The 57,671-nt window shown below is 41.0% G+C and carries 60 protein-coding genes and 1 tRNA gene (1 of these 61 running past the window's edge); 2 read left to right on the forward strand and 59 right to left on the reverse strand.

What is annotated here, in order from left to right:
- Nucleotides 1-452 precede the first annotated feature (452 nt).
- The 47 genes from lysS to metG form a co-directional block, all read right to left on the reverse strand.
- Nucleotides 453-1,946 (reverse strand): lysine--tRNA ligase, encoded by a 1,494-nt coding sequence (gene lysS / locus IHV10_RS21615; RefSeq protein WP_197134400.1) that lies wholly within the window; start codon nucleotides 1,944-1,946, stop codon nucleotides 453-455.
- Nucleotides 1,947-1,963: 17 nt separating this feature from the next.
- Nucleotides 1,964-2,377 (reverse strand): GreA/GreB family elongation factor, encoded by a 414-nt coding sequence (locus IHV10_RS21620; protein ID WP_197134403.1) that lies wholly within the window; start codon nucleotides 2,375-2,377, stop codon nucleotides 1,964-1,966.
- A gap of 104 nt (nucleotides 2,378-2,481) precedes the next feature.
- Complete coding sequence (gene dusB / locus IHV10_RS21625; RefSeq protein ID WP_255520121.1) at nucleotides 2,482-3,468, reverse strand: tRNA dihydrouridine synthase DusB; 987 nt, start codon at nucleotides 3,466-3,468, stop codon at nucleotides 2,482-2,484.
- A gap of 46 nt (nucleotides 3,469-3,514) precedes the next feature.
- Entirely contained in the window at nucleotides 3,515-3,712 is a 198-nt protein-coding gene (locus tag IHV10_RS21630; RefSeq protein WP_197134406.1) for a helix-turn-helix domain-containing protein, read from the reverse strand.
- Nucleotides 3,664-4,197, reverse strand: coding sequence for a 2-amino-4-hydroxy-6-hydroxymethyldihydropteridine diphosphokinase (gene folK / locus IHV10_RS21635; protein ID WP_197134409.1), 534 nt, complete (start codon nucleotides 4,195-4,197; stop codon nucleotides 3,664-3,666). Before folK ends, IHV10_RS21630 begins: the two co-directional genes overlap by 49 nt.
- Nucleotides 4,198-4,560, reverse strand: coding sequence for a dihydroneopterin aldolase (gene folB / locus IHV10_RS21640; protein ID WP_197134412.1), 363 nt, complete (start codon nucleotides 4,558-4,560; stop codon nucleotides 4,198-4,200). It lies immediately after the preceding gene.
- Nucleotides 4,553-5,398, reverse strand: a complete 846-nt coding sequence (folP, locus tag IHV10_RS21645) for a dihydropteroate synthase (protein WP_370629687.1) — start codon at nucleotides 5,396-5,398, stop codon at nucleotides 4,553-4,555. Before folP ends, folB begins: the two co-directional genes overlap by 8 nt.
- A 34-nt stretch (nucleotides 5,399-5,432) precedes the next feature.
- Nucleotides 5,433-6,281: an aminodeoxychorismate lyase gene (gene pabC, locus IHV10_RS21650; RefSeq protein WP_197134417.1), complete on the reverse strand. Its 849-nt coding sequence runs from the start codon at nucleotides 6,279-6,281 to the stop codon at nucleotides 5,433-5,435.
- Nucleotides 6,266-6,862 (reverse strand): aminodeoxychorismate/anthranilate synthase component II, encoded by a 597-nt coding sequence (gene pabA / locus IHV10_RS21655; RefSeq protein ID WP_197134419.1) that lies wholly within the window; start codon nucleotides 6,860-6,862, stop codon nucleotides 6,266-6,268. The genes pabC and pabA overlap by 16 nt, the downstream gene beginning before the upstream one ends.
- 28 nt (nucleotides 6,863-6,890) lie before the next feature.
- Entirely contained in the window at nucleotides 6,891-8,315 is a 1,425-nt protein-coding gene (locus IHV10_RS21660) for an anthranilate synthase component I family protein (protein ID WP_197134533.1), read from the reverse strand.
- Nucleotides 8,316-8,611: 296 nt separating this feature from the next.
- Nucleotides 8,612-9,538, reverse strand: coding sequence for a cysteine synthase A (gene cysK, locus IHV10_RS21665; RefSeq protein WP_197134422.1), 927 nt, complete (start codon nucleotides 9,536-9,538; stop codon nucleotides 8,612-8,614).
- Nucleotides 9,539-9,695: 157 nt separating this feature from the next.
- A complete protein-coding gene (gene hslO, locus IHV10_RS21670; protein WP_197134424.1) occupies nucleotides 9,696-10,580 on the reverse strand; it encodes an Hsp33 family molecular chaperone HslO in 885 nt (294 codons plus the stop codon).
- Nucleotides 10,581-10,593: 13 nt separating this feature from the next.
- Entirely contained in the window at nucleotides 10,594-11,364 is a 771-nt protein-coding gene (locus IHV10_RS21675; protein ID WP_197134426.1) for a type III pantothenate kinase, read from the reverse strand.
- An 889-nt stretch (nucleotides 11,365-12,253) separates the two neighbouring features.
- Nucleotides 12,254-14,158, reverse strand: coding sequence for an ATP-dependent zinc metalloprotease FtsH (gene ftsH, locus IHV10_RS21680; protein ID WP_197134428.1), 1,905 nt, complete (start codon nucleotides 14,156-14,158; stop codon nucleotides 12,254-12,256).
- A 42-nt stretch (nucleotides 14,159-14,200) separates the two neighbouring features.
- Nucleotides 14,201-14,746 (reverse strand): hypoxanthine phosphoribosyltransferase, encoded by a 546-nt coding sequence (hpt, locus tag IHV10_RS21685; protein WP_137792156.1) that lies wholly within the window; start codon nucleotides 14,744-14,746, stop codon nucleotides 14,201-14,203.
- Nucleotides 14,747-14,767: 21 nt separating this feature from the next.
- Nucleotides 14,768-16,153, reverse strand: a complete 1,386-nt coding sequence (gene tilS / locus IHV10_RS21690) for a tRNA lysidine(34) synthetase TilS (RefSeq protein ID WP_370629688.1) — start codon at nucleotides 16,151-16,153, stop codon at nucleotides 14,768-14,770.
- A gap of 342 nt (nucleotides 16,154-16,495) precedes the next feature.
- On the reverse strand, nucleotides 16,496-17,467 hold the full coding sequence (locus tag IHV10_RS21695) for a serine/threonine protein kinase (RefSeq protein ID WP_197134445.1): 972 nt from the start codon (nucleotides 17,465-17,467) through the stop codon (nucleotides 16,496-16,498).
- Complete coding sequence (locus IHV10_RS21700; protein WP_197134447.1) at nucleotides 17,430-18,182, reverse strand: vWA domain-containing protein; 753 nt, start codon at nucleotides 18,180-18,182, stop codon at nucleotides 17,430-17,432. Before IHV10_RS21700 ends, IHV10_RS21695 begins: the two co-directional genes overlap by 38 nt.
- Before the next feature lie 285 nt (nucleotides 18,183-18,467).
- A complete protein-coding gene (gene spoIIE / locus IHV10_RS21705; RefSeq protein ID WP_197134449.1) occupies nucleotides 18,468-20,963 on the reverse strand; it encodes a stage II sporulation protein E in 2,496 nt (831 codons plus the stop codon).
- A 323-nt stretch (nucleotides 20,964-21,286) separates the two neighbouring features.
- Nucleotides 21,287-21,363 (reverse strand) — tRNA-Met (locus IHV10_RS21710).
- A gap of 580 nt (nucleotides 21,364-21,943) precedes the next feature.
- On the reverse strand, nucleotides 21,944-22,387 hold the full coding sequence (locus tag IHV10_RS21715) for a S1 domain-containing RNA-binding protein (protein ID WP_066390538.1): 444 nt from the start codon (nucleotides 22,385-22,387) through the stop codon (nucleotides 21,944-21,946).
- A 91-nt stretch (nucleotides 22,388-22,478) separates the two neighbouring features.
- Complete coding sequence (locus tag IHV10_RS21720) at nucleotides 22,479-22,838, reverse strand: FtsB family cell division protein (protein ID WP_197134451.1); 360 nt, start codon at nucleotides 22,836-22,838, stop codon at nucleotides 22,479-22,481.
- A gap of 20 nt (nucleotides 22,839-22,858) precedes the next feature.
- A complete protein-coding gene (gene yabQ / locus IHV10_RS21725) occupies nucleotides 22,859-23,458 on the reverse strand; it encodes a spore cortex biosynthesis protein YabQ (protein ID WP_197134453.1) in 600 nt (199 codons plus the stop codon).
- On the reverse strand, nucleotides 23,455-23,763 hold the full coding sequence (yabP, locus tag IHV10_RS21730) for a sporulation protein YabP (RefSeq protein WP_066390532.1): 309 nt from the start codon (nucleotides 23,761-23,763) through the stop codon (nucleotides 23,455-23,457). The genes yabQ and yabP overlap by 4 nt, the downstream gene beginning before the upstream one ends.
- A gap of 179 nt (nucleotides 23,764-23,942) precedes the next feature.
- Nucleotides 23,943-24,209 (reverse strand): RNA-binding S4 domain-containing protein, encoded by a 267-nt coding sequence (locus IHV10_RS21735; RefSeq protein ID WP_066390530.1) that lies wholly within the window; start codon nucleotides 24,207-24,209, stop codon nucleotides 23,943-23,945.
- A 2-nt stretch (nucleotides 24,210-24,211) separates the two neighbouring features.
- On the reverse strand, nucleotides 24,212-24,484 hold the full coding sequence (locus IHV10_RS21740) for an HU family DNA-binding protein (RefSeq protein ID WP_066238167.1): 273 nt from the start codon (nucleotides 24,482-24,484) through the stop codon (nucleotides 24,212-24,214).
- 127 nt (nucleotides 24,485-24,611) lie between these two features.
- Complete coding sequence (gene mazG / locus IHV10_RS21745) at nucleotides 24,612-26,054, reverse strand: nucleoside triphosphate pyrophosphohydrolase (protein WP_197134456.1); 1,443 nt, start codon at nucleotides 26,052-26,054, stop codon at nucleotides 24,612-24,614.
- Nucleotides 26,054-27,640 carry a putative polysaccharide biosynthesis protein gene (locus IHV10_RS21750; protein WP_197134460.1) on the reverse strand — a complete coding sequence of 529 codons (1,587 nt, stop codon included), beginning with the start codon at nucleotides 27,638-27,640 and terminating at the stop codon, nucleotides 26,054-26,056. The genes mazG and IHV10_RS21750 overlap by 1 nt, the downstream gene beginning before the upstream one ends.
- A 216-nt stretch (nucleotides 27,641-27,856) precedes the next feature.
- Entirely contained in the window at nucleotides 27,857-28,393 is a 537-nt protein-coding gene (gene spoVT, locus IHV10_RS21755; RefSeq protein WP_197134462.1) for a stage V sporulation protein T, read from the reverse strand.
- Nucleotides 28,394-28,538: 145 nt separating this feature from the next.
- Entirely contained in the window at nucleotides 28,539-32,078 is a 3,540-nt protein-coding gene (gene mfd, locus IHV10_RS21760; RefSeq protein ID WP_197134464.1) for a transcription-repair coupling factor, read from the reverse strand.
- Between the two features lie 289 nt (nucleotides 32,079-32,367).
- Nucleotides 32,368-32,598, reverse strand: coding sequence for an anti-sigma-F factor Fin family protein (locus tag IHV10_RS21765; RefSeq protein ID WP_191755355.1), 231 nt, complete (start codon nucleotides 32,596-32,598; stop codon nucleotides 32,368-32,370).
- Nucleotides 32,599-32,662: 64 nt separating this feature from the next.
- Nucleotides 32,663-33,223, reverse strand: coding sequence for an aminoacyl-tRNA hydrolase (gene pth, locus IHV10_RS21770; RefSeq protein WP_197134466.1), 561 nt, complete (start codon nucleotides 33,221-33,223; stop codon nucleotides 32,663-32,665).
- 109 nt (nucleotides 33,224-33,332) lie between these two features.
- A complete protein-coding gene (locus IHV10_RS21775) occupies nucleotides 33,333-33,986 on the reverse strand; it encodes a 50S ribosomal protein L25/general stress protein Ctc (protein WP_197134468.1) in 654 nt (217 codons plus the stop codon).
- Nucleotides 33,987-34,323: 337 nt separating this feature from the next.
- Complete coding sequence (locus IHV10_RS21780) at nucleotides 34,324-35,274, reverse strand: ribose-phosphate diphosphokinase (RefSeq protein ID WP_066390512.1); 951 nt, start codon at nucleotides 35,272-35,274, stop codon at nucleotides 34,324-34,326.
- A gap of 30 nt (nucleotides 35,275-35,304) precedes the next feature.
- Entirely contained in the window at nucleotides 35,305-36,684 is a 1,380-nt protein-coding gene (gene glmU, locus IHV10_RS21785) for a bifunctional UDP-N-acetylglucosamine diphosphorylase/glucosamine-1-phosphate N-acetyltransferase GlmU (protein ID WP_197134470.1), read from the reverse strand.
- Between the two features lie 249 nt (nucleotides 36,685-36,933).
- A complete protein-coding gene (gene spoVG, locus IHV10_RS21790) occupies nucleotides 36,934-37,224 on the reverse strand; it encodes a septation regulator SpoVG (protein WP_066238133.1) in 291 nt (96 codons plus the stop codon).
- 607 nt (nucleotides 37,225-37,831) lie between these two features.
- Nucleotides 37,832-38,206 carry a RidA family protein gene (locus IHV10_RS21795; RefSeq protein ID WP_197134472.1) on the reverse strand — a complete coding sequence of 125 codons (375 nt, stop codon included), beginning with the start codon at nucleotides 38,204-38,206 and terminating at the stop codon, nucleotides 37,832-37,834.
- Nucleotides 38,206-39,036, reverse strand: a complete 831-nt coding sequence (purR, locus tag IHV10_RS21800; RefSeq protein ID WP_144704810.1) for a pur operon repressor — start codon at nucleotides 39,034-39,036, stop codon at nucleotides 38,206-38,208. The genes IHV10_RS21795 and purR overlap by 1 nt, the downstream gene beginning before the upstream one ends.
- Before the next feature lie 60 nt (nucleotides 39,037-39,096).
- On the reverse strand, nucleotides 39,097-39,960 hold the full coding sequence (ispE, locus tag IHV10_RS21805; RefSeq protein ID WP_197134536.1) for a 4-(cytidine 5'-diphospho)-2-C-methyl-D-erythritol kinase: 864 nt from the start codon (nucleotides 39,958-39,960) through the stop codon (nucleotides 39,097-39,099).
- 142 nt (nucleotides 39,961-40,102) lie between these two features.
- Nucleotides 40,103-40,285: a small, acid-soluble spore protein, alpha/beta type gene (locus IHV10_RS21810; RefSeq protein ID WP_197134475.1), complete on the reverse strand. Its 183-nt coding sequence runs from the start codon at nucleotides 40,283-40,285 to the stop codon at nucleotides 40,103-40,105.
- A 132-nt stretch (nucleotides 40,286-40,417) separates the two neighbouring features.
- Nucleotides 40,418-40,678: a biofilm formation stimulator Veg gene (gene veg / locus IHV10_RS21815; protein WP_066238125.1), complete on the reverse strand. Its 261-nt coding sequence runs from the start codon at nucleotides 40,676-40,678 to the stop codon at nucleotides 40,418-40,420.
- Between the two features lie 332 nt (nucleotides 40,679-41,010).
- Nucleotides 41,011-41,877 (reverse strand): sporulation peptidase YabG, encoded by an 867-nt coding sequence (yabG, locus tag IHV10_RS21820; protein ID WP_197134478.1) that lies wholly within the window; start codon nucleotides 41,875-41,877, stop codon nucleotides 41,011-41,013.
- An 87-nt stretch (nucleotides 41,878-41,964) separates the two neighbouring features.
- Nucleotides 41,965-42,840, reverse strand: a complete 876-nt coding sequence (gene rsmA / locus IHV10_RS21825) for a 16S rRNA (adenine(1518)-N(6)/adenine(1519)-N(6))-dimethyltransferase RsmA (RefSeq protein ID WP_197134482.1) — start codon at nucleotides 42,838-42,840, stop codon at nucleotides 41,965-41,967.
- A 6-nt stretch (nucleotides 42,841-42,846) separates the two neighbouring features.
- Complete coding sequence (rnmV, locus tag IHV10_RS21830) at nucleotides 42,847-43,410, reverse strand: ribonuclease M5 (RefSeq protein WP_197134485.1); 564 nt, start codon at nucleotides 43,408-43,410, stop codon at nucleotides 42,847-42,849.
- Between the two features lie 188 nt (nucleotides 43,411-43,598).
- Nucleotides 43,599-44,816 (reverse strand): G5 and 3D domain-containing protein, encoded by a 1,218-nt coding sequence (locus tag IHV10_RS22995; RefSeq protein ID WP_197134498.1) that lies wholly within the window; start codon nucleotides 44,814-44,816, stop codon nucleotides 43,599-43,601.
- 215 nt (nucleotides 44,817-45,031) lie between these two features.
- Complete coding sequence (locus tag IHV10_RS21840; protein WP_197134501.1) at nucleotides 45,032-45,799, reverse strand: TatD family hydrolase; 768 nt, start codon at nucleotides 45,797-45,799, stop codon at nucleotides 45,032-45,034.
- 184 nt (nucleotides 45,800-45,983) lie between these two features.
- The gene (gene metG, locus IHV10_RS21845) at nucleotides 45,984-47,945 is read right to left on the reverse strand and encodes a methionine--tRNA ligase (protein WP_197134503.1); all 1,962 of its coding nucleotides are present in this window, start codon (nucleotides 47,943-47,945) and stop codon (nucleotides 45,984-45,986) included.
- A 716-nt stretch (nucleotides 47,946-48,661) separates the two neighbouring features.
- Between metG and IHV10_RS21850 the strand changes: the two genes are divergently transcribed.
- A complete protein-coding gene (locus IHV10_RS21850; protein ID WP_066285380.1) occupies nucleotides 48,662-48,946 on the forward strand; it encodes an AbrB/MazE/SpoVT family DNA-binding domain-containing protein in 285 nt (94 codons plus the stop codon).
- 314 nt (nucleotides 48,947-49,260) lie between these two features.
- Here IHV10_RS21850 and rsmI read toward each other — a convergent pair whose 3' ends face one another.
- The 11 genes from rsmI to IHV10_RS21905 form a co-directional block, all read right to left on the reverse strand.
- The gene (gene rsmI / locus IHV10_RS21855) at nucleotides 49,261-50,145 is read right to left on the reverse strand and encodes a 16S rRNA (cytidine(1402)-2'-O)-methyltransferase (protein WP_197134506.1); all 885 of its coding nucleotides are present in this window, start codon (nucleotides 50,143-50,145) and stop codon (nucleotides 49,261-49,263) included.
- Nucleotides 50,117-50,407, reverse strand: a complete 291-nt coding sequence (locus IHV10_RS21860; RefSeq protein WP_197134538.1) for a GIY-YIG nuclease family protein — start codon at nucleotides 50,405-50,407, stop codon at nucleotides 50,117-50,119. The genes rsmI and IHV10_RS21860 overlap by 29 nt, the downstream gene beginning before the upstream one ends.
- Complete coding sequence (locus IHV10_RS21865; RefSeq protein ID WP_197134509.1) at nucleotides 50,397-51,146, reverse strand: tRNA1(Val) (adenine(37)-N6)-methyltransferase; 750 nt, start codon at nucleotides 51,144-51,146, stop codon at nucleotides 50,397-50,399. Before IHV10_RS21865 ends, IHV10_RS21860 begins: the two co-directional genes overlap by 11 nt.
- A 401-nt stretch (nucleotides 51,147-51,547) precedes the next feature.
- Nucleotides 51,548-51,901 carry a DNA replication initiation control protein YabA gene (gene yabA, locus IHV10_RS21870; protein WP_197134512.1) on the reverse strand — a complete coding sequence of 118 codons (354 nt, stop codon included), beginning with the start codon at nucleotides 51,899-51,901 and terminating at the stop codon, nucleotides 51,548-51,550.
- Nucleotides 51,902-51,915: 14 nt separating this feature from the next.
- Nucleotides 51,916-52,749 (reverse strand): PSP1 domain-containing protein, encoded by an 834-nt coding sequence (locus tag IHV10_RS21875; protein ID WP_197134515.1) that lies wholly within the window; start codon nucleotides 52,747-52,749, stop codon nucleotides 51,916-51,918.
- A 4-nt stretch (nucleotides 52,750-52,753) separates the two neighbouring features.
- Entirely contained in the window at nucleotides 52,754-53,743 is a 990-nt protein-coding gene (gene holB / locus IHV10_RS21880; RefSeq protein WP_197134518.1) for a DNA polymerase III subunit delta', read from the reverse strand.
- A gap of 14 nt (nucleotides 53,744-53,757) precedes the next feature.
- Nucleotides 53,758-54,198, reverse strand: coding sequence for a YaaR family protein (locus tag IHV10_RS21885; protein ID WP_144704784.1), 441 nt, complete (start codon nucleotides 54,196-54,198; stop codon nucleotides 53,758-53,760).
- Between the two features lie 18 nt (nucleotides 54,199-54,216).
- Nucleotides 54,217-54,546, reverse strand: coding sequence for a cyclic-di-AMP receptor (locus IHV10_RS21890; protein WP_066390471.1), 330 nt, complete (start codon nucleotides 54,544-54,546; stop codon nucleotides 54,217-54,219).
- Between the two features lie 15 nt (nucleotides 54,547-54,561).
- Complete coding sequence (tmk, locus tag IHV10_RS21895; RefSeq protein ID WP_197134521.1) at nucleotides 54,562-55,206, reverse strand: dTMP kinase; 645 nt, start codon at nucleotides 55,204-55,206, stop codon at nucleotides 54,562-54,564.
- Between the two features lie 12 nt (nucleotides 55,207-55,218).
- Nucleotides 55,219-56,643: an aminotransferase class I/II-fold pyridoxal phosphate-dependent enzyme gene (locus IHV10_RS21900; RefSeq protein WP_197134524.1), complete on the reverse strand. Its 1,425-nt coding sequence runs from the start codon at nucleotides 56,641-56,643 to the stop codon at nucleotides 55,219-55,221.
- 120 nt (nucleotides 56,644-56,763) lie between these two features.
- Nucleotides 56,764-56,958 (reverse strand): sigma factor G inhibitor Gin, encoded by a 195-nt coding sequence (locus IHV10_RS21905; protein WP_066390463.1) that lies wholly within the window; start codon nucleotides 56,956-56,958, stop codon nucleotides 56,764-56,766.
- Nucleotides 56,959-57,487: 529 nt separating this feature from the next.
- On the opposite strand from IHV10_RS21905, the gene IHV10_RS21910 reads away from it, so the two are divergent.
- Complete coding sequence (locus tag IHV10_RS21910; protein ID WP_197134527.1) at nucleotides 57,488-57,631, forward strand: hypothetical protein; 144 nt, start codon at nucleotides 57,488-57,490, stop codon at nucleotides 57,629-57,631.
- Between the two features lie 6 nt (nucleotides 57,632-57,637).
- Here the strand turns inward: IHV10_RS21910 and IHV10_RS22900 are convergent.
- The coding region annotated (locus IHV10_RS22900; RefSeq protein ID WP_231619653.1) for a hypothetical protein crosses the window boundary (this coding region is incomplete at its 5' end): on the reverse strand, nucleotides 57,638-57,671 show 34 of its 211 nt. The annotated region continues 177 nt past the right edge of the window.

The following is a 57,671-nucleotide window of genomic DNA, read 5'->3' on the forward strand; positions in this document are numbered from 1 at the left end:
AAAACTGACGGAATTAATTCTTAATTCCTTACCTATTTCTTTTGTTCAGTTTTCAAAGAACTGTGTGTTTCGTTTTTGTTAGCCGCTCGTTTTGGCGACTTTATTAGGTTACCATGTCGCAACCCTCGTTGTCAACAGCTTTTTTCAAAAACTTTTAATCGTTTATGTGAAGCTCATCAACATGTCAGTATTCCTTGCGACGAAGAATAATATACCATCATTTTCGCTCTTGTACAATAGTTTTACCGAAAAAAAGATAACTTTTATTTAGCTGTTTTTCAAGGGTTTACAGCATGTACAAGATACAGCGCTCAAATCACTTTTTAATACAAGATATAGTAAGATGATAACCCTTGAATCACACCCTAATTATGATACTCGTTTTCCGAATTCCTATTCCTACTTCCTCATAAAACCAAAAAGCCAGCACAGTGCTGGCTTTTTGGTCTTAACTATTTCTCAGAATGACGCATTTGCGGGAATAATAGTACGTCACGAATAGATGGTGAGTTTGTTAACAGCATCACTAGACGATCGATTCCGATTCCTAGTCCACCTGTAGGAGGCATACCGTATTCAAGTGCTTCTACAAAGTCTTCATCCATCATATGCGCTTCATCATTACCTTCAGCGCGTTCTTTTAATTGTTCTTCGAAACGCTCACGCTGATCAATCGGGTCGTTTAGCTCAGAGAATGCATTCGCATGCTCACGGCCAACGATAAATAGTTCAAATCGATCAGTAAAGCGAGGATCTTCAGGATTCTTCTTCGCTAAAGGTGAGATTGCAACTGGGTGACCGTACACGAATGTAGGTTGAATCAGTTTTTCTTCTACAAAGTGCTCAAAGAATTCATTTACAACATGACCGTAAGACATGTTCTCTTTTACAGGTACATTATGTTCTTTAGCTAGAGCGCGCGCTTCTTCATCTGTCATTTCTGGCCAGAAGTCTACGCCAGCTGCTTCTTTAATCGTATCGACCATGTGTACTCTTTTCCAACGCGGCTTAAGATCTACTTCATAATCTCCGTAAGTTACAGTTGTTGTGCCTAAGACATCTTCTGCGATGTGTGCGACTAAATTCTCCGTTAATTCCATGATATCAAGGTAATCTGCATATGCTTCATACAGCTCGATCATCGTAAATTCAGGATTATGACGAGTTGACACTCCTTCATTACGGAATACACGGCCGATTTCATACACTTTCTCTAGTCCACCCACGATAAGGCGCTTAAGGTGAAGCTCGATTGCGATTCGCATGTAAAGCTCCATATCAAGTGCATTATGATGCGTGATGAATGGTCGCGCTGAAGCTCCTCCAGGGATTGAATGCATAGTTGGTGTTTCTACTTCTAGATAACCATTGTCGTCTAAATAACGGCGCATAGAACGGATAATCTTTGAACGAGAAATAAACGTATCTTTTACTTCCGGGTTCATGATCAGATCTACATAACGTTGACGGTAGCGCTGTTCAACATCTTTTAGTCCATGAAACTTATCGGGCAGTGGACGCAGGGATTTTGTTAGTAACTGAAAATCCTTCGCTTTAATAGAAAGTTCTCCTACTTTCGTTTTAAAGACAAGTCCTGTTACGCCTACCCAGTCACCGATATCGATCGTATTGAATAGTTCGTACTGCTCATCACCAACAGCATCTAATCTTACATAGATCTGAATCTTTCCAGACAAGTCTTGAATGTGAGCAAATCCAGCTTTCCCTTTTCCGCGTTTTGTCATGATACGACCCGCTAGAGTTACTGAGATCTCTTCATTATCAAGTTCTTCTTTTTCTTTTTCTCCGTATTCAGAAACAAGATCCGCTGCAGTATGTGTACGGTCGAACTTTGTACCGAAAGGATCTACTCCTTTTTCAGTTAATGCAGCTAATTTTTCTCTTCTAACACGAAGCAAGTCATTTAATTCTAATTCTTGGCTCATGGGAACACTCCTAGCTTTTAGCAGTTTTGAATATCAAGTATGGTATAAGATAAATCTTCGCCGAAAGGAACAGTAACAGTAAATGTCGCGTGTACAGTTTTTCCAATCGCAGCTTTTGCAATGAGAGACTGAACAGAAATCATATTTTCACGGGGATCAGCTTCAAAAGGATGTACGATCGTATACGTGTACCGTTCTTTGTAAACTGTATCTTCTATAGTAATGGTTGAGCCGGGTTCTACATGGTAACCCGGTTCCCTAACCATTGGCCATGTGACAGATTGAGCTAAAATATCTTTTATCTCAGACACCCGCTTATGAATGAATTCTTTTTCTGACGTGTTTCGGCATTCCTTTTTACGTTTTGATAGGTATTGTAGTTCTTTTTCTAGATTCCTAGTGCCTTCTTGGGTGAGTTTGAGCATAGCCATAAGCTATTCCTCCTCCATTATAATAAAAACACCGGATGCTGAATCTGTTGCATTTAAGCAAACAACAGCCAGTCATCTGATGATCTGGCTGTATGTTGCTAGTGTTAGCTGATTTTTTGTATTTCTTCTAATTGATCTACATAACCAAACAATAGTTTACTCATTTCTTCACGAGTAGTCATCTGGTTGATCTCATTTCGAACAGAACCCGTTTGAGGCAGGCCTTTAAGATACCAAGCTGCATGCTTTCTCATCTCTCTCGCAGCAACATCTTCACCTTTAAGGTCGATTAAACGATCCATATGAAGCATGCAGATGTTCATCTTTTCACGAGCAGTAGGTTCAGGTGCGATGATTCCGTTCTCTAAATATTGAACGGTGCGATAAAGCATCCACGGGTTACCAAGTGCAGCTCTTCCGATCATAACTCCGTCTACTCCATATTGATCCATGCGGTCTTTCGCTTCTTGAGGGGAAGAGATATCACCATTACCGATAACCGGAATAGATACATTCTTCTTCACTTCACCGATGATGTCCCAATCCGCTACTCCTTCATACATCTGAACACGCGTACGGCCATGTACAGCAACAGCGGCTCCTCCGGCACGTTCAACTGCTTGAGCATTTTTAACAGCATAGATATGATCTTCATCCCAACCGATACGCATTTTAACAGTTACCGGTTTTTGAACAGCATCAACCGTAGCCGCTACCATCTCATAAATCTTGTCTGGGTCCAGCAGCCACTTTGCTCCCGCATCACATTTTGTGATTTTCGGAACCGGGCATCCCATATTGATATCTATAATGTCTGCGTTCGTATTTTTATCTACGTATTTAGCCGCAGCAACTAAAGATTCACGTTCTCCTCCAAAGATCTGCAGGCTAAGTGGTTTTTCACGTTCATCTACATAAAGCATCTTTAAAGATCTTTCGTTCTCATGGAGAATCCCTTTGTCACTTACCATTTCTGCGCAAACGAGCCCGGCACCGAACTCTTTTGCGATCAAACGGAAAGCAGGATTACACACACCAGCCATCGGTGCTAGAACTACTGGATTCTTCAAAGTAATATCTCCGATTTTCAAGTTAACGATCACCTCGTTCCTTTTACTGTCTCTATATATCGATTACTTATTGTAATTCTTCTACGTTAATGCTGAATTGATCTGCTATTCTTTTAAGCAGATCTCCTTTAGGCTTTCGGCTGCCCCTTTCCACCTCACCAAGAACCGAAACTGAGATTCCGATGTCTTTAGCAAGCTGTTCTTGGGTATAACCTTTTAACTTTCTGAACGCACGGATGCGTCTTCCCAGTCGGTCTTCTTCCATATGCGTACACCTTCTTTATCTCTTTGTTCGCAAAGGACTTGATGTAACGAAATTGAATTCTCCGGGTAAATATCATCTGGAGCAATTTCACTTAGAGGTATGAGAACAAACGCCCTTTCAAGCATACGTGGATGCGGAATGGTTAACTCTTCCGTCTGTATACTTACACTATTATACAATAAAATGTCAAGGTCTATTGTTCGCGGTCCCCATTTTTGAACCCTTTTCCGGTCTAGTTTCGTCTCTACGTCTTGCAGTTTACTCAAAAGCGCCTGTGGAGAAAGGGAGGTTTTGAGTTTTAATGCTAAATTTAAGAATAATGGCTGATCCGTCACACCTACTGGATCTGTCTCGTAGATCGAAGAAACAGATTCAATACTTATGTCGGCAAGCTCTTCTAATAGAGAAATGGCTTGTTTCAGCAACCCTTCTCTATCTCCCATATTGGAACCGACAGATAGATAAGCAATGTTGTTACCGACCATCTATAGACGTCCCCTTGTGATCTCAACGGCTACCGATTCATAATGCCCAGGGATCGGAGGATCTGGTTTGATCACTCTGACCATCACTTCGTCAACCATAGTAAACTTTCCAAGTATAGAAGCAGAGATCGCTTCAGCCAATGTCTCTAAAAGCTTGACCGGCTCACCTTCTACGATTTCTTTAACAGCTCCGTACACTTCTCCATAGTTGACTGTATTGTCTAGTTCATCGGACAGTCCCGCTTGGGAAAGGTCCATTGATAATACTACGTCCACATTAAAACGCTGTCCAAGCTTTTGCTCTTCGTTAAACACACCGTGATAGCCATAAAACTTCATACCGTTCACATACATTTTATCCATGAGACACCGCTCCTTTTTTGAGCATGATGTCCATCATCTTTGTCATTCTGCTCATTTCTTTTACATCATGAACACGAACGATCGAACAACCACGTTCAATACCGAGGCAAACTGTCGCACCTGTTCCTTCCACGCGCTCTTCCACTGGCAGATCGAGGGCCTTGCCGATCATCGATTTACGTGAAGTTCCTAATAAAACAGGATAGCCCATCTGAACAATTTCATTCAGTCTTCTAATCGTTTCAAGGTTTTGTTCGAACGTTTTCACAAAACCAACACCTGGATCTAGGATGATATTGTCAGGATTAACGCCTGTCTTCACCGTAATCGCAATACTATGCTCTAAATCTGCAATTACATCCGGCATGAATTCTTGGTAGTTCGTATCAAAACGATTATGCATGAGGACGACTGGAACATTCGTCTCGGCCATCACACCTGGCATATCCGGATCAAATTTGGCTCCCCACACATCGTTGATGATATGAGCACCTGCTTTTATCGCTTGATAGGCAGTTTCTGCTTTATACGTATCAATCGACAACGGAACGTTCACTTCTTTTCTTAATGCTTCTATCACAGGAATCACACGTTCCAACTCTTGTTCGAGCGGAACTTTATCTGCACCCGGCCGAGTAGATTCTCCACCGATATCAATCATATCAGCGCCGTCTTTCACCATCTGCTTCGCGTGATGGATTGCCTGTTCGATTCGGTTGTGATGCCCGCCATCCGAAAATGAATCCGGAGTTACATTAAGAATACCCATCACATATGTTTTTTTTGAAAAATCAAGTACGTACTCACCGCAGTTCATTTTTTGCTGCTTTAGCATCATTTCGTGCATGGAGGATCTATCCTTTCAAAAAACATCAAATACTTCTATATTGTTTCTTCGTATGTTTCATGTAGAGTTCCCTAAACTTCTGATACATTTCACCTTCAGCTCCAGAGAACGTTGTATCTTGAAAATGACTGACTGGAACGAGCTCTTGTATCGAGTTTGTCAGGAATACTTCATCGGCTTCCGTTAAGGTCTCTATATTATAATTCCCCGTTTCTAGAGGAATGTTCAACAGTTTAGATGCGTGCATGACCCATTTTCTTGTAATCCCCTCTAAAATCCCAGTGGACGTGTGAGGGGTAAAGAGCATGTTATCTTTGTACCAAAAAAGGTTTGATACTGTCCCTTCACTGATATAGCCTTCTCGAGTCAGGAAAATGCCTTCTTGATTCATGTTAGAAAGCTCTCTTTTGCCCAAGATACTGTTTAAATAATGATGAGACTTCAGCCGCTTTTCACCTTCTGGCGTATTCCGTTTCGTCTTGAGTTGAACCAACTCTTTTTCGGCTACTGCATTAGTTTTCATGAGAGGCTTTGTATACAGAATAACAACAGGTTTCATATATGGCTCCGTCTGCAATCCGATATCACCCACGCCCGCTGATACGTTCAGTCTAAAATAAGCGTCATCCATCTTATTTTTAGCTAGAAGCGTACTCACCATCTCAATAACAGTGTCTGAATCTATAACAAGATCAATATTTAATTCGTTCAACGCTTCACGCAGCCGCTTCAAGTGTTCGTCGATTAAAAAAGGAAAACCATCGTAGGTTCTGAATGTTTCAAACGCCCCTAAGCCATACATGAAGCCATGATCATACGGTGAGATCATAGCATCATCTTTGGAAACCACTTTTCCATTTAAATAGATGTACATGTAACTTCCTTGCCTTTATAGTAATCAATAAAATTTCTAAGCAATTTCTTTCCGTCTTCCGTTAGGATGGACTCCGGATGATATTGAACGCCTTCGATTGGAAGCTCTTTATGGCGAATCCCCATGATTTCTCCTTCACTTGTCCAAGAAGAAATCTCAAAGCAATCAGGCAGTGTTTCTCTTTTTACGATCAATGAATGATAGCGTGTTGCTGGGAACTCTTGCGGAAGCCCGTTATATACCGTCTTTCCGTCATGAAGGACAGGGGACACCTTACCGTGCATTAATCGCTCTGCACGCACAACATCTCCGCCGAATACTTGCGCGATCGATTGATGACCTAAGCAAACTCCGAAAATGGGAATCTTCCCTGCAAAATGGGAGATCGCTTCTAGGGAGATACCTGCTTCATTCGGAGAACATGGTCCCGGAGAAATCATTAAGAAATCTGGATTCAATTGCTCGATCTCCTGAATCGTTATCTCATCGTTACGTTTTACGACAAGCTCCTCACCCATCTCACCTAAATACTGAACGAGGTTGTACGTAAAAGAATCGTAGTTATCAATCATTAAAATCATCTCGTCTCTTCTCCTCTCATGTGCTGTCTTATACCAAAATTGACCCGAGCTCACTCTGCTCTTTGGCACGCCACAGCGCCTCTGCTTTTTTTAAACTCTCCTTGTACTCACTTTCAGGTATGGAGTCAATAACGATACCCGCACCCGCTTGAACGTGTGCAGTTTCATTTTGACATACCATCGTCCGAATTGCGATATTCATTTCCGTATCGCCGTTAAAACCAATCCATCCGATACTTCCAGTGTATACACCTCTTCGAACGGGTTCTAATTCTTCGATGATCTCCATCGTTCTCACTTTTGGAGCGCCCGTGATCGTACCACCTGGGAATGTCGCTTTGATGCAATCAAACGCATCAAATTCTGGCCGTAATGTGCCCACTACATTCGAGACAATATGCATCACGTGTGAATACCTTTCAATCACCATGAACTCATCCACATTCACGCTGCCATAAACCGAAACTTTTCCAAGATCGTTTCGTTCAAGATCGACGAGCATCACATGTTCAGCTCGTTCTTTTTCATTTTGGATCAGCGTATTTGCAAGTTCGATATCCTCTTCCTCTGTTCTGCCACGCGGCCGTGTTCCCGCTATCGGACGCGTGCTGATCAGGTCACCCTTTTTCTTTACTAAAAGTTCAGGTGAAGCACTAACTAGCTGGAAGTCTGGTGTTTCTAAGTAACTCATATATGGAGATGGGTTGATTCTTCTCAATTCTTCATAAATGTTTAAAGGAGTTGTTCGTAGAGCCTTTGACTGACGAACAGAAAGATTCACTTGAAACACATCGCCATCAGAAATATATCGTTTAATCTTTTTAACCGCGTCTACAAAAACATCTTCTGTCATTGTAACGTGTTTAAAATCTTCAATAGAGTAGTTCAGGTTCTCTTGATCCACTTCTGTAGAAGCAGAAAACGGTGCTTCCCACATTTCTTTATAAGCTCGCAGCTTGTCTATGCAATAAGAGTCATCCTTATTTTCAGTCAGCGTTATCATCCATAACATACTCGTTTCATGTTCATAAACAAACACATCTCTAAACAGCAAGAAGTACAAATCTGGAAGACGTAAATCATCTTCTGAAGTTGCTGGCAGTTTTTCAAACTCGCGTGTCAGATCATAGCTCAAATAGCCGATCGCTCCACCCGTAAAGTCTGGAAGTCCTTCTACTCGCTCCACATCAAAATCTTTGAACCAGTTCTGAAACTGCTCATATATAGGCCCTTTTAAAACAGTCGAGCCTTCATCTGTTTTTATTGTTAATACATCTTGTTTTCCAGTGACTTCGGCAAACGGAGAAAGTCCGATAATGCTATACTTTCCTGTTCTCCCGCTCTCCAGCAAAACGTGGCGAGGTTCAGTTGCCGCTAATGATTTATATTTGTAAAACCACTCTTCTTTAGATAGAGGTATACATGAATGCATGACATGCCATTTTTTGTTCATCCCCATATGGTCACTCTCCCAAAAATCTTCTGCTTACATTGTACATGAGGTGTTTCACTTTGGCACACCTTTCTCCCAATTTCCTGCATTTACATGGGTATTATCTCCACTTCGAAAGTCTTTAGGAATGATGACCTTGTGCAGTAAGGAAAAAATGAGAATTGTTTTAGAAAAAGCTCTGTAAGAGAGTAAACCAACTAATGGAGCAATGTTGAGGGCTTAAACACCAAATTTCTTAGCCCTATACTCCAAACATAATAAAAAAGCCCCCCAAAAAGGGAGGCTCATTTAAGGAATTAGTCTTCAAATTGGTATAGCGGCGTACTTAAGTAACGTTCCCCGTTACTTGGGATGATGGCTAATACCTTTTTGCCTTTTCCAAGCTTTTTAGCGACTTTTAACGCTGCCGATATGGCTGCACCCGAAGAGATACCGCCTAAAAGCCCTTCTTCACGCGCTGTTTTTCTCGCCCATTCGAAAGCTTCATCGTTTGAGATGGTTAACACTTCATCATAGATGTCTGTTTTTAGGATATCCGGCACAAAACCTGCACCAATTCCTTGAATCTTGTGCGGTCCTGGTTTACCGCCAGATAATACAGGAGAATCAGTTGGTTCTACCGCATAGATCTTTATGTCTGGGTATTTCTCTTTTAAAACCTGACCTGCACCTGTAATTGTTCCACCCGTGCCGATTCCAGAAACGAACGCATCGAGTCCATCTGGGAATTGTGAGACGATCTCTTGACCAGTCGTGTTTCGATGAATAGCAGGGTTCGCTTCATTCTTAAACTGTTGTGGCATGAAGTAGCCTTTTTCTTTCGCTAGTTCTTCTGCTTTTCTAATCGCTCCGCCCATTCCCTCTGGTCCAGGAGTCAGTACAAGATCCGCTCCATAAGCTCTCAAAAGGTTTCTTCTTTCTAAACTCATCGTTTCAGGCATGACAAGAACTGTTTTGTATCCTTTTGCTGCAGCAACCATCGCTAAACCAATTCCTGTGTTGCCACTAGTAGGTTCAACAATCGTATCTTCTGGTTTCAATTTTCCGCTTTTCTCTGCATCTTCAATCATCGCTAATGCGATACGGTCTTTCACACTGCTTCCCGGGTTCATGAACTCTAACTTTAGGTAAACATCTGCCATATCCTCTGATGTGATGCGATTCAATTTCACTACAGGTGTTTGACCGATCAGATCTGTTATCGATTGTGCCACTCTTGCCATTTGCCATCACTCCTAAAACCGAGTATTTTTATTGGATTAATTGTAGCAACCCTGGAAATACTCTGTCAATTTTATTGCATACGTAGATCGTCTATTACCATGGTACGCAGATATTTTTATTTCATGTATAAAACAAAACCCGGAGAAAAGTCCGGGTTTACGCTTTTGCTTGATCAAGCAAGGTTTGAAGTTCTTCTTTTGTAAAGATATAAGTGGCGTTACAGAATTGACAGTTCGTTTCTGCTTGGCCATCTTCTTCTATAATATCTGAGATTTCTTGTTCACCCAGACTTACGATCGCCTGTCCAAAGCGCTCATGTGAGCACGTGCACTGAAAACGTACCGGGGATTTCTCAAGGATTTGGACTTGATCTTCTCCTAAAAGCTCAAATAAGATTTCTTCTGGTGTCATTCCTTTTTCGATCAATCGAGAAATCGGAGGAATCGCGTTGATTCTTTCTTCAAGTAAATCAACGATTGCATCCGAAGCATTCGGCATCACTTGTACGATAAAACCGCCTGACGCCTTGATCGAATTATCCGGATTCACGAGAACACCAACACCTACTGCAGAAGGTACTTGTTCTGAAGAAGCAAAGTAATACGTGAAGTCCTCTCCTAGTTCACCTGAAACCATCGGCACTTGTCCTGTGAACTTTTCGCGCATTCCGATATCTTTTAGAACTGATAAGTATCCGTCTTTTCCTACCGCTCTTGCTACATCCAGCTTTCCTTTGCTGTTCAGTTCAAAGTGAGTATGCGGATTCGTTACATAACCACGTGTCTCACCTTTTGTATTGCTGTCTACGATGATTACTCCGATTGGGCCGCCGCCTTCAACCTTCACCGTTATGCTGTTGTTTTCACCCTTTAACATCATACCCATCATGGTCGATGCAGTCATCGCTCTTCCTAAAGCAGCCGAAGCTGTCGGCCATGTGTCATGTCTTCTCTGTCCTTCACTTACCATCTCAGTAGAAGAGATCGCATAAGCGCGGATCTGCCCGTCATACGCAAGGGCCTTTATTAAATAATCATTCATTAAAACTCACCCTTTAACCATTCTTATTTTTATCGTATATCATTAATAGACCTTTTAATGTTAAAAATGGATCAACATGATCGATCACGTTGCTTTCCGCTGCAATTAAGTTTGCAAGTCCTCCGGTCGCAATTACTTTCGGTTCAACCTCAGACTGTTCTTTCATTCTTTTTACAATACCCTCTACTTGTCCTACATATCCATATAGAATACCTGCTTGCATAGCGTTAACCGTGTTCTTCCCAATAACACCTTCAGGCTTAGCGATCTCTATACGCGGCAACTTTGCCGCTTTCGTATAAAGAGCTTCTGTAGAGATATTTATTCCAGGCGCGATCGCTCCACCCATATACTGTTTGTTTTCATTGATATAACAATACGTAGTAGCTGTCCCGAAATCAACGATGATCAGTGGTGCATCATATTCATGAATAGCAGCAACTGCGTTAACAATCCGATCGGCTCCAACTTCTCTTGGGTTTTCATACTTAATATTAAGACCCGTTTTAATTCCAGGTCCCACCACTAATGGACGCTGGTTAAAATATTTCACACACATGCGTTCTAAGGCAAACATGATTGGTGGTACGACTGAAGATATAATGATTCCTTCAATCTGTTCTTTATGGATATTAACGTGACGGAACAGATCGAGTATAAGCATGCCATACTCATCCTCTGTTTTTTCACGTGATGTATGAATTCTCCAATGATGCTTCAGTTCATCATTCTCGTAGAGTCCTAAAACAATATTCGTATTTCCGACATCAAACACAAAAATCATGGAATTTGTCCCCGCTTCTTATCTTAAGTTTCTATAATAGTTATAACACAAAACGTATAGGAGTAAAGTAAGGTGGCTTATTGGGAATTTTTCGCTTATTCAAGGGGGCGTTGAAAGTGGTTGATTTCCGTTACAGGTACTCGCTTTCCGCGGGGCAGACGGTGAGCCACATTCGTACGTTTCACGTATAAGTGTCTCACCTGCCCGCCTGTCCCGCAGGAGTCTCGCACCCTACACTCCAATCAACCTGTCAGTGGAGGAAAAGAACAAAATAATTCAAAATACCCGCTGCCTCTCTAGTAGTATCAAATCTTTCACTCCTATTAGCTTATCCTTGCAGATAAAGGACAAAAGTACGAAATCATAAGAGTTAAACTTTCTTTTAAAAAGATGTTTTCTAAAGGGTTGTTGCTTATGGATGTTTTCACATTATCTTCATTGACAAGTTGATTGTAGCGTAAGGTTGACGACTCCTACGGGACGAGCGGTCAGTCCGAAATGTGGAAGTGGCTCGTTCAGCCCCGACAAGCAAAAGTTGAATGGGCTAGGAAGGCGCAGTTTGCCTTCTTGACTGTTCAACTTTTGACCTCGAGGGGCTAGCCACTGCAACTAGACAGTTGGAGACTCCTAATGGCGCAAAGCGGCAGTCAGAAAAGTGGAAGTGACTCGTTCAGCCCCGACAAGCAAAAGGTAAATGGGCTTGGAAGGCGCACTTTGCCTTCTTGACCGTTTAACTTTTGACCTCGAGGGGCTAGTCACTGCAACTAGACAGGAGGCTCACCGGTCGCCCCATGGAAAGCGTGCAACCTGGAGCGGAGATCAACTACTTTCAAAGGCAACAAGTAATACAAAAAAAGGACACCTCATCACTGAGGCGTCCTTTTAGAAATTAATCTTGTTTTGGCTCTTCATCTTTTTTGTTAAGTGTTACTTTAACATCATCAGATGGGTTAGAAATCGTTTTTCTGTCAGGTAGTTTACCTGTTTTAACGAGTTCTTTGATTTGTTCTTCATCAAGCGTTTCTACAGTTAGCAATGTTTGAGCAATGATCTCTAACTTAGAATTGTGCTCAGTAAGGATCTGACGGCAGCGCTCGTAAGATTCTTTAATGATACGCTGAACTTCTAAATCAATTTCATGCGCGATTGCATCACTATAGTTTTGCTCGTTATTGAAGTCTCTTCCTAAGAAGACTTGACCGCCTTGTGATGAACCGAACTGCATCGGCCCTAGGCGTTCACTCATACCAAACTCTGTTACCATGCGGCGAGCGATTCCAGTCGCACGCTGGAAGTCATTATGAGCTCCTGTACTAACTTCCTTGAACGTGATCTCTTCAGCCACACGGCCTCCAAGAAGTCCAACGATCTTATCTTCTAATTCAGGTTTTGTCATAAAGTAACGATCTTCTTTCGGAAGCATTACTGTGTAACCACCTGCTTGACCACGAGGGACAACGGTAACTTTATGAACAGTGTCTGCTCCTTCAAGAACTAAACCGATAACAGTGTGACCCGCTTCATGATAAGCAACAATGTTCTTTTCTTTTTCAGAAATCACACGGCTCTTTTTCGCAGGTCCTGCAATAACACGGTCGATCGCTTCATCAACGTCATCCATATCGATCTTCTTCTTATTCGTACGAGCCGCTACTAAAGCAGCTTCATTCAATAAGTTTTCTAGATCTGCACCAGAGAAACCTGGAGTGCGCATCGCGATCGTTTTCAAGTTAACATCTTCTGCAAGCGGCTTGTTGCGCGCATGCACTTGAAGTACTTCTTCACGTCCTTTTACATCTGGGCGGTTAACCGGAATCTGACGGTCAAAACGTCCCGGACGAAGAAGGGCTGGATCTAGAATATCAGCACGGTTGGTAGCTGCGATAATGATAATTCCTTCATTAGCACCGAAACCATCCATTTCAACTAGCAATTGGTTAAGTGTCTGCTCACGCTCGTCATGACCTCCGCCAAGACCAGCTCCACGCTGACGACCTACCGCATCAATCTCATCGATGAAGATGATACAAGGTGCGTTTTTCTTAGCATTTTCAAACAAGTCACGAACACGTGATGCACCGACACCGACGAACATCTCAACGAAATCAGAACCTGAGATCGAGAAGAACGGAACGCCAGCTTCTCCAGCTACTGCACGTGCAAGAAGTGTTTTACCAGTACCCGGAGGTCCTACTAAAAGAACACCTTTTGGAATACGCGCACCTAGCGCAGAGAATTTACGCGGATCTTTTAAGAATTCTACAACTTCAACTAGCTCTTGTTTTTCTTCATCTGCACCAGCTACGTCTTTAAACGTAACCTTTTTCTTTTCTTCGTTGTAAAGTTTTGCTTTACTCTTACCAAAGTTCATTACTCGGCTTCCGCCGCCTTGTGCTTGGTTAAGCAAGAAGAAGAATAAGATAAAGATAATGACAAACGGAATTATTGAGGTGAAGAACGTCACCCAGCCACTCGTCTGTTCTTGCTGTTTAAATTCTACGTTTGATGAATCAGCAAGCTTTTCAATCTCAGCCAGTGTGTTGCCAGTCAGCGGAGCATTCGTTTGGAATACTTCTCCTTCTTTAGCTCCTTCAAGCTGGCCGCGGACAACATATACGCCACCCTCAGGCTGGTAAACGATGCTTTCCACTTTGCCTGATTCGATGTACTTAGTCAGCTGATCATAACGAATTTCTTTGACTTCGTTGTTGTTGCCGTTAAAAAAGCTGACAACCCCAACCACAACTAAAAAGATTAATAAATAAAATATAGTATTACGGAAGATGCGATTCATTCCTTACCTCCTTAGGCGAACAATCAAATCTTATGCGGTTTTTTAGTCTTTCTTTTCGTAGATCTCTGGCTTTAAAACGCCAATGTAAGGCAAGTTACGGTATCTCTCGATGTAGTCCAACCCATAACCAACAACAAAAGCATCAGGAACGATGAAGCCAGCAAGATCTGGAGCGATATCAACCTTACGTCCTGTAGGCTTATCCAGTAAAGTTACGATCTTAACCGATTTCGCTTTACGCGCCTTAAACAGTTGAACGAGATAACTGAGCGTTAAACCACTGTCAATAATATCTTCTACAATGATAACGTCTCGACCTTCTAAGGAAGTATCTAAATCTTTAACAATTTTAACTTGACCAGAAGAAACGGTAGATGCACCATAGCTGGACACTGCCATTAAATCGATCTCAAGATGGATATCCATACGTTTGATCAAGTCTGCCATAAAAGGTAGAGCACCCTTTAAAACCCCGACCACCAATGGAAAGCGTTCCTTATATTCCACAGAAAGCTCTTTTCCAAGTTCTTTAATCTTGTTTTGAATAGCTTCTTCGGAAATAAGTGTTTCTAAAATTTCATCATGCATGTTCAACAAGCCTCCTAGACGTCATGGCGATTTTTTATGAAAGCGTAGGATAACCCAAAGTTCTGATGGATTTATTTGATGACGTCTAATGTGTTTTAGCTCCGGAAGCCAAATGATCTTACCGTTTGCATCAACAACAACCGGCCAAACGTTTCTTTCTTCCTGCGGCACTTTAGCATCAATAAATATATCTTTTAATTTCCGAGAACCGACGCCGGCAATCGCCATCCGGTCACCTGGTTTTCGGGTGCGAACTCGTAACGGGAGATCTACCTCTTTCATTGAAAACACAAAAACATCTTTTCCTCTTTGTAGAGCGGGTTCACAATCTGTTATTTCAGCAGTTATACGTCCATTCGGCAGTTCTACATAACCGGGCAGCTCTAGTGAAAAGTCATATGACTCTTCCTCATTTTTGACGACGATATGCTCAAAACTTAACAAACATCTGTCATAAGTTCGGCTGACAACTAAACCTGACGGAAAATGCAACATTCCGGATGGATGCTCACTTCCGAGCAAACTAAGAAAGTTTTCCTTATGTACAGAGGAAAGAGATGAAGGATTAATTTTATACAGATAGTTCAATATTAGTGTAATCCCTCTTTTTTGTAAAGGAATAGGCATCTTGTTAAAAGCGGATACAGATAACTCTATTTTCCCCTCTGTTTGCCTGATTAAAACCTTTTCTAACTCTATTTCAGCCAGTTTCAATATATACGCTTCATCTTCTGAAATAGTTTCACTTAAATACTGAAATCTTTCATGCACGTTAGGGTTTTCTTGTTTTAAAAAAGGCAGAATTTTTTTTCTGAAACGATTTCGAACATATTTGTCACTTTCATTGCTCGAATCATAAACAGGAAACAGGTTTTCTACTTTACAATAATGCTCGATTTGGTCTTTTGTTATTCCTAAAAAAGGACGAATTATTTTACCGGTAGCAAACGGCCGTTTCACAGGAATCCCCGCTGCACTAAAACCTTCGCTGCCCCTCGTCATTCTCATGAGCATCGTTTCCACTTGGTCATCACCATGGTGCGCCAATGCAAGGGCTTCTGCATGATGTTCTGTCATCACTTTTTCAAAAAAATTGTACCGACAGATTCTAGCGGCGTTTTGTAGAGACAAGTTATGTTCAGCTTGATAGCTTGCAACATTCGCACTATCACCTTCAAATGCAATATTCCGCTCGTCGCAAAAGCTCTTAACAAATGCAACTTCTGATGCCGACTCGTCGCCCCTTAAGCGATGGTCGAACGAAGCTGCAACGATCTTGATTTTGTAAAACGAAGACCTTCTCCACAAAAAATGCAACAATGCCAAAGAGTCTGGTCCTCCGGAAACACCGATCACAACAGTTTGGGCGGCTGAAAGAAGCTGGTGTCTTTTAATAAAATTCTCCACTTCCTGCAACGTAAACCGCTCCTTCATTTCCGTTTTTTAATAAGGCTTGTTTTCGTTGAACTTGTTAACCAAAAGAATAGGCTGAATATAAATATTCTTCTCTGTTAGATCGTTCATTTGGTCTCTTTAATAACAAGTTGATTGAAGTGCAAGGGGTGTGAGACTCCTGGGGAATCAGCGGGACAGGTGAGACTCTTAACAGCGCATAGCGCTAAGAGGCTCAACGCACGCCCCCCGGAAAGCGAGCAACCTGTAACGGAAAGCAACCACTTCCAAGAGCAACGAAGTTCTACGAAAATGCCTTTTAAAATCATAACAAAGAATTGCAGGAACGAACACTATTTACATCGTTTGACCGAGCATGTAAAAAAAGTACACAACAAAAACAAACGTGAATACTAAAAATGTTTCTACGATAAAGCTGCTTTTCTTTTTCTTTTGCGCTTGTCTTGATGCAGGTTTTTGCGTCGAATTCCTATGCGCTTGAGGAGTTTTCGCTTTATCGTTAGCGTTCAACAAAAGAACAAGCTCGTTTCTCATCTCTTCTGCATATCGGTATTTTCCGTTCCATGCTTTTTGTAAGATAGGTGCATACGGTTTAAGCATTGGACTGCCTGCAATTTTGGCTTGAAACTGTTTATCAGCATCTCCATTTTTCGTAAATCGGGAAGGATAAGCTAAATTCACCATCACCATGCCAGCTGAAAATAAATCATACGATGGCTCGGCTTTTCTCGTTCCTTTCCCCCAATATCCTCGATCATAGAATTCGGTGTATTCTTTGATCGATCTGTCCATCACCGTTGTTCCTCCGACATCGATCCAGCGAATTCGGTAAGGAGGGCCCGTCACAAGAAGGTTATCTGGCTTTAAGTCACCGAACGCCCATCCCGCTTGATGAAGCGTATGCAGATCCGTAAGCAGCTGTACGAGAAGGATTCCAGCCCATTCCGGAGATTTTGTCTTCATAAAGTCAAAGAGCGTCTCTCCTTTTAAATACTCCATCGCATAAAAAGGGTATGTGGTACTCTGCGTTACCCAGTCATCCACATCGATTAAAGAAGGTCCAAGGACTTTCCCCTGGACCTTAGAAAAACGCTTCAGTACATTTACTTCAGATGTGATCGACATCTGATCATGCCCGATCTTAAGGGCAACCACTCCTCGATCTGAATCAGCTAAATAGACGGCACCTGTTGCTCCATAACCTAAACGGCGCCGAATCCGATATCTGGAGTGATTCCACTTACCGCGTATTTCTTCACCAGCAACTAAGTTACATACCGGACTCGTTCGAATATCCTGGGGCATCATCGGACAAGAATCTCCTTTTTGACGATCGTTTACGACCAAAAGCCGCTATAGCTTCTTTTATAGCTGGACCTGTCGGTGTGATTCCGCCAAGTGATATCTTTGAAAATGTTTTACCGATCGATTCTAGTTTAGAAGACCAACTTAAAAGTTCTTCTGCCTCTGTTCTCTTGCCCGGAAAAACATAGAGTGCAAACTCGTTATCTCCAATTCTCGAGTTCAACGAGATGGACAGATCAAGCAGAGACTCTTGAACCGTTAACATCTTGTCTTCCATGGATCCTGAAGCATCAATCAAAACTAAGATCTCAAGGTTCATGGTCTCTCCCATCTCATCGACAACTTCAATAACTTCTCCTCGTTTGTCTGGAGGGAGGTCTTCCATCGAAGACTGACTTCCAAGTATCTGTTGCAGCTCTGCATTTACAACACCTTTTATCGTTTGAGCCATCGCTTTTTGAGTCACCATCTTAACCGTATGTGCGAGTTGCTTCGTATAAACAACCTGACTGATTCCACCCCCTGCCATGGCGATCTCTTCCACTTCTTTTAGACCTTGTCTATGATACTCAGGTGCATTCTCATTCAGTACGCCAATTACATTCACAGCTATTCCTTGTTCGTTAGCAAGTGCCGCCATTGCGATCGGATCTTCACCTTGGTTCGAGCACCCATCTGTAATAAGCAAAATTTGACGCAGCGTTCCTTTGTTTCGCATAACGCTAACCCCTCTCAAGTACGAATTTTAACTATTACCATCTTCGTCAAGAAAGCGGTGGTTTATACGCAGAGAACCCCGCGAAACATAATCACTAAAGGAAGTCGGATTGTGAATACTGTCTACTTTTACATAAATACTGTCCAGTCTTCCCCATTTACTGTCCACTTGTTGAATTTTACTGTCCACTTTTGCCAAGATACTGTCCACTTATAACAGCAAGGGACTACAAACAAAAAAGACCGTTCTTTTTCACATAAAAGAACGGCCTCTTATTCTCATAAACTATTGAGCTTTCTTCCGATTGATCGCGACTTTCGGATATTGAGGAACAGTTGCCCACTTTGGAATGTTCTTTTCAATCTTCGTCACAGCGACCGTCATGTCATCCTCGATCCCGTTATTCCCTGAACGAATCACTTCTTCCATGATGATATCTGCTATCTCTTGCGGGTCTTCGGTGTCGATCTCTCTGATCTTACGCTTTAGCCAAGCATCGATATTCTCGATATGACGGGGAGCTTCGTAGATTCCGTCACTCATCATAATGAGTATATCTCCCGCTTTTAGCTGTTCATCGACAACGTCTACATCAAAATCTCGAATGATGCCCATCGGAAGGTTGCTTGCTTCGACTGTCTTGATCTGGTCTCCTCGTTTAATAAAACTTGGTGTCGAACCGATCTTTAAGAACTTAGCAGATGCATCTTGCAGATCGATCATCGCAAGGTCTAGTGTTGAGAAGATTTCATCTGTCGTACGTAAGGAGAGCACAGAGTTAACTGACTTAATAGCCACTTCTTCTTCAATACCAGACTGAAGAATTTTTTGCAGAAGCTGCAGCGTTTCATTGCTTTCGATGAACGCTCGTTCTCCGTTACCCATTCCATCTGCAATGGCAACAGCAAACTTTCCAGCACCGATCTCTATCGTCGAATGGCTATCCCCCGAAAGCCATGCCCCGCCTTTAGCTGCTGAAGCAATTCCTGTCTCAACCACATATTCTCGCGCTGAATGAAAGGATAGATGACAGAAGCCAGTCGGATAGTTCGCGCAATCTTCATGCGTCACGAGAATCGTCTCTTCCAAAATGTCAGATAAGATCGGTGCGATCAGCTTCTCAGCGATTCCCGAACCATTGCAAGAAGGAATCGTCATTTCAATATCGACATTAGATGTTTCAAGACTGTAAATATCCACGTGACCTATATCAATTCCAGCTTGAGCAAGAGAGTCTTTGATCTGCTCTTCTTGAATTTGATGGTTTGCTTGTTCACGTTGGATCTCTTTTGCAAAATCACCCATCACTTGTGAAACACCCATCAGCTGATCTGCCACTAACCGGCGGCTTTCTTGAACTTGTATCTTCAATTTTTGAGAAGCTCGATATTGCGTTAGTTCTTTTTTCATTAAGTCGGTTATCTTTTCTGGCTTGATACAATGCTTTTCCCATTCTCGCTTTAATTTTCGATCCTTAATATCACTATAATCTTCTTGTTCCACCATGAGCCTTGTCATAAGGTCGTAAGTCGTTGTGAAATTCTGCGCCCAGCATTGTTCCTTCTTAAAACAAGTCTGGCACGTTTTCTCTGTAATATTACTTAAGAAAAGATCCACCTCGCGCGTACTATCCTCCTCATTTAAAGAAGAACCTACGGATTGGAACGAATGTGAGAGTGCTTGGAAAAGGCTTGAGAATCGTTCAACGCGACTCGCGGTAACATCGCGAATCTTCTTCAAATATTGCTGTTGATGCATGGAATGTTCTCTTGTACCTGGTACATATTTTGAAATATTGCTGATGGCCGTCTTCGGTGTTAACAAGAAGAGCAGAACAGCAAATCCTGATTCCATCAATGTAGATGTAATCTCAGATCTTCCTTCACCATACAAACCGATCATGACGGTTCCGATGATAAGCCCGAGACTTACACCGAATCGTTTCCCCTCTTTCAAAAGTCCGCCGAGAAGACCAGAAAATGCTAGTAAACTCATCTGAGACAAGCTTGCTACTTGTGCGAGGCTCAGGATAAGACCTGTCACGACACCAACAGTAGAACCGATCGCTGCTCCTCCTACAAAGGCGAACAGCAACACTAAGTAACGCGAAACAACATGTTCTACGGCAACGTCATTGATCTGCCAGCCGATCGTCCCGGTCATGACAGAAGCAAGAAGGATCATCAAGCAGACAATCTCTTCATTTTTTAATGATTGTGGAATCTTTTTATTCGTTAATAGCGGTATGCTTTGAAGAAAGATTAACGTAAGGACTAAGCTTAAGCCTCCTTCAACTAACGCAAGCATCGTATCGACCCGCTCTAATCCTCCTTCACCAAACATGGAGAACACGGTTCGCGTGATTAGTGAAGAACCGAAAACCAATAGGGGAAGACTTTGCATCCGATTCTTTATGAATAGATCTGCTCCTTTTTGAAGGCTTGCATAGACGAGTAATGCACTAATAAAAAACAAAGCGTTCATCGGTTGGTGTGACATCGCTCCTGCCAAAATGGCAAAGACAGCAATGCCTGTCCGCTCTTTTCTCAAAACGAACACACTAGCCGCAAAAGGTAAAGCAAATGGAGACATCTCAGCTAGAATCATAGCTCGTCCTAACAAAAAACCAATTCCAAACAACAGCATTCTCCAGTTAAAAATGCTCTGGTTCAAAATCTGAAGCCATCTCTTACTCGTCTTCGTTACCGCCTGCTGGCTCTTTTCTACCCATACCATTCCTCTAATCGGTTCGAGTACTTCTTGTTCCACCTTTTGCCACATCCCATACACCACCCGTTTCCAATTTGTGTAACCATTATAAACAGGTTTAGAACAAAGATTTTGTCAAAAGAGCAGTTAAGGTTTTAAAAACTTATCGACGGACTTCTCCACTATTTCACGAAAGAAGAGCAAAAGCGGACAACATTTTTACAAAAAGAGAAAAGGAAGTTTCATTTTTGAAGTTATTAAGGAGAATTATGAAGAAAAAAATAAAAGGATAGATGTTTAAAAAGTTATTGAAGGGAAGCAAATAACCAAAATAAAAAAGAGCACCCGCTAGCGGATACTCTTGTACGTTTGTATGTATATGTCAAAATTAAAAATGGTAGCGGCGGAGGGAGTCGAACCCACGACCTCACGGGTATGAACCGTACGCTCTAGCCAGCTGAGCTACACCGCCATTTGTAAAAGACACAAGTAGTATATTACATCTATACGACCACTCTGTCAACGGTTCTTTAAAAATTTGTCGAAAAAGTTTTTTGTCTAGTTTTTCAAAAGACTGTTTCGTTAAGCTTTGATGCTTTTAGAGGTAGTTGATTTCCGCTCCAGACTGCTCGCTTTCCGCGGGGCAGGCGGTGAGCCACATTTGTACGTTTCACTCTTAAGTGTCTCACCTGTCTAGTTGCAATGGCTAGCCCCTCGAGGTCAAAAGTTAAACGTTCAAGAAGGCAAAGTGCGCCTTCATTGCTCATTCAACTTTTGCTGGTCGGTGCTGAACGAGCCATTTCCACTCTTCCGACTGCCCACCTGTCCCGCAGGAGTCTCGCATCCTCCACTCCAATCAACTTTTCAAAGATGAAAAGGAATTGGAAGAAACAGATTTCATGAAAACTTTCTTGTTATTTAACAATGTAGAAAACGATAGCATCCTGACATAAAGATTAACGACTAACTACCACAAACAAAAAAGCACTCTATTCTTGAAGAATAGAGTGCTAGCCATATATATAGATGAATGAGCATTAAAAATGCAACAATTATCCTCTTCGGCCGCCGCGGCCACCTCTTTTTGATTCAGTACTACGCTTTAAAGTAGTGAGTCGATCTTCACTATCTTTAAGGAATTTGTTCATCTTATCCTCAAAAGATAATGCCGTTGAATGGTTGTTACCGCCTCGGTTAGGACCTTTGCGAGATTTGTTAAATCCGCCTCTTGCAGGAGCTGGTCTACTAGCAGATGCAACATTTTCTTTTGCTTTCTTGATAGATAAACCGATCTTCCCGTCCTTTTCGACGCTCATAACCTTAACTTCGACTTGATCACCAACTTTAAGAAATTCGTTGATGTCCTTTACGTAATTATCCGCAACTTCGCTAATATGCACGAGTCCTGTTGTACCCCCTGGCAGCTCTACAAACGCTCCAAAATGAGTAATCCCAGTAACTTTACCTTGCAACTTGCTGCCTACTTCAATTGACATGCAAAAAATGCTCCTCCTTAAAAAATCTCCTAAGATATCATTACTTATTATACAATCGAAAAAATCTGCGTGTCAATCTACGCTTAATGCTTTATTCTGGAAGTTTAAAGATTGTTTCACCAGGTTTTGACATAAAAAAGTCGCGTCTGGCGATTTCTCCAATGTATTCTTCGTCTTTTAGTTTATTCACTTCATCTTTAAGTTGTGACTTTTCTTCCAAAAGAGCTTTGTATTCGTCACTTAACTCTTGTTGTTCCATCTGTTTTTCATTTAAAAGGGAGAGCTGTTCTGCAATACCCGTAATAATTAAAAAAGCAAAAAAGGAAAATACGATAAAAGCCCCCGTTAAGCGCCTGTATAAACCACGCTTACGCTTAGCGATCACTTGCTCATGACGCTCTTTATTCTGGATGTATTGTGAGTGAATCTCTGTTATTTTTTTCTGGCGCATTTGTTCGCTGTTCCCCTCCTTTACTTCTTTTTTCCCTTCCAATTGCTGACTTTATTCTTCGCAGAAATTAAAAACCCTGCAAATTTTAAATATTTCTCTTTTAAATTATACCATTTTTGCTTTGGTATGAAACGCCATATGAGTCTTCCAACCCACTTAAAAGGAGAAAAAAGAATCATGAATAGTACCATAATAATTTTTCGCAAGATGTTAAGTACATATAAAAGAATTGCGGATATGAGCATAATTAACCATTTTATCGGCATAACGATTAAAGAGTTAAGCAAACGGTATAAAAAACGAAAAAGTGACGCAACCGCTGAGACCATCCACTCAAGTATCTTTTTATAGATTCGTTCAAAGAGCGCTCGGTACGCCGCATATCCACAAATAAGAGCAATAAAAATATAAAATCGAATCTCCGCGTGGTTCACATGCAGAAGAACGTAAAAGACCAGCAAAGCCTGTACCAGCCAAAACATCAGATCGTTAAAAAAATGAAGCCAATGCCACTTTCGTTTTTCATGGATGAATCGGCTGTACGTATCGACAGACATCCCGATCCAGATTCCCATGAAAACCATAGAAAGCATAGTTTCAAACTGTACAGTTAAGGTCATTTGAACAGTTTGCCGAAGAAGCCTTTAGTCTTTTCGCCTGTCTGCTGGTCCAGGTAAACGAGGTCGAATACTTTGCCTTCAATATTTACAACACCTGACTCCACATCAAGATTTTTCATCTTCAAGTTTGTCCCGCGGATCGCTAAAAAGCCCATCGTTGTTTCAAGCAAAAACTCTTCATTATCAAAGCTTTCAACTTGCTTAACACCCGTGATCTCTAAATTCTTTCTTCCTATCATTCTTACATCGTGATTTGGTGTGCTCACTTTTTGATTATATCCATTCAGATCATATCGTTGGTCCATACATTCCCCTCCTCTATTCCATACAAATGTATGAGACAAGAGTAGAGAATAGAACAAGCTGTATGGAAAGGTTTGCTGAAAAACAACCCCTTCAATTCTGCTTGTTATATGACAATGATTCGTAAGTGATCCAAATTTTTCGCAAAAAAAAGAAAAGAACCTGAAAAAAATCAGGTTCTTTACTCAGTCGTTTCGATGCGGTTTTCTTCAAGGACGGTATACATGTTATCCGCGTCCTCTTTTTTTGTCGTATCTTTGAGCTCGTTGATCTTAACTTTTACAAGCTTTTGGCCAAAACGGATCGCAAGCTCGTCCCCTACTTTTACATCAGAGGAAGCCTTCGCCTGCAAACCGTTAATGGAGATACGACCTTGATCTGAAATCTCTTTCGCCACGGTTCTCCGTTTGATCAGGCGCGAGACTTTCAGAAATTTATCTAAGCGCATGCTTACTTAACAGCTTCTTTCAGCTTGTTTCCTGCTTTAAATGCCGGAACAGTCGCTGCTGGGATTTGAATTTCTTTACCTGTTTGAGGGTTGCGGCCAGTACGGCTAGAACGCTCACGAGTTTCGAAAGTTCCAAATCCAACAAACTGTACTTTGTCTCCGTCTTTTAGAGCAGAAGTAATTTCATCGATTACGCCATTAACGACTGTTTCTACGTCTTTCTTAGTAAGTCCTGACTTTTCTGAGATATTTGTTACCAATTCATTTTTGTTCATTTTAATTACCTCCTAAGGTTTCTATCAAAGATTTCGCTAGAAACCCCTTATAGTTAAGGGTTTCATGATATTTCTCGAGAAAATATTCTCTATTTTTCACTATAATCCTTCTTTGTTGAAAAAAAAATTATTTTGCCTCGTTCCAAAAACGGTCCATTTCCTCTAAAGTAACGTCCTGAAACGAAAGATCACGCTCCTTAAGTGCCTGCTCGATGTAGTTAAAGCGCTTCTTAAACTTACGGTTTGTTTCATTTAGAGCTTCTTCAGGATCAATCTTATAAAAGCGTGCTAAGTTTACGACCGAAAACAACAGATCACCTAATTCTTTTTGTCGTTCGTCACCTTCCGCTTCTTGAAACTCTTTTAATTCTTCTAAGATCTTATCGACTACCGGCTCTACCTCTTTCCAGTCAAAACCGACTTTCGCTGCCTTTTTTTGAAAAAGAAACGCTTTTTGAATAGCTGGAATGCCCTTTGGCACACCGTCTAGTAAGGACTCACGATCTTCTTTCCCTGCTTCTTGTGATTTTATAGCATCCCAATTGGCAACAACTTCGTCTGCATCATCAAGAGAAACATCGCTGAATACATGCGGATGGCGACGAATCATCTTCTCGGTTAACGTCTCAATCACGTCTTCTAAAGCAAAGAAGCCTTCATCCTCACCAATTTGTGCGTGAAGTAGAACTTGAAGCAACACATCGCCTAACTCTTCAGCAAGAGCATCATCGTCTTCTTCGTCAATCGCCTCTAACACTTCATAAGCTTCTTCGATCAAATACTTCTTTAACGTAACATGTGTTTGCTTTTGATCCCATGGACAGCCTCCAGGACCGCGCAGTCGAGCTATGACACTTTTTAAAAAAGCAAAGTCTCTGAACAGCAGTTCTTCTTCTTTTACTGGAGGAACATAGACAGCTGTTAAGTTATTTAATGTTACAGATTGATCTAGCTCGTATAGAGGGACGCGTTTGATAGACTCCTCTGCGCTGCCTGCTGCGGTGACAACAGTTACTTCATAATCATCTGGATACTTATCCATCAGCGTGAGCTTCACTTCAGAAGCGATAAAGTTATCGTATACTTGCACGATAACAAGATGATGTCTAATCTGAACCTCATCTTTTCTTAAAGAGTTCCCATCAAGAATCTGGCACCCCTCGATCGGGTCGATCTTAAGCGCCGTATACATTTCGTCAAGGAAACTCTTTCCGCCTGCTACCGAAACCTCGATCCCTTTACTTTCACTTTGATGAAGCAGAATCTGAACAGCTTGCTCTGCAACTAACGGGTGACCCGGCACAGCATAAAGGACATGGCCCTCTTCTTCTGCCTTATGGAATAAAGTTTCAGCAATTTCTTCATAAACCGGTTCGAACTGATCGTGTTTTTCGTAGATTTCATCAAACGCTACAAAGTGTTTTCCTTGTTTCATTAATTCTTCGACTGCAGGGTGATGAATGGTACGCACATAAACTTTTTCAGCTGATTCTAACATGCGATAGATGCCAAGTGTCATCTGGTCTAGATCTCCTGCACCTAAACCGATAATCGTAATCTTCTTCGTCATCATGGTCTCCTTTTTTTAAGACGTTTAAACACTTTTTGAATAAAACCAATAGAATGAAAGACTGAATTCCATTCACTTTGAGAAAATAGTTTGAACATAAAGATACATAGGATGTAAATTACTGCACCAATAAATGAAGCACTAATACTAATCAGCATCGCTTGAAACCGAGTGTCAGCCATGAATAAATAGTTCTCAGCCATAAACATCCATGTCCATACACCTGCACCCATCAAGCTTAAAGATATCAATAGTTTGAGTGGTGTTGTTATTCTGCTTCCGTTTAAAAACTTCGTAACGAACTGAAGCTTCAACAGTTGGGCAATCGCTGCAACCATGGTAGCCGATACAGTAGATACTGCCGCCCCCTCCATGCCGAAAGAAGGAATAAGAAGTAAGTTACCCGCAACCTTTATCAATACTGCTATAAGAACGGTGTAGGCTGCAAATCTTCCTTGACCGATCCCTTGTAAAAGTCCTGTTGTCGTATAGATGATCGATACAAAAATAATCGATATACAGAGGATAGCTAGAGCTAGTGATCCATTATCATTTTTAAACAGCATAACATTGAGGGGTTTCATAATACAGATCAGCCCTACTGCAGCCGCTCCGCCAAAAATGACTGAAATTTTTACAGCGAGTTTTGCAAGAGATCGAATCTCTTTTTGTTTCTTTTCTGAAACGAGAGATGCCATCTCCGGTACGACAGCAAGTGCTACAGATGCCGCTGCTACTGTTCCTAATTGAAGAAGAGGCTGTCCACGATCAAAAACTCCTTTTAGAAGTTTCGCGTCATAAGCATCCATACCGCTTTCTATCCAGACATTAATGAAAAGAAAGGCATCAACAAGCTGCATTAAAGCTAAAATCAGCGCGCTTAATGACAAATAGATGCTCGTCTTCAACAGCTCTGCGGCATATAGGAACCTGAATCTTGCTTCAGTACTAAAAGTACCCGCAGCTCTTTTTTTCCAAAAGTATAAAAGAAACAACCCTGACGCGAGTGCGCCAATGACTGATCCTGAGAGAGCTGCTGCTCCTGTTTCGTAACTCGAGTACTCTTTTAAAACGAAATAATAAGATAAAAGTAAGATACCTGAAACTCTAATGGTCTGTTCGATCAACTGCGAAACAGCAGTCAGTTGCATATCGCCAAGCCCTTGATATGCCCCCCTAAAAAATGCGGAAAGTGGAATGAACAGAAATAGAACGGAGATTACCTTGATCGGCAGCTCAAGATGCCGATCTCCCATCCACCCTGCCATAAACGGTGCCGCGAAAAACAAGAATACGAACGACAATAAACCTAACATCACAGAAGTCCATGCTGCTGTTTTGATTAAATGATCATCGTTGTTCTTCTCTGAAATGATCATTTTTGATAAAGCCATTGGAAATCCTGTAAACGCAATAGCAACCGCAATCGCATAAAACGGATAAGCTTGCTGAAACACATAAAAACCAAAATCACCGGTCATGTTCTGATAAGGAATCCTGTAAATGACGCTAAGTAATTTTACGATAATGGCAGCTGCAGTAAGCAGCAAAGCCCCTTCCCATACGGAATATTTCTTTGATTTCATGAAGTACCTCAAAATTTATAGCATTTATATTTCCCGGGACGACAATTGTCGACACATTCTGTTTTGGATGAACATAATTTCAAAGTATTATACCATAGTCCGTGTATATCGCCTTGCGATATAAGATTCACCACAGTTACGTAAAGAGAGCACATCATTAGGAAGACAACTCGTTCCAACAGCGCAAAAAAAAAGAAAGAGCAGAATCGCTCTTTCTTATTGCTCCATCTGTCTTGCTAAAAATCCAGCTGCAGTTTCAGCAAGTTTTTGCTCTAGTTCTGTAAGCTTCTTGCCTTCTTTTCCAATCATAACGACTGCTCCGATCGGGTCTCCACCTGCGATGATCGGCGCGATAACATGGGATGTGTTTTCTTTGATTCCATCGATTAGTTCAGCATCAGCTCCGTTAGATTCAACCAAAGTTTTTCTGTCACTCATGGATGCTTCCACTACTTTACCGATGCTTTTATTATGATAATCTTTCTTGGATCCGCCAGCTACCGCAATGTATGTATCACGGTCAGCAATTAACACGACATGACCTGTACTGTCTGCAAGGCTCTCTGCATATTCTTTTGCAAAATCACCAAGCTCATTGATTGGAGAATATTTTTTTAAGATAACCTCTCCATCTCTGTCTACAAAAATCTCAAGCGGGTCTCCCTCACGAATCCGAAGTGTTCTGCGGATTTCCTTTGGGATAACAACGCGCCCGAGGTCATCAATACGTCGAACGATACCAGTTGCTTTCATATAAATAAATGCCCTCTCTTTCGGAAGATGATGAATCATTGATGCAACAACAAAATGGTTCCTTCACTGAAAGAATGTTCCATTTTCTAGGTTTATTATTTGTTACATCTCCTGTTCTATTCACGAATGAGAGGGTTATTATTTTTTAAGGTGTATTTGTTGTCTTTTCTTTCCTTGCATGCTTCATTTCTTTTAGGAAAAGATCAATCTGCTTCAACAGATCCAAGTCCTTCACCCGTTTGCGGTTAATGATAACTTTCATCAGGTTACCCTGCATCCCGAGATTTACATGTCGCCCTATCTTATTGGCGATCTCGAACATCTTTCCTCCATCAACCAATGAAGTCGTCTTTTCATTAAGAATCATGTTGACTGTATCCTGCTTCTGTTCGATCGACTTGATGCCTTCTCGTTTAGCACGGAGTTTAATGCCCGCCACTAAGAGCAGACATTCGACTTCTACAGGATAATCGCCGAAACGGTCGATAAATTCCTCTTGCAAGTCGGAAATATCTTTTAAAGCTTTCGCAGCACGTACGTGTTTGTACATCTCGATCTTTTGCTTTTCGTCACCGATATAATTAGTTGGAATATAAGCATCCACCTCAATATTGAGATCAACATCTTCTTCCACTTCTTTCGGCTTGTTGCCTTTTCTTTCTTGAATCGCTTCTTCAAGCATCTGGGAGTACAGATCGAAACCTACCGAATCGATGAATCCATGTTGCTGTGCACCTAGAAGATTACCAGCACCACGAATAGAAAGATCTCGCATCGCGATTTTAAAACCTGATCCTAACTCGGTAAATTCTTTGATTGCCTGCAGACGTTTTTCAGCGACTTCTGTTAACACTTTATCCCGTTGATAGGTAAAGTACGCATAAGCAACACGATTAGAACGCCCTACACGTCCTCTTAACTGATAGAGCTGTGAGAGACCCATCTTATCCGCATCGTACACGATTAATGTATTTACGTTAGGAATGTCTACACCCGTTTCAATGATCGTTGTAGATACTAACACATCATAGTTTCCTTCTAGGAACTCTAACATGACACTCTCCAGCTCATTCTCAGACATCTGACCGTGAGCATAAGCAACACGGCAATCAGGAACAAGCATAGAGATTTGCTCTGCCATTCGTTCGATTGAATCTACACGGTTGTATAAGAAATACACTTGACCACCGCGACCCATCTCTCGCTCGATCGCTTCTCGAACAAGAGAACCATTATAGTCCATCACATACGTCTGAACCGGGAAACGATTCTCAGGCGGTGTTTCAATGACAGATAGATCCCGAACACCTAGCATCGACATGTGGAGTGTACGCGGAATAGGTGTTGCCGTTAACGTAAGCACATCAACGTTTGATTTTAGCGTTTTAATCTTTTCTTTATGTGTAACACCAAAACGCTGCTCCTCGTCTATGATGAGCAAGCCTAGATCTTTATATTGAACGTCTTTAGAAAGCAGGCGGTGTGTGCCGATCGCTATATCGACCGTGCCTGCTTTTAATCCTTTAAGCACTTCATTCTGCTCTTTTTTGGATCGAAAACGGCTTAAACTGCCAATGGTGATCGGAAACTCGGAGAAACGCTCACGAAACGTTTCAAAGTGCTGCTGAGCTAAAATCGTAGTAGGAACAAGGAACGCCACTTGCTTGCCGTCCATGATGGCTTTAAACGCAGCACGGATGGCCACTTCCGTTTTTCCGTAACCTACATCTCCACAAAGCAGCCGATCCATCGGACGGATGCTTTCCATGTCTTTTTTGATCTCTTCGATAGCACGAAGCTGATCGTCCGTTTCTTGATAAGGAAAGCTTCCCTCAAACTCACTCTGTTCTGCACCATCTTCTGCAAAAGCATATCCTCTACTTGCTTCACGCTCTGCATAAAGCTTGATCAGATCATCTGCAATATCTTGAACAGAAGACTTAACCCTGCTCTTCACTTTCTTCCAATCACTACCGCCTAGAGAATAGATCTTAGGTTCTTTGCCTTCAGATCCTACATATTTTTGAACTTGATCGATCTGCTCAACCGGTACATAAAGGTTATCATTGCCGGAATATTTAATATGCAGGTAATCTTTATGAACCCCTTTGATCTCAAGCGTTTCAATCCCTAAATACTTACCGATCCCGTGATTCACGTGAACGACGTAATCGCCTACTTTTAATTCTGAGTAGCTCTTGATCCGCTCTGCGTTCGTCATCTTCTGTTTTCTTGCAGGACGCTTCGCCTTTTTCGTAAATACTTCTTCTTCTGTGATAACTACAAGCTTTTGCTTTACAGATTCAAATCCACTTCCAAGATCTCCAAGTAAGATCTGACTCGTCTTCGGCTGAATGTTTTGATCTGGCCCCATGATACCTGCATCCATCTCATAATCCGCAAGTACGCGTTCAAGCCGGTTTGCCCGCTCTTTGTTCATCGCTATAAAAACGATCGCAAATCCGAGCTTCTTCCACCGGTCCATCTCACCTTTTAAAACGTTCATCTGACCGTGGAAATTCTGCATGCTCTTACATTCTACGTTCAAAATATTTTGAGGCTGTGTGTGAGGCACATGTCTTAAAAACAGCGATAGATAAATAATAGGAAATGCTTTTTTATCACCTAGCAAGCCATTCGTATCTGGCGAGATCGTAAGGTCCTGAACAAGCTCCCCATGCTCAAGAAGTGCCGTCTGCCATTCTGCTTCTTCTTTATCCAGCTGCTGACTTGTTTCTTGTATTCGGCCGATCTCATCCATAACCACTAAACTATCAGGGGATATGTATTGCAAGAGGCTCGCAGGTTCATCGTAAAAGAGCGATGCGTATTTATACATGCTTTGAAACTGCTGCTTCTCACGCAATCTTCCTGTTTCATAGCTAATATTTTCAACGAGTGTTTCTTTAAGTGCATCATCTTTAATATTTTTTAAAGTAGATGCCAGCTTCGCATCAATGCGGTCTGCTGCGTTGTTATAATGTTCATCAAAAAGAATAAGTTCTTCAGCTGGTGCAATAGAAATCGTTTTTACCTTATCCTGCGAACGCTGTGTTTCTGCTTCAAAATATCGAATAGAATCGATCTCTGTATCAAAGAGCTCGATCCGAACAGGATTTTTTTCTGTAAGCGGGTAAATATCGATGATCCCCCCGCGAACGCTAAACTCACCAGGTGTTTGGACCATCGATGACCGTTCATAACCCATCGCAACTAGTTTTTTTAATATTTCATCCGAATCGATATCTTCCCCTATCTGAAAAGAAAGACCTGCTTTTTCCCATACCTCAACTGGTGGCAAGTATCGCCTTAACCCTGCAACAGGTGTAATGATGACACCTTTAAAAGATCGACTCAGTTGATTTAAAGCCTCGATTCTTTGGCTTTTTAATTCAGGACTCGATATGGCCATCTCAGATGAGATCAGATCATTTACAGGATATAAATAAACTTCATCTTCAGATAAAAGAGAAGTTAGATCTTCATATAGTTTTTGGGCTTGAAACAGATTATGGGTTACGATTAGTTGAGGTTTTCCTGTATTTTCGTGAAGACTGCTGATGAGCATCGTCCTGGCAGAGCCTGAAAGACCAGCGACGAGTTGCTCTTTCAGCCCCCCATTAATGCCATCCATTATCGATTTCAAGTCTTCTCCCTGACTAAAATATTTCTTCAATCCAAGCATTTCTTACTCCCCCTCTCACAAGAGCTAGTCATTGGTTCTATTGCTTTGAAAGTGATTGATCTCCGTTCCAGGATGTTCGCTTTCCGGGGGGCGTGCGGTGAGCCTCTTAGCGCTATGCGCTATTAAGTGTCTCGCCTGTCACGCTGATCCCCCAGGAGTCTCGCACCTTGCACTCCAATCAACTTTGCTATGATGAAGCACAATCTAAAGCATAGAATCTATTTTGTATCAGCATTTTAAACAGAAAAAGGCTTTGGCCCGCTTAGATAGGCTGTGGCCAAAGCATTACTTATTGAATAAAGGATTTCAGCGTATGATACTCCGGATTACGTTCTAGCGTATCCTGACAATCCTCACATGTCGTTGTTACTTCTATATCTCCATTCTCTTTATAGGAGAGTAATTCCTGCCGTTCTTCGTTACTTAATGTTTCAAATCCAAGCTGTGCCGCATTAACAGTATGATGGTCTATTGAGCCAACATGTGTTTTACAATGCCTGCACCGGTAATGAATAGCCATGCACAGTCCCCTTTCGGTTAGCATTATACTAACCATTATGAGCGGAACATGTGTAATCTATTCTTTAGCCGTTAAACTTATTCATAACTTTATCAAACGATGTGTCTAAAAAAGCTTCACAAGCTTTCACAGATCGGTCGATACCCTGTTCGATATCTACGAGTTCCTCTTTAGAAAAACGGTTTAATACAAAATCAGGAACTGGCTGTTGATTCGTCGGGCGTCCGATACCAAATCGGATCCTTTTGAATTCTTGGGTGCCAAGGTGAGCGATCATAGATTTAATACCGTTATGCCCACCCGCACTTCCCTTTGTACGAAGTCTTAATTTTCCTGGTACAGTATCAAGGTCATCGTACACGACGATCATGTCTTCTAAAGGGATCTGAAAATAATCCATGAAAGGCCCTATACATTCTCCAGATAAATTCATATACGTTAGTGGTTTTAACAAGAATACTTTTTCTCCTCCAACCACACCGGTTCCGTAAATTCCTTTAAATTTGGTTTGCTGCATGGGGATATTTAAGGAGTCTGATAATGTATCGATCACTTCAAAACCTATATTATGCCGGGTGCCATCAAAACGAGATCCTGGATTCCCGAGCCCAATAAACAATTTCACTCTATGTTCACCTTACCTTCAATTGTCTTATAAACATTATACACAATTGGGATAACAGAATAAAAACGCAGCGGCCGCTGCGTTTTTATATTCATTTATTCTATTCGACTTACTTTTCTTCTTCTTGACTGTCATCAGCAACAGATTCAGTGGATTCTGGAGCATCTCCTTCAGCATCCGCTTCTTCTGTTTCTTCATCCGTTTCTTCGTCCTGAAGTTTTGGAGGTGTTACACTCGCAATCACTTCGTCTTCTTCATGAAGAATTTCGTATTTCTTACCTGAAGGCAAATCCTTAACAGATAAGGAGTCACCAATATTTAAATCGTCTACAGAAGCTTCCAATTGTTCTGGGAAATCAGCAGGTAGTGCTTTAACATTTACAGTTGCAAGCACACGCTGAAGAACTCCGCCTTCTTTAACACCAACAGATTCACCTGTTAAAACAACCGGCACCTCTGCTTCTGTTTCTTTATTTAAGTCAATTGCTAGGAAGTCTACGTGCGTAACAGAATTTTTCAAAGGATGAACTTGCATATCCTGTACCATGACAGAATAATTCTTTCCATCTACTTTTAATTTAAGTACGCCATTCTTACCAACTTCTCTGTAAGCTTTAATAAATTCTGGCTCATCAACAGATAGAGCTACAGCTTTAGTCCCATAACCATATAAGTTTGCTGGGAAATGCCCTTTACTTCTTAATTCCGTTAAAATCGAACGTTTGTCTGTATTTCTTTTTTCGACTGTTAGATTCGTTGCCATAATGAGATCCACCTTTCCTATTTCGAGTCTCTTTAAAGCATTACCCGAACTGAAAGATTTTAAAACGTGAAGTTAGAAATCGATTTAGCAAGCACTTCTTAAGCGAAAGTTGATTAGTGTTTTACTGGTTGCTCTTGAAAGTCGTTGATTTCCGTTTCAGGATGCTCGCTTTCCGGGGGGCGTGCGGTGAGCCTCTTAGCGCTATGCGCTGTTAAGAGTCTCACCTGTCCCGCTGATCCCCCAGGAGTCTCGCACCTTCCACTTCAATCAACTTTTCAAAGATGAGAGTGAAAAAATCTCATATGCAACGATCTCTATAGAAGAGCTTTATAAGATCTTAATCAAACAATTTAGATACAGATAGTTGCTCGTGAACGCGAATGATTGCTTCTCCTAATAAAGGAGCTACAGAAAGCTGTGTTACTTTATCGATCTTCTTCTCTTCAGGAAGAACGATCGTGTTTGTAACAACTAGCTCTTTAATAGAAGAGTTTTGGATACGATCCATTGCAGGGCCTGAAAGAACAGGGTGCGTACAGCATGCATAAACTTCTTTCGCGCCGTTTTCTACAAGTGCATTAGCTGCTAGAGTGATCGTTCCAGCTGTATCGATAATATCATCGATTAAGATCGCTGTTTTCCCTTCAATGTTACCTACGATATTCATAACTTCAGATACGTTCGGGCGAGGGCGACGCTTATCAATGATAGCGATTGGTGCTTTTAAGCGATCTGCCATCTTTCTCGCTCTAGTAACTCCGCCATGATCAGGCGATACAATAACGATATCATCTAATTCTTTGTTTGCAAAATAATTTGCTAAGATCGGCACACCAAGTAATTGATCAACCGGGATGTCGAAGAAGCCTTGAATTTGAGTCGCATGAAGATCGATTGCAATAACACGAGTTGCACCAGCCGTTTCAAGCAGGTTAGCTACAAGTTTAGCTGTGATCGGCTCACGGGCACGAGCTTTACGGTCTTGGCGTGCATAACCATAGTAAGGCATTACTACGTTAATTGTTTTTGCAGATGCACGCTTTAAAGCATCAATCATGATTAACAGTTCCATCAAGTGTTGGTTAACCGGGTCACTCGTTGATTGAATAACGTAAACTTCACAACCACGAATACTTTCCTCAATGTTAATCTGAATTTCCCCGTCACTAAACTTGGTTACTGAACTTTCTCCAAGCTCAATTCCAATGTGCTGAGCAATCTCCTTTGATAATTCCTTGTTAGAATTTAACGTAAAAACTTTCAATGTAGGATCTACATACGTACTCATTGATGGCTCCATCCTTCCCCACTCTTAAAATTATTGGTTTTGCTTTTCGTTTAACTTTTGAACGTAGTTTTCTTTTACAGTTTGACGCGATCTTGCAATGGATAATGACTCTGCAGGAACATCGTTTGTGATTGTTGAGCCTGCTGCAACATAAGCATTTTTGCCAACGGTAACCGGAGCAACTAAGTTAGAGTTACAACCAATAAACGCCCCATCTTCTACTTTTGTTAAGAACTTATTCTTACCATCGTAATTCACTGTGATAGATCCGCAGCCTAAGTTTACATCTTTTCCGATCTCAGCATCACCGATATAGCTAAGATGAGACGCTTTACTTCCTGTACTCATCACAGATTTTTTTATTTCTACAAAGTTTCCGATCTTTACTTTGTTCTCAAGTACGGACTTCGGACGGATGTGAGCAAATGGACCGATAGCTGTCAGATCTCCAACTTCACTATCGTGAATAACAGATTGACGAATCGTGTTTCCATTTCCAACAACACTATCTTTGATCTCTGATTGAGGACCGATAATGTTTTCTTCGCCTATTTTCGTTTGTCCTAAGATTACAGTCCCAGGATAGATGACCGTATCACTACCGATTACCGCGTCATCTGAAATATAGGTTTGATCAGGGTCGATCAACGTAACACCATTTCTCATGTGGCGTTCGTTGATTCGTTTCTTCATATAACGTTCAGCTTGCGATAATGCCACTCGATCATTTACACCAAGTGTTTCATTGAAATCTGATGTTTGATAAGCAGCTACTACTTCGCCTGCATTTTTTAAGATCTCTATAACATCTGGCAAATAATATTCACCTTGTACGTTTTCGTTGTTCACTTGTTTAAGCGCATTAAATAACGCTTTATTATCAAAGCAGTAAGTTCCCGTATTGATCTCAGTTACTTTACGCTCTTCTTCTGAAGCATCTTTATGCTCGACATTGCGTTCTACAGTTCCTTCGCTGTTACGGATAATACGTCCGTATCCAGTAGGGTCTTCCGCCTTAGCTGTTAGAATCGTTGCTTTTGCACCAAGAGACTCATGTTCAGCAATCAGCTTTTCCATTGTTTCCGAAGTAATAAGAGGTGTATCACCACAAACAACAAGTGTGATTCCTTCTTTGTTTGCTAGGGCGTCTTCCGCCTGCATAACAGCATGTGCTGTACCAAGCTGCTCTTCTTGAAGCACGTACTGAACGTCAGAGCCTAGTTGATCCTGAACTTTCTCAGCACCATGTCCGACAACAGCCACCAACTGTTTCATTTGAAGAGAGTTGATCTGGTCAACAACATGTTGAACCATCGGTTTCCCACAAACAGGATGTAACACTTTATATAACTTGGATTTCATCCTTGTTCCTTGACCCGCAGCAAGAATGACCGCATAGCGATTTGTCATTGTGAACCTCCATCCATTTTCCTATATCTTTAATAATTCTTAACATACCATTACGAATATATCTTAAACCCGTATTCATTTCAAGAAGTGACGCGGGATTGTCAATGGTTTGATAAATTTTATTTAAAAAAGAGGTGATTTTTATGAATGTAAGGGGTATATATAGGAAGGTTCTTTCTTATGAGGAAAAAAAGAGCAAATAAAAAGAACCTAATCATTCTGACCAGGCTCTAAATTCTTATTGAGATATTAAGAAGCTCCTGCTTCTTCTAAAGCAGACTCCATCTCTCCCATACGGTGATATTCTGTTAACACCGCGTTTTGGATCTTCTCACGTGTACTAGACGTGATTGGATGCGCGATATCACGGAACTCTCCATCTGGTGTTCGTTTGCTTGGCATAGCTACGAACATCCCATTATTGCCATCAATTACCCTAATATCATGAATGACAAATTCATGATCGATTGTAATGGAGGCAATCGCTTTCATACGGCCTTCTGTATTTACACGGCGTAATCTTACGTCAGTCACTTCCACTTACAAACACCACCTTTTTCCAAAATAAGAACGTAATACTACAATTCTGCAGCTTTTTACAAAATCCTTCTTGGAATAATAAAAATTTTTAAAAAATTTGCGATGCCCCATCTAGTCTAGTGTTTTGAAGTTCTTATAGAGTATTTTTATTACCTTTTAAATGATGTTAATTAGGTTACAGCGAAAATGGCTTGTAGAATTAGAAGCAAGATCCTTTGTTGCTCAATGATCACCAATTTAGAGTTCAATGATTATTTTTTGAATGAAAAGAACCCATTCCAAGAGTAAAATGGGCAGGAAAAAATTTCAAGAGAAAAAATAGATGAATTTCAGCTATTTTAAATAGTTCAAAATCGGCACTACCTACACCTAATATGGTATTTAGCAAGGTGATTCAAGAAATATTTAACTTAATTCTAGAAATTTTGACGACAATACAGCGAAATTTTCATTTATTCCGGCGAGTTTTCCTCATATATCGGCGAGTTTACAGATTTCGACAACTAAAAGGCATTCTATACCCTCAAGCCAATAAAGAGCGGCGGTCTCCTAGTTGCTACATAAAGGGACCTATTAAAAAAGGTAAAAAAATAAGCCCCAGAGGGACTTATTTTGTAAGTGCGATTACTTCGATTTCTACTTTTGCATCTTTTGGGAGCCTTGCAACTTCAACACAAGATCGTGCTGGCTTATGTTCGTTAAAATATTCAGCGTACACTTCATTAATATCTGCAAACTCGTTCATGTCGCTAATAAAAACCGTTGCTTTCACGACTTGATGAAGTGAAGATCCCGCTTCTTTCAAGACCGCTTGCAGGTTTTGAAACACTTGATGCGTCTGTTTCTTCACATCTCCATCGATCATGACGCCTTCTTTCGTAAGAGGAATCTGACCTGAACTGAAGAATAAGTTGTCGATTATAATCCCCTGAGAATAAGGGCCGATTGCTGCCGGTGCTTCTTCTGTATGAATTTTTTTCATCACGCTTGACCTCCGTTTAGAAAGTAGTTACCTTTTTCCACTTCGATACGGTTTTCCTTTTCGTTCACTTGTGCAAGTCGTGCAATGGAAACATAATCATCTACAAGTCGCTCTGAAACCTCTTGCGCCTCAACGAGTACACCGATTCCTTCAATGTGCGCTTGAAACTCTTCGATCAAGCTGATCATTCCCTTGATCGTTCCGCCCGCTTTCATAAAGTCATCGATGATGAGTACACGTGAACCCTGTTTGATGCTTCTTCTCGCCAGAGCCATCGTCTGGATGCGTTTTGTTGAACCCGAAACATAGTTGATACTGACGGTAGATCCTTCTGTTACCCTGCTGTTGCTTCGAACAACGACTACAGGAACGTTCAAATGTGTCGCTACTGCGTAAGCAAGTGGAATCCCTTTTGTCGCAATCGTCATGACGACATCTATTTTTCGTGAAGAGAATGCAGATGCGAACAGCCTGCCGATCTGGTTCACCAATCTTGGGTTTCCGATGATATCTGTTACGTACAAATATCCTCCAGGTAAGATACGGCTCGGATCTTCGAGCAACTCAACGAGTTCTTTCACTGTTTCTTCAGCTTCTGCTTGGTCTATGCCTGGAATATATTTAACACCGCCGGCCGCACCAGGGACCGTTTGAACATGTCCTAAACCGTGTTGCTCAAAGTGTTCTTTAATAATAGCAAGATCTTCACTTATAGATGATTTAGCCGATTCGTACCGTTCTACGAAATAAGACAAAGGGATGAGTTGGTGGGGATGGTGAAGAAGGTAACCTGTTAAATCTACCATTCTTCCGCTTCTTTTTAATTTCATATTATCCTCCAAAACCGAATGTTTGAAGATAATATACCATTTTTATACGGATTTTATCAATCATTCCCCTAATAAACGAACAGCATAAACTTCATGACAGAAACCTCTTAAACCGTTGTACACTCTTTGGAGGCGAGATTCATGCTGAAACAGCCCAAATACAGTCGGTCCGCTTCCACTCATAAGAACAGCGTCTGCCCCGAGTCGCATCATCTGTTCTTTAATATGTTTGACTTCCGGATACATCTTGAGCGTAACCGATTCTAGAACATTTCCTAACAGGCTGCAGATTTTATCATAATCTTTCTCTTCAATGGCTTTAACCATCCCTTCCACATCAGGATGCTTGATTCCTTGAAGTTTTAAGTTACGATACACTTCACCTGTTGAGACTCCGATCGGCGGCTTAGCTAAGAGCACCCAACATGGCGGTGGCGAGGAGATGTGATGAATCTTTTCACCTCTGCCCGTCGCTAATGCAGTTCCTCCGTACACGCAAAAAGAAACATCTGAACCTATCTTCGCACCAAGCTCAGCCATTTCATCTAGTGACAGACCTAGTCCCCAAAGTTCATTGAGCCCTTTTAAAGTAGCCGCTGCATCACTGCTTCCACCAGCTAAGCCAGCTGCAACAGGGATGTGCTTTGATATATGTATATAGACACCTTTTGAAATGTTAAATGTTTTCTTTAAAAGCAATGCTGCCTGAAACGCAAGATTGCGTTCATCGAGTGGAACAAACCCACCTGAACTTTCAATTTTAATTTCATCTGCCTCTAATAAAGTGAGTTCGATCCGGTCAGCTAGATCTACCGTTGTCATTACCATAGCCACTTCATGAAATCCGTCTTCTCTTTTACGCAAAGCATCAAGAGAGAGATTAATTTTTGCTGGAGCTTTAATGGATACTTTATTAATTGTCATCATTATCCCTGCCTACCATCTTGCACAATTTTGATATTTTTAATAGTAACACAGTATGTGGAATGAAATATAGAAAAAATCAAACCATCTCTGTAGAGGAAAACCGGAGACACAATGGCCTCCGGTTATAACTACCGCATATTTATCTGTTTTCGTTGTTATAGCGTTGTTCAGCAATCTCTAAAGCGCGTTTAACCATGTTTCCTGCGTCTTTAGAGCGGATTCCGCCCCAGCCTTCGCGCTGGACCGTATCGTAAAAACCAAGTTCTTTTGCGATTTCTGTCTTTAATCCTTCAGACATCATTCCGTTTTTTCTTCGTCCCATAAGAAAACCCCTTTCATATGCGATACATCATAGTATCTCCAAAAGGGGTTTTATCTTACGTGATGATGCTGATTATATGTATTTATTATGCCGATCACAACCAGCAAGTAAAAAAAATAGCAGTAAAGATTCTTACTGCCCGATTGCTGCTTGTGTATCTTCTAAGAATGTAAGTTCTACTGTCTCTGTGAGTACATCCGCGTAACTATAAGAAACACGTTCAAAAGCGTTGGTGTCCTGATCTAATTTGATAATAAAAACTGCCGGGTATGTTTCTTCCAGTGTTCCAAGTCGTTCGATTGTTTTGCGTCGACCGCCGTTCGCACGTAAAGAAAGTCTTCTACCCACGTTGGACTCTAAAGAGCGTCTAATGTCCACTATTGTTTTACCCATTTTAGGCTCCACCTCACTTAGACAAATTATAACACAAATCGTGTTTTTTTGTCAAATTAAAATTTTTATTATAGCAAGCAAAGCATTTTCATGTCAATGACCAAATATCCTTTTTTTGCTTTTTTTTAGTATGCCAAATTTCCTGTACATTATGTATAAAATGAGTATTTCTTACAAATAATTGTTTAATTCGGGCACTTTTGATATAAATTTCTTTTATTTATCTTTTCAAAAAAACGACAGAAAGCGCGTTGCAGCCAAGCATCTTTCACGTTCGTTTCAGTTGGATTTTCAACGCAAAAAAACTCCGAAATGTTTCGGAGTTTGACGGTTCATGGCTTTCCTTTTATCGGCATCCCTGTTCTAAGGAATCCCTTTGTTTCGACACCGCCTAATCCTTCTTTGCCTGTTAAGGTGTTCCGGAGGACATCCATGACGTTTACACGGTCCATAAAAGAAGTCAAACTGATCTTAGAGACAATATAGACTGGATCGAGCGCATGGATATTAATACGAGCGGGTGAGCTGGCAAAATTAGAGCCTACCTTTATTAAGGATTCAAAATGAGACTGACAAGCACCTGCAAAGATCATTAAATGGTCTAGGTGCGTATATTTTCTTCTCACTTCACGAACGGTTCTAACGAAATATTTCGTATGACGATAGGCATTTACATCAGATACATCGCCTTTTGACTTCATATACGCATCATGCCCCGTAATGACCAGGATGTCAGGCCTTACCTCATCTACGAGCGCAGGGACTTTCTCAGGCATCTCTGATTCCTTCATATGAATGCCATACACAGGCACCCCAAGCTTTTTATAAAGCTCCAAGCATTTATTTAAGTATAAAGGGTCTCCGTCAATATGAAGTACTCTACCAGGAAGCTCAAAGTAGGATTGATCATATTGATATCCGTTCGTCGATAAATACTCTCTCTTTTGCCTTAATAAATAGTAGTCCTGTCTGAATAGTTTTAATGAAGACTCTTCTTTTTCTTTTTCAACTTGCCTATGTTCAGACATATGCTTGTCATCAACGACAAATAAGTCATCGACAGGAGCATCTGCCCATAGTCTGAGCTCTTCTCCAGCGAGTTCAGCAATCGTTCGATCCTCACTGAATCCTACAACTCGAAATAGTAAATCTCGTTTGTAAGAGTTTCGGCTTACAATTGATCCAATCTCTAGTTTCATTTTACTCCCCCTATTCGGAGTAACAAGCTCCATAGCTCCCTCTGTTCCTTTTATAAGGTTATGTGAGAGACGGGGGAAAAATGAGGTTTATTTTACAAGAGGTAAAAGAGCATCTGCCAATTTTCCAAATTCCTCAATAGAAAGGGTTTCTCCTCTACGCTTCGGATCAATATCGATCGATTCTAGGATCGTTTGCAGCTCTTCTTTCTTATCTTTTGGAACGAGCTGGCTTGTTAGGTTGTTCCAAAGCGTCTTTCTTCTTTGTGCAAAAGATGATCTTACAACATGAAAGAAGAAATCTTCATCCTTTACGGAAACTGCTGGTTCTTTTCGAAGCGTCAGCTTAATGACAGATGAATCAACATTTGGAGCTGGTACAAAAACGGTCTTAGGTACCTTGATCATCGTCTCAGCTGTTGCGTAATATTGGATGGCGATAGATAACGAGTTATAGTCCTTCGTGCCAGGCGAAGCTGCAAGACGGTCTGCAACCTCTTTTTGGATCATACATACGATTCCTCGAATCGGAAGTTTGTCTTGAAGAAGCTTCATAATGATCGGTGTTGTAACGTAATAAGGCAAGTTCGCGACAACCATCAAATCTTGTCCTTCTTCAAAGTGTTCATTAATGACAGCATGTATATCCGCTTTTAAGACATCACTATGGATGACATCTACATGTGGATAGGGCGCTAATGTTTCTTCTAATATAGGTAGAAGGCGTTGATCAATTTCAAATGCTACCGCTTTTTTTGATGATCTCGCAATAAACTCCGTTAATGCTCCGATTCCAGGACCGATTTCAATGACCCCTGAATCCTCTGTTAAGTCTGCCGCATTTACGATATTGTTTAAGATATTACGATCGATCAGGAAATTTTGACCTAGACTCTTTTTAAACGTAAAGCCATGCTTCTCCAATATGGCTTTCGTCGATTGCGGAGTCGATATATCTTTTCTCATATGTTTTTATTCCTCCTCATTGCTATAAAGCGCCTTTAACGCCTGCTCAAATTCCTCTGGTGTGACTCTGAACATATTAAGACGTTTATGTAATTGTTTTGCATTCATATAACCCAACCGCAGCTCTCGTCCTATCACTTCACGTCTATGTTTGGAATCAGGACCGCCCGTTAAACCTGCAGCCATCAGATCTTCCCATGAGATCATCTCATCTTCCACTTCTAAGAGTTCTTCTCTAACATGTTCGAGCGCTTCCACTATGGCTTCTCGTGATGCATGCTCCACACCGACACCTTTGTCGCCCTTGGCAATCGCGTCAGCCTTTTCTAAGTAAGCGTGTTTACAGCCCGGCACATACTCCGAAATGATTTCACGAATTCTCTTACCTGGAAAATCCGGATCGGTAAAAACAATGATTCCTCGAGTCTCATGTGCTCTTTTGATGCGATTCAATGTATCTATGCTAATTTCTGAACCATTTGTTTCTATTGTATCTGCTAATACAGATCGTTTTATGGCAAGCGTATCGCTTTTTCCTTCGACTACAATAATTTCTTTAATCTTTTTCATGATTTCCTCCAAAACGGTGAAACCTTTTTAGGTATTGCAACGTCTAATGTATTGAACGACAAAACATCTTTTACTAGTATACCCCAGGCGTCAAGAAAGTCTAGGTCTCTACAGTATTGAGGGTGTTTGTTTTCTGGTTGTCCCGCGCACAAAAAAAGCACAGGGATTTTTTCCCCATGCTCTTAATATTAATTAATGATGCGAATTTTAACTGATTTTCTTCCCCAAGACTCTGCTCGTGACTGTGAAGAAAAGAATACGTCAATCTTATTACCCTTAATTGCTCCCCCAGTATCTGAAGCAATGGCATATCCATATCCTTCAACATACACTTTTGAGCCAAGCGGAATCACACTAGGATCGACTGCGATAACTTTCGCATTTGGATTAGATTTTAAATTAAATCCAGTAGCCGTAATTCCTGAGCAACCAGCACAATTGGCTGTATAAGCTGTACTTGTTACCGTTATTTCTCGCCCGCCAGAACTGCTTGATGCAGATGCGGATTGGCTACGAGATACAACAGGCTGTGGCTTTGGCTGTGCCTTCGTCCCAACAGCAACAATTTTATCCGAGCTATCTGATAACGTTTTTTCGCTGATCAGTTTTCTGGAAATCTCTTTGCCATTTTCCATAACAACTTCAAAGCGCTTTTCACGTTTTCCTTTTTTTCCATCTTGCACGACACGCTCTTTACCTTTCGTTAACCCGCTATCTTTTCGGTTAACAACAGCAAACGGTGTTTCTTCTTCCACTACATCGGTGACCTTTTCTACTCGGATGACTTCAACCTGCGTTTTGCCAGTAATTTTATCTGATTTTGCAGGTGTTACTCGATCAATTTCACCTAAAGATACCTTTTGTTGCTTCAAAAGGTCAGCGACGGTAGTCGAAGTGGTCCAAACTTGCTGAGCTTTTCCGCCTACAACAAGCTTAACCGGGAATGCTGATTCAATTTGGATCGTTCCTTGATCCTTAATATCAGCAGTCAGATTTGGCTTAATAGAATCATGCTCTTTTAACGTTAGCTGCTGTTCTTGAACGAATTGTTCAACAGTCTTCGCTGTCGTCCATATCGTTTTTTCCTTGCCGTTCACGGTAAGGTTGATCTCTTTTGCTTGTAAATAATCAATCTTCATGTTGTCAGTCACCTTGGCATCAAGACCCGGTTTAACTGAATCATGTTGAGTTATGTTTATGTTTTGTTCGCTTAATAGTTCTCTAACTGTGTTAGCATGCGTCTTCACTTCTGTTTTCTTTCCGTCTTGGATTAGCGTTACGTCAGCTTTCGTAGTTTCATAACCTACGAAGCCACAAGTTACGGCTAAGACGAAAAGAGCAACGATCGAAAGATATACCTTCTTGTTCGTGAAACGTGAGAACAAAGCTGTAATATTCCTATTCATTCATTTTCCTCCCCTACAAGGACTGCATTATAAATATCTTTTTTCTCTCTGTCAAATCACCCTCCTTTTCGCCATGAATTGACCCAAGGCCATTATGAGCGGAAAAGAAGAAAAAAATAAAGGAAAACCGTTTGACAAATTTCCTTTACCTTTTGTCAATTCTTGAAAGATTAACGCGATATTTCTTATGCTTTGATAGTTTCCGACAACATCCCCTATCGGTTCATGTTAAAAATTCGGAACGCGTTGTCGGATGTTTTCTCTATGATGTCTTCAAGTGGAAGATCTTTTAATTCAGAAAGTGTTTCTGCGACATACTTTACATAAGATGGTTCATTTCTTTTCCCTCTTAACGGATGAGGGCTTAAATAAGGACAATCTGTTTCAATCAAGAGCCGGTCCATCGGAATTTCAACAGCGACTTCCTTAACCTTTTTTGCGTTCTTGAACGTTACTGGTCCACCAAAGCTTATGTAAAAATTCATATCCATGCATTGACGTGCAACCTCTATGCTACCGCTATAGCAGTGCATGATACCGCCAACTTCATGGGCTTCTTCCTCTTTCAATATGTCTACAACATCTTGCGTTGCTTCACGGTTATGAATAACAATCGGAAGCTTCACTTTTTTAGCAAGTCGAATCTGGCGTCGGAATACCTCTTTTTGAACATCTGCAGGCGACTTGTCCCAATGGTAATCCAATCCCATCTCGCCAAGGGCGACAACTTTTGGGTGTGCTGCTAGTTCTTCAATCCAATCCAGATCTTCATCCGTCATGTCGATCGCATCTACTGGATGCCAACCTACACAAGCATAGATAAAGTCGTATTGCTCTGCCAGTTGCATCGCACCTTCAATGGTTTCACGATCAAAACCGACAACAATAATATGTGTTACACCTTCATCTAACGCTCGCTGAATTACCGCTTCGCGATCTTCTTCAAACTGTGTAGCATTTAAATGTGCGTGTGTGTCAAACATAGTGTACATCCTTTCAACTTTACAAATCTTATCACATTTTCCATTCATTCGGGTAACAGTAGCATTACAAGTTAGTTACAACGTAGGTTAAAAGTCCTATCTTTGACAGTGAAATTACAGGAAATGACTGCCAAATGGACTAAAAATGACAAAAAAGCGGGGAAATGCTCCCCGCTTTTTGTGTTTATTTTACTTTTGAACCGTTTGGAAGTAACGGGTCAACAGTAGCTAGTGTTAACTGACCATCAGAAGATCCCGCCAGGATCATTCCTTGAGAAAGTTCGCCACGTAATTTAACTGGTTTCAAGTTTGTTACGCAGATCACTTTTTGTCCCACAAGGTCTTCTGGCTTGTAGTGCTGTGCAATGCCAGACACTACTTGACGCTTTTCATAGCCTAGATCTAATTGAAGCTTTAATAATTTATCTGCTTTCTTCACAGGTTCTGCTTCAATTACAGTTGCTACACGTAGATCCACTTTCATAAAATCATCGATTGAGATTTCTGGTTTCTCGTCAGCAGCTGGCATTTCCTCTTTCTTCGGTTCTTCTGCTACAGGAGCAGAAGAGCCCCCCATAGAATTTTTAATAAATTCTACTTCTACCTCTGTCTCTAAACGAGGGAAGATCGGATCACCCTTCTCAACCTTCGTTTTCGCAGGGATTGCACCGAACTCTTTTAGAGAATCCCATTCTGTAAGACTCTTGTCAGTAAGACCTAACTGACTCCAGATCTTCGCTGGCGTTTCTGTCATGAATGGCTGGATCAACACAGAAACAATACGGATAGACTCTGCTAAATGATACATAACACTTCCGAGTTCAGCTTTTTTAGCCTCATCTTTCGCTAATACCCATGGTTGAGTCTCATCAATATATTTGTTCGTACGGCTGACTAGCTGCCAAATCGTTGAAAGCGCGATGGAGAACTCGAGTTTTTCCATTGCTTCTTCTGTTTTTCTAACTGTTTCTAACGCAAACTCTTGAAGTGTTCCGTCAAACTCAGTTACTTTTCCTTCATATGAAGGGATCTCTCCATCAAAGTATTTACCGATCATCGCAATCGTACGGTTTAGCAAGTTGCCTAGATCGTTTGCAAGATCAGCATTTACTCGATCTACGAAGCTCTCTGGAGTAAACACCCCATCTGAACCAAATGGAACTTCACGAAGCAAGTAGTAGCGAAGTGGATCTAATCCGTATCGGTCGATCAGAACATTAGGGTCCACTACATTTCCTTTGGACTTAGACATCTTGCCATCTTTCATAAGTAGCCATCCGTGTGCAATAACTTGCTTCGGTAAAGGCAGATCTAACGCCATCAGCATGATTGGCCAATAGATCGTGTGGAAACGAACGATTTCTTTACTCATCAAGTGAACATCAGCCGGCCAATACTGTTTGAATTTCTCTTCGTTATCACTGCCATATCCTAGTGCCGTAATATAGTTAGACAGCGCATCGATCCACACATAGATCACATGCTTCGGATTTCCTGGAACTTTTACTCCCCAATCGAAAGAAGTACGTGATACAGCCAGATCTTCTAGACCAGGTTTGATAAAGTTGTTGATCATCTCACGCTTACGTGACTCTGGAAAAATAAATGAAGGATTTTCTTCATAATAAGCTAATAAGCGATCTGCATATTTACTCATGCGGAAGAAGTAACTTTCTTCTTTAACTTTCTTTACTTCACGACCGCAATCTGGACATTTTCCATCTTCAAGCTGACGCTCTGTAAAGAAGGATTCACAATCCGTACAATACCATCCTTCATATTCACTTAAATAGATATCATCTTGATCAAGAAGCTGCTGAAAAATCTTTTCGACAGATTTCTTATGTCTGTCCTCTGTTGTACGGATGTAATCATCATAAGAGATGTCCATCTTTTTCCAAAGCGCCTTAATATCATCAACAATGCCGTCTACGTATTTTAGAGGATGAAGGCCTTGTTCGTTTGCTTTCTTTTGAATCTTTTCACCATGCTCATCCGTTCCTGTTAGATACATAACGTCAAAACCTTTAAGACGCTTGTATCGAGCCATCGCATCTCCAGCTGTTGTTGTGTATGCATGACCAATATGAAGTTTGCCACTTGGATAATAAATAGGTGTAGTAATATAGAATGTTGGTTTCGCCATTCTCGCCGCCTCCTCAAAATAATAACCTTATAGTAAAGAAAACTTGGCTGACGCCAAATCTTTCGCGTCAGCCTTAGTTACGCTTGTACTATTTAAACTTGTCCAATGTCTAAAAACATCGTGCTAACAAGTTACACTTTCTGATAGTGGAAAAAAAGTCCCTCCATTTATAGGGACTACTTGTTCTTTAATTTAGGAAAAATATAACTGTAACGGGAAATGTATCTTTTTACAATATTATAAGAAACTGTTTGCATTAGGACATAAAAGTAAAAAAGTAAGCGAAAGATTTCTATGTAAATACTTTCATTATTCTCTTTTCTTCCTTCAAAATATACCTAATGCATGGAAAGCGTGTCAAGGCATACTAGCTGATGGACGAAAAGGAAAATTGGATAGTATTTTTTCGTTGTTAGTTTTGTCGAAATTTGACGTATTATTTTAGCGATATTTCCAGTTAATTTTTTTCATCTTTTACACATTCTTGAATTTTTTATGACAATATATGAATATATCTTCCAATTCAGGGTTTTGGAAGTATGATAATATGGGTATAGTCTAGTAAATTCAATGGTAAAAGATAATAAAATGTTTAAGTCAAAACTATTGACGACAATTGGAAATCTTGGTAAGATGTTCTCGTAGGATTTTGTCGAATTCTGACGATTTAAATAGATAGGGAAATCTTTTATATATTTGAGAGGAGAGATTTTATTATGAAATCTACAGGAATTGTACGTAAGGTGGACGAACTAGGACGTGTCGTTATTCCAATCGAATTACGCCGTACTTTAGGAATTGCAGAGAAGGACGCTTTAGAAATTTATGTTGATGACGACCGCATCATCCTAAAGAAATACAAGCCAAACATGACTTGTGCAGTAACTGGTGAAGTTTCAGATGATAACTACACAGTTGCAGGCGGAAAGATCATCCTTAGCCGTGAAGGTGCTAAAGAAGTAATGGACGAGCTTCAAAAGCAACTTCAAACATCAAAATAAGCCTAAAAAACAAGAGCCTTCGCTTTAGAAGGCTCTTTTCCTTTGTTTAAGTTTAATCTTCGTTGCTCTTGAAAGTGATTGATTTCCGTTTCAGGTGCTCGCTTTCCGCGGGGCAGGCGGTGAGCCACATTCTTAACGTTTCACGTTTAAGTGTCTCACCTGCCCACCTGTCCCGCAGGAGTTTCGCACCTTGCACTTCAATCAACTATTTAATGAAGAAATATAAAAACAATGATTCTTAAAATAGATAAGGGATTTTTAAGCTCTTATTGATAATTGTAAGCTCAGCTTTTTATGACCCTCTTCCTTATTGCCTACAACCCATGATATTCTTGGTAGACTTCCCGCTTTGGTACGTTTCGGTCTACTGCTGCTAATTTTATGGCTTCTTTTGGTTTTTCGCCTTTTTCTACGTAATGTTCTACGTGATCTTTTACGGATAAGGGTTCCCACCATTGTTCTTCGTCTTCTGCTTCAAACTCTTTATTGCCGCTGCCTTCTACTACTAAACAGAACTCTCCCCGGATTTCTGTGTCTCCTTGGCTAAAGAACTCTGATACTTCTTGTAAGGTTCCACGAGTGATCTCTTCGTATTTTTTTGTAAGTTCACGAACGACAGCGATGTTTCGATTTTCTAGTACGACGCTCATGGCTTGGAGTGTTTCTTTTAGACGGTGTGGTGCTTCATAGAAAAGAAGGGTAGATGGAAATCGTTTCAGATTTTCAAGTTCTAGCTTTTTTTCTTTTTTTCCACGTGGTAGAAAACCGTAGAACGTAAATAATTCAGTATTTAGTCCTGATGCCACAAGGGCAGGCAGTGCTGCATTTGCTCCCGGCAACGGGATAACGGGTATGCGCTCTTCTACGCACTGAACGACTAGTTCATAACCAGGGTCTGAAACTCCAGGCATTCCTGCATCTGTAACAAGCGCGATCTGTTTTCCTTTCTTTAATTCCTCTAACAACTTCTTCCCGCTCTGCTGTTTATTATGATCATGATAACTTGTTAGAGGTGTGCTGATTTCAAAATGGTTGCATAGCTTTTTTGTTTGTCTTGTATCTTCTGCTGCGATCACATCAGATTCTTTTAATATACGAATCGCGCGATATGTCATGTCTTCCAGGTTGCCGATCGGTGTTGGAACTAAGTACAGCATGCCGCTATCTGTATCATTCTTGTAGCTCTTTTGCTGCCACATACGAAACACTTCCCTCTTTTATCAATCGTTCTTTTTGAGCACGGCTAAGCTTCTTTACAGCAAACTCCATGCGCATCGCTTCTTGTTTAGTAGAAAAGACCGCTTGAAAGACGAGCTTTAAAGGTCCTCTTCCTCTTGTATACTTTGCGCCTTTTCCTTCTTCATGTTTTTTGAGACGCTTTTCTATATCATTTGTATAGCCTGTGTAATAGCTTCCGTCTTTACATTCCAGAATATATATATAGTGCTTGTTATTTTCCATCTTCGCCATAGAACATCTTTTTTAGTTGCTCGGTGTATTGGCCGTCTTCCCCATAGACCGTTACAGGAGGCAGAATGTGCAGATCGGGTTTACCGTTCTTCATTCCTTCTATTAAAAGCATGTTAGCTTCACTGCCTGCTTTCGGATAGATGAGCTGCAGCTTCTTTGGTTCAAGTTTATATTGTCTCATATAAGCTAAAATTTCCATCAGCCTATTCGGCCGGTGAACCATAGCAACTTTTCCGCCTTGTTTTACGAGTTGGCTACTTACCCGGATAACATCTTCTAGCGAACAATGTATTTCGTGACGCGCGATAGCCAGGTGTTCATTCTGATTAAAATCTTCTTCATGTGCAGATGCAAAGTACGGTGGATTACAGGTGAGGGCATCGAACGAACCATAACCATATGTAGCTGGAGCGTCTTTAATATCTGCCAAGTCCATCTGAATCTGTTCCTCTAAATGGTTTAACGCTACACTCCTAGTCGCCATACTGTGCAATCTTTCCTGAATTTCTACTCCAGTAATCTGTGCTTTTGACCGCTTGCTTAACAAAAGAGCAACTGCACCGTTACCACTACACAGATCAATAATCTTACCCTTTTGAATCGGAACCCATGCGAAACGACTTAATAAAACAGCATCTAGTGAAAAAGAAAAAACAGAGGGACTTTGTATGATTTTTAAATCTTCGTGTACTAAAAAATCAATCCGTTCATCTTGTATTAGATCACTCACAGGCTTCCCTCTCTTTCTTCTATATAATAGGTAGAGTTTTTAATGTTTTTTGATTTACAGCTGTGAAAACTGAACGAATACCCTATGAATGTCCATCTTTTAATGATATAGGTACAGTTTCGGGTCCATATACTAATCACTTTTATATACTTAGGGGGGTATTCAGCTCATCCAATCCAAAAGTTTTTAACTTCAATCCAGAAATTTAGGCTGTTTATCCACGAGTTTTGGCTCTCAATCCAAAAGTTTTTATCGTTTATCCACGAGTCTACAATCGTCGACAAATTCCGCAAGCTACTCCCCCTCGTATACCCCCGATATGAATGTTCATCTTTTGGGACTCGCCGCCTTACGCACAAACACTGCCATATAAAAAGAAGCCTTCCCATTTGGAAAGGCGTTTATTTCTTATTTAAAAATGAAAGACAAAACAAACAATCTCCCTCTGAACGAACACTGCCATAATGAAGGTTGCAAATGTGGAATCCTTCTTGGTAGAGCCGCGCCAGGTTATCATAACCTTCACCAATATCAGTGGGTTCCTTTTTGGCTTTAGAGGTTACAGACTTTTTAACAGAACTCCGTTTCTGATCGGCATTCAGCTTGTTTCGCAGATTTTCATTTTCCATCACGAGATGGTGGTTTTCTTCAATTAGTGCAGCCAAATGAGTCTTGAAATCTTCCAGTTGCTTTGACAGCACCGTGATTTGCTCTTCCATCTGTACTACGCGGGAAAATATAGTTTTCTTTTCCACGAATTCCACCTCTTTTACTCTGTGGCCTGACTGAATAATTCCTCTCTCTTACCAGCAGCAAGCTCGTCCAATGTGAACTCTGTCGTTCTTTCCATTGCAGGAATGTTCACTTGAATGACCTTTTCTAGCAAGTTCAAGCCGACAACGCGACCAACACCATGAGGGGTCATAATCTCTTCACCAACATCAGGCATTTCTTCTTTAGCTTCTTCATAATAGTCGTTCTCATACTTCAAACAACACATCAAACGGCCGCAAAGGCCTGAAATTTTAGCAGGATTCAAAGAAAGGTTCTGATCTTTTGCCATTTTAATCGATACTGGTTCAAAATCTCCAAGGAACGTTGAACAGCAAAGCATTCGGCCACAAGGACCTATTCCGCCAAGCATCTTCGCCTCGTCCCTAACACCGATCTGCCTGAGTTCGATTCTAGTACGGAAGATAGAAGCCAGGTCTTTAACCAACTCCCGGAAATCGATTCTTCCGTCTGCTGTGAAATAAAAGATAATCTTGTTACGATCAAACGTATATTCAACATCGACAAGCTTCATATCCAGCTTATGCTCGATGATTTTTTCCTCACAACTTTGAAACGCTTCCTTAGCGGCTGCTTTATTTTCTTCTACAGACAAAATGTCCTTCTGTGTCGCGAGCCGAACGACTTTTTTTAAAGGAAGAACAACATCATTCTCCCCGACTAGTTTCTTATCGATAACTACCTTGCCATATTCTATTCCACGCGCTGTTTCCACAATGACAAACGCGTCTTTTTTCACTTCAAGGTCGCCGGGGTCGAAATAATATACTTTACCCGCTTTTTTAAAGCGGATTCCCACTACCTCATACAAGGTTTTATCCCTCCCGTAATCGTAAAACCAACTGCTCCATCACCATCAAGGGGCTGACGTTGCTCCTGAGTCTAGCTTGAGCAGTCAGTATCGCTTGCAGGGCTTCACCCGTCTTTTTTTGCGAAGTGTGAAGAGCCTGCTGCTCTAATGCTTGAAGCTGATCGAAAAACACAACGTTTTCCGAGTTTGATAAATGTATAGATAAAAGATCTCGATACCAGATCAAAAGTAAGTTTAAAGCTAAACGTAACTGATCTTTTTCTTTAAAAAAACTTAAATACTGATCTTGCAGTACAACAAGACAGTAATCAGGCCGGAGCCTCAAGTCCTCCGTTAATTGTATCACTTTGGCTCTTGCTTGTGCAAACCACTCTTCCCTACAAATTTCGAGTGCTTCCGCATAATCCGAAGTCAGAGAGGACGCTAACATGGCTACCGGTTTTGGAATATCGTCTTGTAGTAATTTTTCTAAAATCCCTTGTGGGGGAAGGGGTGAAAAGGTTAATGTCTGTGCTCGCGAACGGATCGTATCAAGCAGACGATGGACCTGTTCTGTTAAAAGAAGTGCGATCGTATCGTTTCCTGGCTCTTCTAAAAACTTTAAGAGGCTGTTCGCCGCCTGAACGGTCATCTTATCAGCATGCTCAATAATGTATACCTTTTTCGAAGACTCCATCCCACTGTATGCAAACTCTTTTTGAAGTCCTCTTATCTGGTCGATCTTAATGTTTTGGCCATCTGGTGCGATGATATGCACATCAGGGTGGTTGCCAGATGTGATCCTCTTGCAGTTCGGACAGCTTTCACAAGGGTTTCCATCCTCACTATTTCTGCAAAGAAACGTTTTAGCAAGAACCGTTGCAGTCGCCATTTTCCCTGTTCCATGAGCCCCTTCAAAAATATATGCATGAGCAAGGCGCTGTTTTCGTATACTGTTTTTTAATAATTTCACAACACGAGGCTGTGTTTTGCTGCACTCTTCCCAGCTCACCATATCTTACTCACCTACTACGTATATAAATTAACTAACAAACCTTTAATTTCTCCGATTCTATCAAGCAGAGTGATCGAATCTTTCTCTTGACTGAGAACCGCTTCTGTTAGCTGAATCAAATGTTCATCTACTTCTTTTACAAGTTTAAGGGTGCGTGATCTTCCTTGTTCGTTCCAGCTTTTGTTCTGCTTAAGCTGCATACCGAAATCAACGGCTTCTTTTACGAAGCGTTGAACCAAGTTTTTATATAGCTGCAGATCCCGTACCGTTTGAGATTGAAGCAGCCTCTTGCCTTGATTTTCTATATCACCTAACAGTCTTGTTAACTGTTCAGAATGTAATTTCTCACTTTGTTTGGATACCGCTTCACCAAATGAAAGAGATGGCTTTTTCCCGATCTTTCCATCGTTTTGTTTCGTATCCAGAATGGGTCTTATATCTTGGCCAATTTTCATAATAACCCCTCAATATATTTAAAATTGCTGAAAGCTTTCAACGGGTAGAACAAAAACAGTCGCCCCGCCTACTTCAACTTCGACCGGGTATGGAACATACGCATCTGCATTGCCGCCCATCGGTGAAACAGGTGCCACCATCTGATTACGGCTCTTGCAGTTTTCCCGGATAATCTCCATAACATCATCGATTTGAGCATCTTCCACACCAATCATAAACGTTGTGTTCCCTGCTTTCAAAAATCCTCCTGTAGTTGCGAGTTTTGTAGCACGGTAGTTTTTATCAACAAGCGCATCTTGCAGTCGGTTGCTGTCTTTATCTTGAACAACGGCTATAATCATTTTCATGGCGAATGCCCCTCTCTACTTTTTCTTATGATTCGATAAAAGTTGATCTAAATCCTTTACGATTTCTTCAAACACTGCATCAGGGCTCTGTTCACCATTAATTCGAACGATTCGATCGGCTTGTCTTGAAAAGATTTCAGCAAATCCTTCTCTCACTCGCTCATGATAAGAAAGATCTTTTTGCTCGATTCTGTCTAAGTTCTCTGTTCCATAGCGAGCTTTCATTCGCTCTTTTCCAACTTGCGGTGTTACATCTACAAAATAACTGCGGTGGGGAACAAGTCCACTCGTTGCAATGTTATTAACTTGAAGCACTCGTTCTTCTCCAACTCCAAGTCCAAACCCTTGGTAAGCGAGCGATGCGTCCACAAATCGATCACACAGTACGACTTTTCCTTCCTCTAATGCAGGAATGATTTTTTCATGTACATGCTGTGCACGCGAAGCCGCATAAAGCAGAACCTCTGTTAGATCATGCATTTCTTTATGCTCTGGATCTAAGACAAGCGCTCGTATTTTATCGCTGATACTTGTACCGCCTGGTTCACGCGTTTGGATAAAATCCACCTGATACTTTCGTAAATACTCAGCAACCTTCTCGATCTGTGTTGTTTTTCCTGACCCGTCCGGCCCTTCTAAAGTTATAAATAAACCTTTCACAATTACTGCCCCTTACCTATGATCAAAAACATATATCACATGGTCCTCTGTAATTCCTTGGAACCGAGCACCCTTCTTTTTTAATGAAGAATACTCTTCTATATGTTTCGAAGTAATTTGTTCTCCTTTTGCAACAAGCGGAATTCCTGGAGGATAGGGAATAACAGCTTCTGCTGCAACCTTTCCTTCTGAATCCTTTATCGACTGAGGTCTTGCTTGTAACCCTCTCATTTCTCTATAAGAAAGTGATAATCTGCTTACTGGCGACAGCCCTTTTAGAGATTGAACCGTTCGTTGTCTCATATCATAACGAGCGAGCTGATCTGATATCTTTTTAATTACCTTTTGCAAGTCCTTCGTATCATTTAGCGGACCTAGCGGCAATACAAACAAGATATTTCTGTCATCTGCCAACTCTGTAAACAATCCTTCTTTTTCAAATAATTCCTGAAGCTCATATCCTGATATTTCCCTATCTGACTGGACGGTAATCTTTAATGGATCAAGCTGATAACGACCTGGAGCTTTCATAACCTTAAGATGAGGAAGAGACTCGATATACATTCTTAGTTCTTCAGATTGAGACAAAATACGTTTGATCTCAACGCTGCTCAAATTTTCAAGATAAAGTCGGCTAAGATCGAGTGAAGCCATGATCAGATAGGATGGAGAGCTAGACTGCACCAACTGCAGTGCATGTTTTAATCGGTGAATATCCACTCGTTCGCTGTTCACATGTAAATAAGCGCCCATTGTCAGCGCAGGGAGAGTCTTATGCGCAGATTGCACAACCATATCTGCCCCTTTATGTATCGAGCTGATCGGCATATCCTTTAATCCGAAATGTGCTCCATGAGCTTCATCGACTAATACAACACCACCCAAACTATGTATAAAATCAGCAATTTCTTGAATGTCTTGCTGCATTCCATAATAAGTAGGGTTAGTTAGTATGATACCTTTCACATGTGGATGATTCTCAACCGCTTGTTTGATGGTGAGTAGATCCACACCTAATGGATATCCTCCCTCTTCATCCATTTCGGTATGAAGAAAAACTGGAGTAACACCAGCCAGCTCTAATCCATTCAGCACAGACTTATGACAGTTCCGTTGTACAAGTACGATATCATCATCATTAAATGAAGAAAGGATCATCGCATGATTGCCACAAGTGCTTCCATTTACTAAAAAAAAGCTTTGCTTCACTTTGTAGTAGGAAGCCAACAGCGCTTGTGCCTCTAAGATCACACCTTCAGGGTGATGCAGGTCATCAAGTCCTGAAAGCTCAGTAACATCAAACGGTAAAACAGATTGAAAGTGGGCTCTAGCTTTCTCTTCAAAAATGTGTCCGTTCTTATGTCCTGGTACGTGAAAAGACCATTTATTTGTACGATTATGATTAATTAATGCTTCGTAAAGCGGTGCATATTTCATCACATAATTCCTTTATTTTTCAAACATTTTTTGCATTGATCGCTATCTTTATTCTATCACAGTTTCCCTTCCTACGAATTTACAGCAACAAAAAAACAGGCTGACGAACAGCCTGTTTTCTTATGAAGACGCATTTACTAACTTTAATTTTCTTAGTTGTGATAAGTAATGTTTATAATATTCGTCATTGGTTTTCGCGGTCAGAATTTTATGCTCACATTCTTGGCAAATAAACTGATGAAGAATGTGTAATCCTCGATCTTTCTTCTCTTCACATACCATACAAATTTCCCCGTACTGTCGTGTCGCTTTCATTCTTCCACCTCCATAATTGCCATTGTAGCCAGAAATATTTATTCATATACGTTTATTCAGATTATTTTGGATACTCTATAAAATGTATGAGACTCTGGGCTTTGTTGTGTCTGTCTTCATTCAATTCATGAAAATAAACCAAGTTCGCGCCTTCATGGTCCATTAATCCCCCCTGTGACGCGGTTTAAAACTATTTGATGTGCTGGATAGGCAAATAATTTGCTTTTTGGGAGGTTTTGAGGGGTTTGGCGTGTTTTGGGCAGGTTATAGTGTGTGGTAACGGGTAGCCGCCCTAACTAGTAAAGTATGTTTGTCGAAAATCGGATAAAAATGTTTATCTACGGAATTATGACGGAGTTTTACGGATATCTTCAGAATTACCTCGTATAATAAGCAGTTTACCTCGTAATTATGTGCGGTGGAGTTGATAGAGAGAGCTGATTAGGGGTTTTGTGTGTTGCTTCTGAGGTGTTTATGTTGGTTTTTAGCTTGGGTGATGATTGTGGGAGCTGCTGGAGGGGCTTTTGGGATGGATTTTGGAGCTTTTTCTGAAGAATATCGCGAGGTGGAAGATGGCTCTGGCCATCTTCTTCGTATTTTGAGGGTTTTGAGGGGGTTTGAAGCGTTAAGCGTGCGTCCCGCGAATACCATGTGGGGTATCTCCTGGCCCTAATTAAGTCTAAATAAGAAAAATTAAGTCAAAATGAGAGCGA

Source organism: Fictibacillus sp. 5RED26, assembly GCF_015903895.1.
GTDB classification, from domain to species: Bacteria; Bacillota; Bacilli; order Bacillales; family Fictibacillaceae; genus Fictibacillus; species Fictibacillus phosphorivorans.

What these genes read in the sequence shown, in the direction of transcription:
- lysS (WP_197134400.1), bottom strand. Translation starts at nt 1,946, where the DNA reads ATGAGCCAAGAATTAGAATTAAATGACTTGCTTCGTGTTAGAAGAGAA.
- IHV10_RS21620 (WP_197134403.1), bottom strand. Translation starts at nt 2,377, where the DNA reads ATGGCTATGCTCAAACTCACCCAAGAAGGCACTAGGAATCTAGAAAAA.
- IHV10_RS21630 (WP_197134406.1), bottom strand. Translation starts at nt 3,712, where the DNA reads ATGGAAGAAGACCGACTGGGAAGACGCATCCGTGCGTTCAGAAAGTTA.
- folK (WP_197134409.1), bottom strand. Translation starts at nt 4,197, where the DNA reads ATGGTCGGTAACAACATTGCTTATCTATCTGTCGGTTCCAATATGGGA.
- folB (WP_197134412.1), bottom strand. Translation starts at nt 4,560, where the DNA reads ATGGATAAAATGTATGTGAACGGTATGAAGTTTTATGGCTATCACGGT.
- folP (WP_370629687.1), bottom strand. Translation starts at nt 5,398, where the DNA reads ATGATGCTAAAGCAGCAAAAAATGAACTGCGGTGAGTACGTACTTGAT.
- pabC (WP_197134417.1), bottom strand. Translation starts at nt 6,281, where the DNA reads ATGTACATCTATTTAAATGGAAAAGTGGTTTCCAAAGATGATGCTATG.
- pabA (WP_197134419.1), bottom strand. Translation starts at nt 6,862, where the DNA reads ATGATTTTAATGATTGATAACTACGATTCTTTTACGTACAACCTCGTT.
- IHV10_RS21660 (WP_197134533.1), bottom strand. Translation starts at nt 8,315, where the DNA reads ATGAACAAAAAATGGCATGTCATGCATTCATGTATACCTCTATCTAAA.
- cysK (WP_197134422.1), bottom strand. Translation starts at nt 9,538, where the DNA reads ATGGCAAGAGTGGCACAATCGATAACAGATCTGATCGGTCAAACACCT.
- hslO (WP_197134424.1), bottom strand. Translation starts at nt 10,580, where the DNA reads ATGAATGATTATTTAATAAAGGCCCTTGCGTATGACGGGCAGATCCGC.
- IHV10_RS21675 (WP_197134426.1), bottom strand. Translation starts at nt 11,364, where the DNA reads ATGATTTTTGTGTTTGATGTCGGAAATACGAATATTGTTTTAGGACTC.
- ftsH (WP_197134428.1), bottom strand. Translation starts at nt 14,158, where the DNA reads ATGAATCGCATCTTCCGTAATACTATATTTTATTTATTAATCTTTTTA.
- hpt (WP_137792156.1), bottom strand. Translation starts at nt 14,746, where the DNA reads ATGCATGATGAAATTTTAGAAACACTTATTTCCGAAGAAGCTATTCAA.
- IHV10_RS21695 (WP_197134445.1), bottom strand. Translation starts at nt 17,467, where the DNA reads ATGATGCCCCAGGATATTCGAACGAGTCCGGTATGTAACTTAGTTGCT.
- IHV10_RS21700 (WP_197134447.1), bottom strand. Translation starts at nt 18,182, where the DNA reads ATGCGAAACAAAGGAACGCTGCGTCAAATTTTGCTTATTACAGATGGG.
- spoIIE (WP_197134449.1), bottom strand. Translation starts at nt 20,963, where the DNA reads ATGTGGCAAAAGGTGGAACAAGAAGTACTCGAACCGATTAGAGGAATG.
- IHV10_RS21715 (WP_066390538.1), bottom strand. Translation starts at nt 22,387, where the DNA reads ATGTCAATTGAAGTAGGCAGCAAGTTGCAAGGTAAAGTTACTGGGATT.
- IHV10_RS21720 (WP_197134451.1), bottom strand. Translation starts at nt 22,838, where the DNA reads ATGCGCCAGAAAAAAATAACAGAGATTCACTCACAATACATCCAGAAT.
- yabQ (WP_197134453.1), bottom strand. Translation starts at nt 23,458, where the DNA reads ATGACCTTAACTGTACAGTTTGAAACTATGCTTTCTATGGTTTTCATG.
- yabP (WP_066390532.1), bottom strand. Translation starts at nt 23,763, where the DNA reads ATGGACCAACGATATGATCTGAATGGATATAATCAAAAAGTGAGCACA.
- IHV10_RS21735 (WP_066390530.1), bottom strand. Translation starts at nt 24,209, where the DNA reads ATGCGCTTAGATAAATTTCTGAAAGTCTCGCGCCTGATCAAACGGAGA.
- IHV10_RS21740 (WP_066238167.1), bottom strand. Translation starts at nt 24,484, where the DNA reads ATGAACAAAAATGAATTGGTAACAAATATCTCAGAAAAGTCAGGACTT.
- mazG (WP_197134456.1), bottom strand. Translation starts at nt 26,054, where the DNA reads ATGACGAAGAAGATTACGATTATCGGTTTAGGTGCAGGAGATCTAGAC.
- IHV10_RS21750 (WP_197134460.1), bottom strand. Translation starts at nt 27,640, where the DNA reads ATGAAATCAAAGAAATATTCCGTATGGGAAGGGGCTTTGCTGCTTACT.
- spoVT (WP_197134462.1), bottom strand. Translation starts at nt 28,393, where the DNA reads ATGAAAGCAACTGGTATCGTTCGACGTATTGATGACCTCGGGCGCGTT.
- mfd (WP_197134464.1), bottom strand. Translation starts at nt 32,078, where the DNA reads ATGCTTGGATTGAAGAAATATTTTAGTCAGGGAGAAGACTTGAAATCG.
- IHV10_RS21765 (WP_191755355.1), bottom strand. Translation starts at nt 32,598, where the DNA reads ATGGCTATTCATTACCGGTGCAGGCATTGTAAAACACATGTTGGCTCA.
- IHV10_RS21775 (WP_197134468.1), bottom strand. Translation starts at nt 33,986, where the DNA reads ATGGCAACGAATCTAACAGTCGAAAAAAGAAATACAGACAAACGTTCG.
- IHV10_RS21780 (WP_066390512.1), bottom strand. Translation starts at nt 35,274, where the DNA reads ATGAGTACGTATGTAGATCCTACATTGAAAGTTTTTACGTTAAATTCT.
- glmU (WP_197134470.1), bottom strand. Translation starts at nt 36,684, where the DNA reads ATGACAAATCGCTATGCGGTCATTCTTGCTGCGGGTCAAGGAACAAGG.
- IHV10_RS21795 (WP_197134472.1), bottom strand. Translation starts at nt 38,206, where the DNA reads ATGAAAAAAATTCATACAGAAGAAGCACCGGCAGCAATCGGCCCTTAT.
- purR (WP_144704810.1), bottom strand. Translation starts at nt 39,036, where the DNA reads ATGAAATTAAAAAGAAGCGGAAGAATGGTAGATTTAACAGGTTACCTT.
- ispE (WP_197134536.1), bottom strand. Translation starts at nt 39,960, where the DNA reads ATGACAATTAATAAAGTATCCATTAAAGCTCCAGCAAAAATTAATCTC.
- IHV10_RS21810 (WP_197134475.1), bottom strand. Translation starts at nt 40,285, where the DNA reads ATGGGACGAAGAAAAAACGGAATGATGTCTGAAGGATTAAAGACAGAA.
- veg (WP_066238125.1), bottom strand. Translation starts at nt 40,678, where the DNA reads ATGGGTAAAACAATAGTGGACATTAGACGCTCTTTAGAGTCCAACGTG.
- yabG (WP_197134478.1), bottom strand. Translation starts at nt 41,877, where the DNA reads ATGAAACTAGAGATTGGATCAATTGTAAGCCGAAACTCTTACAAACGA.
- rsmA (WP_197134482.1), bottom strand. Translation starts at nt 42,840, where the DNA reads ATGAGAAAAGATATATCGACTCCGCAATCGACGAAAGCCATATTGGAG.
- rnmV (WP_197134485.1), bottom strand. Translation starts at nt 43,410, where the DNA reads ATGAAAAAGATTAAAGAAATTATTGTAGTCGAAGGAAAAAGCGATACG.
- IHV10_RS22995 (WP_197134498.1), bottom strand. Translation starts at nt 44,816, where the DNA reads ATGAATAGGAATATTACAGCTTTGTTCTCACGTTTCACGAACAAGAAG.
- IHV10_RS21840 (WP_197134501.1), bottom strand. Translation starts at nt 45,799, where the DNA reads ATGTTTGACACACACGCACATTTAAATGCTACACAGTTTGAAGAAGAT.
- metG (WP_197134503.1), bottom strand. Translation starts at nt 47,945, where the DNA reads ATGGCGAAACCAACATTCTATATTACTACACCTATTTATTATCCAAGT.
- IHV10_RS21850 (WP_066285380.1), top strand. Translation starts at nt 48,662, where the DNA reads ATGAAATCTACAGGAATTGTACGTAAGGTGGACGAACTAGGACGTGTC.
- rsmI (WP_197134506.1), bottom strand. Translation starts at nt 50,145, where the DNA reads ATGTGGCAGCAAAAGAGCTACAAGAATGATACAGATAGCGGCATGCTG.
- IHV10_RS21860 (WP_197134538.1), bottom strand. Translation starts at nt 50,407, where the DNA reads ATGGAAAATAACAAGCACTATATATATATTCTGGAATGTAAAGACGGA.
- holB (WP_197134518.1), bottom strand. Translation starts at nt 53,743, where the DNA reads ATGGTGAGCTGGGAAGAGTGCAGCAAAACACAGCCTCGTGTTGTGAAA.
- IHV10_RS21885 (WP_144704784.1), bottom strand. Translation starts at nt 54,198, where the DNA reads ATGAAAATTGGCCAAGATATAAGACCCATTCTGGATACGAAACAAAAC.
- IHV10_RS21890 (WP_066390471.1), bottom strand. Translation starts at nt 54,546, where the DNA reads ATGAAAATGATTATAGCCGTTGTTCAAGATAAAGACAGCAACCGACTG.
- IHV10_RS21900 (WP_197134524.1), bottom strand. Translation starts at nt 56,643, where the DNA reads ATGAAATATGCACCGCTTTACGAAGCATTAATTAATCATAATCGTACA.
- IHV10_RS21905 (WP_066390463.1), bottom strand. Translation starts at nt 56,958, where the DNA reads ATGAAAGCGACACGACAGTACGGGGAAATTTGTATGGTATGTGAAGAG.
- IHV10_RS21910 (WP_197134527.1), top strand. Translation starts at nt 57,488, where the DNA reads ATGGATTTTGGAGCTTTTTCTGAAGAATATCGCGAGGTGGAAGATGGC.